Origin of the sequence: Chryseobacterium sp., from assembly GCF_019236175.1 — a bacterium.
In the GTDB taxonomy this organism is placed as follows: domain Bacteria; phylum Bacteroidota; class Bacteroidia; order Flavobacteriales; family Weeksellaceae; genus Chryseobacterium.
In genome coordinates, this window is the sequence record NZ_JAFAJM010000014.1 from 1 (window position 1) to 57,671 (window position 57,671).

Annotated in this window: 51 protein-coding genes (1 of these 51 running past the window's edge); 32 read left to right on the forward strand and 19 right to left on the reverse strand. The window is 37.1% G+C overall.

Features of this window, described 5'->3' with window-relative positions:
* The 4 genes from JO178_RS11065 to JO178_RS11080 form a co-directional block, all read left to right on the forward strand.
* The coding region (locus JO178_RS11065; protein WP_291935360.1) for a TonB-dependent receptor at window positions 1-1,762 on the forward strand (1,762 nt) is incomplete at its 5' end.
* Between the two features lie 84 nt (window positions 1,763-1,846).
* Window positions 1,847-2,278, forward strand: coding sequence for a hypothetical protein (locus JO178_RS11070; RefSeq protein WP_291935362.1), 432 nt, complete (start codon window positions 1,847-1,849; stop codon window positions 2,276-2,278).
* Between the two features lie 66 nt (window positions 2,279-2,344).
* Complete coding sequence (locus JO178_RS11075; protein WP_291935364.1) at window positions 2,345-3,337, forward strand: aspartate-semialdehyde dehydrogenase; 993 nt, start codon at window positions 2,345-2,347, stop codon at window positions 3,335-3,337.
* 57 nt (window positions 3,338-3,394) lie between these two features.
* The gene (locus JO178_RS11080) at window positions 3,395-4,393 is read left to right on the forward strand and encodes a cation diffusion facilitator family transporter (RefSeq protein ID WP_291935366.1); all 999 of its coding nucleotides are present in this window, start codon (window positions 3,395-3,397) and stop codon (window positions 4,391-4,393) included.
* Window positions 4,394-4,422: 29 nt separating this feature from the next.
* Here JO178_RS11080 and JO178_RS11085 read toward each other — a convergent pair whose 3' ends face one another.
* Entirely contained in the window at window positions 4,423-4,866 is a 444-nt protein-coding gene (locus JO178_RS11085) for an exosortase F system-associated protein (protein ID WP_291935368.1), read from the reverse strand.
* Entirely contained in the window at window positions 4,853-5,383 is a 531-nt protein-coding gene (gene xrtF / locus JO178_RS11090; RefSeq protein WP_291935370.1) for an exosortase family protein XrtF, read from the reverse strand. Before xrtF ends, JO178_RS11085 begins: the two co-directional genes overlap by 14 nt.
* A gap of 221 nt (window positions 5,384-5,604) precedes the next feature.
* Between xrtF and JO178_RS11095 the strand changes: the two genes are divergently transcribed.
* The 6 genes from JO178_RS11095 (at window position 5,605) to JO178_RS11120 (ending at window position 10,054) form a co-directional block, all read left to right on the forward strand.
* A complete protein-coding gene (locus JO178_RS11095; protein WP_291935371.1) occupies window positions 5,605-6,621 on the forward strand; it encodes a phosphotransferase in 1,017 nt (338 codons plus the stop codon).
* Between the two features lie 135 nt (window positions 6,622-6,756).
* Window positions 6,757-7,173 (forward strand): RNase adapter RapZ, encoded by a 417-nt coding sequence (locus JO178_RS11100; RefSeq protein WP_291935373.1) that lies wholly within the window; start codon window positions 6,757-6,759, stop codon window positions 7,171-7,173.
* A gap of 44 nt (window positions 7,174-7,217) precedes the next feature.
* Window positions 7,218-7,931, forward strand: coding sequence for a nucleotidyltransferase family protein (locus JO178_RS11105; RefSeq protein WP_291935376.1), 714 nt, complete (start codon window positions 7,218-7,220; stop codon window positions 7,929-7,931).
* Window positions 7,932-7,939: 8 nt separating this feature from the next.
* Window positions 7,940-8,692: a TIGR00730 family Rossman fold protein gene (locus JO178_RS11110; protein WP_291935378.1), complete on the forward strand. Its 753-nt coding sequence runs from the start codon at window positions 7,940-7,942 to the stop codon at window positions 8,690-8,692.
* Window positions 8,693-8,750: 58 nt separating this feature from the next.
* Entirely contained in the window at window positions 8,751-9,221 is a 471-nt protein-coding gene (locus JO178_RS11115; RefSeq protein ID WP_291935381.1) for a DUF6702 family protein, read from the forward strand.
* Window positions 9,222-9,484: 263 nt separating this feature from the next.
* Entirely contained in the window at window positions 9,485-10,054 is a 570-nt protein-coding gene (locus JO178_RS11120) for an inclusion body family protein (protein ID WP_291935383.1), read from the forward strand.
* Window positions 10,055-10,135: 81 nt separating this feature from the next.
* Here the strand turns inward: JO178_RS11120 and JO178_RS11125 are convergent, their stop codons facing one another.
* Together JO178_RS11125 and JO178_RS11130 are read right to left on the reverse strand one after the other, a co-directional pair.
* Complete coding sequence (locus JO178_RS11125; protein WP_291935385.1) at window positions 10,136-11,563, reverse strand: DUF5689 domain-containing protein; 1,428 nt, start codon at window positions 11,561-11,563, stop codon at window positions 10,136-10,138.
* Between the two features lie 23 nt (window positions 11,564-11,586).
* Window positions 11,587-14,466: a carboxypeptidase-like regulatory domain-containing protein gene (locus tag JO178_RS11130; protein WP_291935387.1), complete on the reverse strand. Its 2,880-nt coding sequence runs from the start codon at window positions 14,464-14,466 to the stop codon at window positions 11,587-11,589.
* Between the two features lie 252 nt (window positions 14,467-14,718).
* On the opposite strand from JO178_RS11130, the gene JO178_RS11135 reads away from it, so the two are divergent.
* Both JO178_RS11135 and JO178_RS11140 read left to right on the forward strand, forming a co-directional pair.
* Window positions 14,719-15,909, forward strand: coding sequence for an endonuclease (locus JO178_RS11135; protein WP_291935389.1), 1,191 nt, complete (start codon window positions 14,719-14,721; stop codon window positions 15,907-15,909).
* Between the two features lie 45 nt (window positions 15,910-15,954).
* Window positions 15,955-16,374, forward strand: coding sequence for a DUF6146 family protein (locus tag JO178_RS11140; RefSeq protein WP_291935390.1), 420 nt, complete (start codon window positions 15,955-15,957; stop codon window positions 16,372-16,374).
* 70 nt (window positions 16,375-16,444) lie between these two features.
* Here the strand turns inward: JO178_RS11140 and JO178_RS11145 are convergent, their stop codons facing one another.
* Together JO178_RS11145 and rho are read right to left on the reverse strand one after the other, a co-directional pair.
* On the reverse strand, window positions 16,445-17,041 hold the full coding sequence (locus JO178_RS11145; RefSeq protein ID WP_291935392.1) for a superoxide dismutase: 597 nt from the start codon (window positions 17,039-17,041) through the stop codon (window positions 16,445-16,447).
* A 214-nt stretch (window positions 17,042-17,255) separates the two neighbouring features.
* On the reverse strand, window positions 17,256-19,082 hold the full coding sequence (gene rho, locus JO178_RS11150; RefSeq protein ID WP_291935394.1) for a transcription termination factor Rho: 1,827 nt from the start codon (window positions 19,080-19,082) through the stop codon (window positions 17,256-17,258).
* 144 nt (window positions 19,083-19,226) lie between these two features.
* On the opposite strand from rho, the gene JO178_RS11155 reads away from it, so the two are divergent.
* The 4 genes from JO178_RS11155 to JO178_RS11170 all read left to right on the forward strand — a co-directional run bounded on the left by JO178_RS11155 (window position 19,227) and on the right by JO178_RS11170 (window position 23,125).
* Window positions 19,227-19,616, forward strand: coding sequence for a DUF4293 family protein (locus JO178_RS11155; RefSeq protein ID WP_291935395.1), 390 nt, complete (start codon window positions 19,227-19,229; stop codon window positions 19,614-19,616).
* A gap of 166 nt (window positions 19,617-19,782) precedes the next feature.
* Window positions 19,783-20,703, forward strand: a complete 921-nt coding sequence (locus JO178_RS11160) for a M28 family peptidase (RefSeq protein ID WP_291935397.1) — start codon at window positions 19,783-19,785, stop codon at window positions 20,701-20,703.
* A 220-nt stretch (window positions 20,704-20,923) separates the two neighbouring features.
* The gene (locus JO178_RS11165) at window positions 20,924-22,762 is read left to right on the forward strand and encodes an ABC transporter ATP-binding protein (protein WP_291935399.1); all 1,839 of its coding nucleotides are present in this window, start codon (window positions 20,924-20,926) and stop codon (window positions 22,760-22,762) included.
* Window positions 22,763-22,774: 12 nt separating this feature from the next.
* Window positions 22,775-23,125, forward strand: coding sequence for a DUF1801 domain-containing protein (locus JO178_RS11170; RefSeq protein WP_291935401.1), 351 nt, complete (start codon window positions 22,775-22,777; stop codon window positions 23,123-23,125).
* An 89-nt stretch (window positions 23,126-23,214) separates the two neighbouring features.
* Here JO178_RS11170 and JO178_RS11175 read toward each other — a convergent pair whose 3' ends face one another.
* The 6 genes from JO178_RS11175 to rsfS form a co-directional block, all read right to left on the reverse strand.
* Entirely contained in the window at window positions 23,215-24,609 is a 1,395-nt protein-coding gene (locus tag JO178_RS11175) for a hypothetical protein (RefSeq protein ID WP_291935402.1), read from the reverse strand.
* A gap of 285 nt (window positions 24,610-24,894) precedes the next feature.
* A complete protein-coding gene (locus JO178_RS11180) occupies window positions 24,895-25,548 on the reverse strand; it encodes a phosphatidylserine decarboxylase family protein (RefSeq protein ID WP_291935403.1) in 654 nt (217 codons plus the stop codon).
* 4 nt (window positions 25,549-25,552) lie between these two features.
* Complete coding sequence (locus JO178_RS11185; protein ID WP_291935405.1) at window positions 25,553-26,425, reverse strand: phosphatidate cytidylyltransferase; 873 nt, start codon at window positions 26,423-26,425, stop codon at window positions 25,553-25,555.
* Window positions 26,426-26,451: 26 nt separating this feature from the next.
* On the reverse strand, window positions 26,452-27,033 hold the full coding sequence (locus JO178_RS11190; protein WP_291935407.1) for an LUD domain-containing protein: 582 nt from the start codon (window positions 27,031-27,033) through the stop codon (window positions 26,452-26,454).
* 136 nt (window positions 27,034-27,169) lie between these two features.
* Window positions 27,170-29,191, reverse strand: a complete 2,022-nt coding sequence (gene ftsH / locus JO178_RS11195; protein ID WP_291935409.1) for an ATP-dependent zinc metalloprotease FtsH — start codon at window positions 29,189-29,191, stop codon at window positions 27,170-27,172.
* 23 nt (window positions 29,192-29,214) lie between these two features.
* Window positions 29,215-29,577, reverse strand: a complete 363-nt coding sequence (gene rsfS, locus JO178_RS11200; RefSeq protein WP_291935411.1) for a ribosome silencing factor — start codon at window positions 29,575-29,577, stop codon at window positions 29,215-29,217.
* Window positions 29,578-29,664: 87 nt separating this feature from the next.
* On the opposite strand from rsfS, the gene JO178_RS11205 reads away from it, so the two are divergent.
* Complete coding sequence (locus JO178_RS11205; RefSeq protein WP_291935413.1) at window positions 29,665-30,378, forward strand: biotin--[acetyl-CoA-carboxylase] ligase; 714 nt, start codon at window positions 29,665-29,667, stop codon at window positions 30,376-30,378.
* Here JO178_RS11205 and JO178_RS11210 read toward each other — a convergent pair.
* From JO178_RS11210 to JO178_RS11225, 4 genes are read right to left on the reverse strand one after another with little or no spacing between them, the layout of a single operon-like run.
* Window positions 30,372-31,484 (reverse strand): LptF/LptG family permease, encoded by a 1,113-nt coding sequence (locus JO178_RS11210; protein WP_291935415.1) that lies wholly within the window; start codon window positions 31,482-31,484, stop codon window positions 30,372-30,374. The genes JO178_RS11205 and JO178_RS11210 overlap by 7 nt on opposite strands.
* Before the next feature lie 6 nt (window positions 31,485-31,490).
* The gene (gene tgt, locus JO178_RS11215; protein ID WP_291935417.1) at window positions 31,491-32,621 is read right to left on the reverse strand and encodes a tRNA guanosine(34) transglycosylase Tgt; all 1,131 of its coding nucleotides are present in this window, start codon (window positions 32,619-32,621) and stop codon (window positions 31,491-31,493) included.
* Window positions 32,622-32,679: 58 nt separating this feature from the next.
* On the reverse strand, window positions 32,680-33,048 hold the full coding sequence (locus tag JO178_RS11220) for a DUF4296 domain-containing protein (protein ID WP_291935419.1): 369 nt from the start codon (window positions 33,046-33,048) through the stop codon (window positions 32,680-32,682).
* Window positions 33,049-33,106: 58 nt separating this feature from the next.
* Window positions 33,107-33,823: a polyprenol monophosphomannose synthase gene (locus JO178_RS11225; RefSeq protein WP_291935421.1), complete on the reverse strand. Its 717-nt coding sequence runs from the start codon at window positions 33,821-33,823 to the stop codon at window positions 33,107-33,109.
* Window positions 33,824-34,088: 265 nt separating this feature from the next.
* Between JO178_RS11225 and JO178_RS11230 the strand changes: the two genes are divergently transcribed.
* From JO178_RS11230 to JO178_RS11245, 4 genes are all read left to right on the forward strand, one after another.
* Window positions 34,089-34,721, forward strand: a complete 633-nt coding sequence (locus tag JO178_RS11230; RefSeq protein ID WP_291936425.1) for a DUF4271 domain-containing protein — start codon at window positions 34,089-34,091, stop codon at window positions 34,719-34,721.
* 12 nt (window positions 34,722-34,733) lie between these two features.
* Window positions 34,734-35,474: a uroporphyrinogen-III synthase gene (locus tag JO178_RS11235; RefSeq protein ID WP_291936427.1), complete on the forward strand. Its 741-nt coding sequence runs from the start codon at window positions 34,734-34,736 to the stop codon at window positions 35,472-35,474.
* Window positions 35,475-35,623: 149 nt separating this feature from the next.
* The gene (locus tag JO178_RS11240; RefSeq protein WP_291935423.1) at window positions 35,624-37,672 is read left to right on the forward strand and encodes a S9 family peptidase; all 2,049 of its coding nucleotides are present in this window, start codon (window positions 35,624-35,626) and stop codon (window positions 37,670-37,672) included.
* 4 nt (window positions 37,673-37,676) lie between these two features.
* Window positions 37,677-38,015 carry a hypothetical protein gene (locus JO178_RS11245; RefSeq protein ID WP_291935426.1) on the forward strand — a complete coding sequence of 113 codons (339 nt, stop codon included), beginning with the start codon at window positions 37,677-37,679 and terminating at the stop codon, window positions 38,013-38,015.
* Between the two features lie 84 nt (window positions 38,016-38,099).
* Here JO178_RS11245 and JO178_RS11250 read toward each other — a convergent pair whose 3' ends face one another.
* Window positions 38,100-38,585, reverse strand: coding sequence for an SRPBCC domain-containing protein (locus JO178_RS11250; protein ID WP_291935427.1), 486 nt, complete (start codon window positions 38,583-38,585; stop codon window positions 38,100-38,102).
* Window positions 38,586-38,785: 200 nt separating this feature from the next.
* Between JO178_RS11250 and JO178_RS11255 the strand changes: the two genes are divergently transcribed.
* From JO178_RS11255 to JO178_RS11305, 11 genes are all read left to right on the forward strand, one after another.
* Window positions 38,786-40,324 carry a HAMP domain-containing sensor histidine kinase gene (locus tag JO178_RS11255; protein WP_291935429.1) on the forward strand — a complete coding sequence of 513 codons (1,539 nt, stop codon included), beginning with the start codon at window positions 38,786-38,788 and terminating at the stop codon, window positions 40,322-40,324.
* A gap of 87 nt (window positions 40,325-40,411) precedes the next feature.
* On the forward strand, window positions 40,412-41,098 hold the full coding sequence (locus JO178_RS11260) for a response regulator transcription factor (protein ID WP_002982671.1): 687 nt from the start codon (window positions 40,412-40,414) through the stop codon (window positions 41,096-41,098).
* Window positions 41,099-41,176: 78 nt separating this feature from the next.
* Window positions 41,177-41,800: a hypothetical protein gene (locus JO178_RS11265; RefSeq protein WP_291935431.1), complete on the forward strand. Its 624-nt coding sequence runs from the start codon at window positions 41,177-41,179 to the stop codon at window positions 41,798-41,800.
* A gap of 19 nt (window positions 41,801-41,819) precedes the next feature.
* Window positions 41,820-42,179 carry a hypothetical protein gene (locus tag JO178_RS11270; RefSeq protein ID WP_291935433.1) on the forward strand — a complete coding sequence of 120 codons (360 nt, stop codon included), beginning with the start codon at window positions 41,820-41,822 and terminating at the stop codon, window positions 42,177-42,179.
* Between the two features lie 68 nt (window positions 42,180-42,247).
* Window positions 42,248-44,932, forward strand: coding sequence for a TonB-dependent receptor (locus JO178_RS11275; protein WP_291935434.1), 2,685 nt, complete (start codon window positions 42,248-42,250; stop codon window positions 44,930-44,932).
* A gap of 241 nt (window positions 44,933-45,173) precedes the next feature.
* Window positions 45,174-46,001, forward strand: coding sequence for a hypothetical protein (locus JO178_RS11280; protein ID WP_291935436.1), 828 nt, complete (start codon window positions 45,174-45,176; stop codon window positions 45,999-46,001).
* Between the two features lie 73 nt (window positions 46,002-46,074).
* A complete protein-coding gene (locus tag JO178_RS11285; protein ID WP_291935438.1) occupies window positions 46,075-46,836 on the forward strand; it encodes a GntR family transcriptional regulator in 762 nt (253 codons plus the stop codon).
* A 64-nt stretch (window positions 46,837-46,900) separates the two neighbouring features.
* Window positions 46,901-50,230, forward strand: coding sequence for a glycoside hydrolase family 38 C-terminal domain-containing protein (locus tag JO178_RS11290; protein WP_291935439.1), 3,330 nt, complete (start codon window positions 46,901-46,903; stop codon window positions 50,228-50,230).
* Window positions 50,231-50,297: 67 nt separating this feature from the next.
* Window positions 50,298-51,239: an ROK family protein gene (locus JO178_RS11295; RefSeq protein WP_291935441.1), complete on the forward strand. Its 942-nt coding sequence runs from the start codon at window positions 50,298-50,300 to the stop codon at window positions 51,237-51,239.
* Window positions 51,240-51,249: 10 nt separating this feature from the next.
* Window positions 51,250-53,025 carry a class I mannose-6-phosphate isomerase gene (locus tag JO178_RS11300; protein ID WP_291935443.1) on the forward strand — a complete coding sequence of 592 codons (1,776 nt, stop codon included), beginning with the start codon at window positions 51,250-51,252 and terminating at the stop codon, window positions 53,023-53,025.
* On the forward strand, window positions 53,010-54,374 hold the full coding sequence (locus JO178_RS11305) for a sugar porter family MFS transporter (RefSeq protein ID WP_291935445.1): 1,365 nt from the start codon (window positions 53,010-53,012) through the stop codon (window positions 54,372-54,374). The genes JO178_RS11300 and JO178_RS11305 overlap by 16 nt, the downstream gene beginning before the upstream one ends.
* Window positions 54,375-54,459: 85 nt before the next feature.
* Here JO178_RS11305 and JO178_RS11310 read toward each other — a convergent pair whose 3' ends face one another.
* Entirely contained in the window at window positions 54,460-56,493 is a 2,034-nt protein-coding gene (locus tag JO178_RS11310) for a glycoside hydrolase family 65 protein (protein WP_291935447.1), read from the reverse strand.
* A protein-coding gene (locus JO178_RS11315) for a glycoside hydrolase family 97 protein (protein WP_291935449.1) crosses the window boundary here: on the reverse strand, window positions 56,493-57,671 show its 3' portion. 930 nt of this gene lie beyond the right edge of the window; 1,179 of the gene's 2,109 nt are visible here — the last part of the coding sequence; its start codon lies off the right edge, out of view — the gene reads right to left on this strand; it ends in the stop codon at window positions 56,493-56,495. The genes JO178_RS11310 and JO178_RS11315 overlap by 1 nt, the downstream gene beginning before the upstream one ends.

Consider the following 57,671-nt stretch of genomic DNA (forward strand, 5'->3'; position numbering starts at 1 on the left):
TTATACAGATGCTTCCGGTAACAAAGTAGCATTAGCAAACAGATCCAACTATTACTCTAAGCCGGTAATGATGTTGAACTGGGACTGGACGATGAATGAGAAATCTAAATTAAGTACCGTTCTGTATATGTCAAACGGTAGAGGTGGCGGAACTGCCGATATTGGTAAAATCAATGGAAAGAATGGAATAAACGCCACATTCCCGAACAGTACAAACCAAATTTATAGAGACGAGCAGGGATATTATAATTTCGACCAAATTTTCAAAGAAAATGCTGCGGTTAATATAAACACCGGTAGCCCTCAAAATACTCTTATCAGAAGATCAAGCATCAATTCTCATAACTGGTACGGAATTTTAGCCAATTTCCAGCACAAAATCAATGATAACTGGAATTTCTCAGTTGGAACAGATGACAGATATTATTATGGATACCACTATCAGATAGCTTCGGACCTTTATGGAGCAAGCGGATTTAAAGATGCAAATAACAAAAATATACCTGCAAAAATCATAACGCAAACGTATGATTATAAAAAACTCACATGGAATCCTTTCGGAGGAAGCCAGGTTCCGATGGAAAACAGACTGGGATACAGCAATGACGGTGAGGTTCTTTGGTACAGCGGATTTGGACAAATTGAGTATTCTAATGACAAACTATCGGCATTCTTACAGGGATCTGTTTCTAATCAAGCATATCAGAGAATTGACAATTTCATTATAGATGGGAGTGTACAACGTAATCAGACTGTAAATACAAAAACCGGATTCAAAAATTTACTTGGTTACAATATTAAAGGGGGAGTAAATTATAATATCGATAAAAACAATAACGTTTTTGGTAATATAGGTTATTATAGCAAGCAACCTTTCATGAATACTGTCTATCCAAGTAATCAGCAAATTGTAAATCCTCAATTAACTAATGAGAAAATTTTCTCTGCTGAAATCGGCTATGGATATAGATCTGCAAAACTTAATGCAAATGTGAATATCTATAGAACAGAATGGAGAGATAGAGCATTAAGGAGAGGCATCCAAGTTCCAGATGTAACGGATGCTTATGCCGAGATGAACGGTATTACAGAAATTCACCAGGGAGTAGAAGTTGACGCAACATATAAAGCCACTAATTTCCTGGAGCTTAATGGAATGTTCTCTTGGGGAGACTACTACTACAATGGAAATGCCACAGGAACGACATTTGATGGAAACAATCAACCGTTAACTATTGCAGGAAACTCAAACGTTACCACACTTTATATTGACAAAGTAAAAGTAGGCGGATCAAGCAGTAACAGTATTCCTCAAATGACAGCTTCATTGGGAGCAACTATTAAACCCGTTAAAGATTTAAGCATTTATGGAGTTTGGAGATATGTTGGTAAACTTTATTCTTCTATTGATATTGCAACATTCTCAAATATTGCAAATCAAGAAAGAGGAACATTGAAGTTACCCAACTACAACCTGACGGATATAGGAATATCATATAAAATAAGATTAAAGGACGGTTCTCAATACTTTACAGTTGGAGCGAACATTTATAACTTATTTGATACAACTTATATTCAGGATGGTGCTACCAATACATTTGCAAGCGATGTTCCAAAATATTTAGCTGACGGCAAAACTTTAAATACTCAAAACCAAACTTATGAGCAGTTAGGTTATATGTATAAAGGTATTTCTAATGCAAACCGTGTATATTTTGGATTCGGAAGAACTTGGGCAGCAACATTATCATTCAACTTCTAATTATCACAATATTAGATTTTCTCAATATCAATCCCGGCTTTGAGCCGGGATTTTTGTTATCTTTGTGTACAAAAAAATAGGATTATGGATTTTTACAACATTTTGCTTCATGCTCACAAAGGATTTGGATACCTAGAGCTTCTTTTGGTGGCATTATTTATCATTGCACTTTTAGCAACCATGTTCGGTTTCAGTGGAAAAGTGAATAAATTTTTGAAAAAGACGACTCTTTTTACAATGATTTTCTTCCACGTTCAGTTTTTGATAGGGATCATTATGCTGATCACTACTTTTACAAGAGGTTTAAATATGGGAGAAGTAATGAAAAATGCAGCCTTAAGATTCCAGTATGTTGAACATCCATTTTCAATGCTTATTGCAGCCGTATTAATGACAATCGTTAACAAGAAAGTAAAATCCAACGATACTATTTCTTTAGGAGTTGTTATTATGGGATTAATTGCAGTAGGTTTATTTGCATTTGCATTCCCTTGGATGAGAGTCTTCGGGGCTTAAAAGATCAAAGAAATTATATGCGTTATAATTTATAAATAGTTTAATCTTAAATTTTTAATTAAATCAATGAAAGTAGCTGTAGTAGGTTCAACAGGAATGGTTGGACAAGTTATGCTTAAAGTTTTGGAGGAGAGAAACTTCCCTGTAACAGAATTAATTCCGGTAGCATCCGAAAAATCTGTAGGCAAGAAGGTGAAGTATAAACAGAAGGAATTTACGATTGTAAGCATGAAGGACGCTATAGCTGCCAAACCGGATATTGCAATCTTCTCTGCCGGAGGTTCTACTTCTCTTGAATTTGCTCCATTATTTGCAGAAGCGGGAGTAACCGTAATCGACAATTCTTCAGCATGGAGAATGGATCCTGATAAAAAATTAGTGGTTCCTGAAATCAATGCTGATGTTTTAACGAAAGAGGATAAAATCATTGCAAATCCGAACTGTTCTACCATTCAGTTGGTCATGGTTTTAGGACCTCTGAACAAAAAATATGATTTAAAAAGAGTAATTGTTTCTACGTATCAGTCTGTAACAGGAACAGGTAAAGCAGCAGTTGATCAGCTCAATGGAGAAATCAGTGGTGATGATTCTACTGCCAAAGTATATCCTTATCAGATCTTCAAAAATGCATTGCCTCATTGTGATGTATTTGCTGAAGATGATTATACGAAAGAAGAAATAAAACTGATGAAAGAGCCTAAGAAAATTCTGGGCGACGATACATTCAATTTAACGGCAACTGCCGTAAGAGTTCCTGTTCAGGGAGGTCACTCTGAAAGTGTAAATATTGAATTCGAAAATGAATTTGAGCTGGATGAAGTAAGAAAAATCTTAGCTGAAACTCCGGGAGTTGTAGTAATGGATGACGTGAAAAACAACCACTACCCGATGCCCCTCTACTCGGAAGGAAAAGATGAAGTATTCGTCGGAAGAATAAGACGGGATCTCTCGCAGCCGAAAACGCTTAACCTCTGGATTGTGGCAGATAACCTAAGGAAAGGAGCGGCAACCAACGCAGTACAGATCGCAGAATACCTTGTAGCAAATAACTTAGTATAAACTAACAAAATAAAAAAGAGTCTCAGAATTGAGATTCTTTTTTTTATCAAACTCATTATGAATACCCAGAAAAACACACATCAAGAAAAAATAGGATTCCAGAAGCTCATCGCTACCTTTGGAGTCATCCTTTTTATCGGAAAAATCATTGCCTGGAAGCTTACCAATTCCGATGCTGTATTTTCCGATGCCATGGAAAGTATCGTGAATGTGATCAGTGCATTTATGGGGCTTTATTCACTTCACCTCGCTGCCAAACCAAAGGATGAAGACCATCCGTATGGCCATGGAAAAGTAGAGTTTGTCACTTCCGGAATTGAAGGTGCCCTGATTGCGATTGCGGGAATTATGATTATTTATGAAGGAATTCACAGTTTGATTGTCGGGAAAACATTAAGTAAAATTGATCTGGGAATATGGATCATTGCAGCTACAGCAGTCATCAATTATCTTCTTGGATATATCTCCATAAAGAAAGGCGAAAAAGAAAACTCTCTGGTCCTTATTTCGTCCGGAAAGCACCTGCAGTCTGACACGATTACAACACTTGGAGTTGTAGCCAGCTTAGTCATTGTTTATTTTACAAAAATTTACTGGCTGGACTCTGTGGTCGCATTAATTTTCGGAGTTTATATTATCATTGTGGGTTATAAAATTGTCCGTAAATCTCTAAGCGGGATAATGGATGAGCAGGACCCTGAAATTTTACATCAGATTATTAAAATCCTTGAAGAAAACAGAAGAACGGAGTGGATTGATGTACACAATATGAAAATCCAGCAATTCGGAGCCAATCTTCATATTGATGCTCATATCACTCTTCCCTGGTACTATAGCCTTCGCGATGCCCACAATGAAATGGAAAAAGTAATTCTGCTTTTAGCCAAAAACATTAAAAGAAATATTGAGTTTAACTTTCATATGGACGACTGCAAGCCCATCTCATGTTGCGTATGCCAGATTCAAAACTGCCCTGTCCGGGAAAAAGATTTTATCAAACGGGTAGAATGGACTGCCGAGAATGTAACCCGTGTAGATAAACATACTGCTGAATAACAAGAGAGCAAAAAAACAATATTAATCTCTCATATATTGCCCGCCCTATCCGTCATCTGCTTTCTATAATAAAACATAGGGACAACCAGCAGTAGAATTAAAGGCTGGATAACGAATCTTCTCGTATAAAAAGACAAAAGGTACCCAATTTCAAACCGGTCATGAATACAGTATAAATAAGCGGGAAATGTAATAGCAAAAACAATACTGATCAAAACCGCACCCTGAACCGTCCATTCTCTGTTTTTAAAGAGCCCCTGAATAATCAGGCACGAAAACAAAAGATTTAAAAGGAATCTGAACAGATGCCCAAGGATCAGTTTCCCCCATTCAAATGCCGGAAATTCAATATTTTTATTTGCTTCATGGAAGTACTTCAGGAAAGGATCATAGAAGATTTTATCCTCAAATACTCTTACTCCTATGAGCCCGCAAAGCCCGGCTATAATTAAAACCCAGTTAAGATTTTTCATTTTTTAATGCAAAGAATTTAATCCAGATCAGCCAAAGGAGGACCACACTTCCATAGATTACTGCCGGAAAAATAAAATCATGAAACATTATCCCATACTCCTTATGCTCTGCCATCACGAGATTCAGCCCTACTATTCTAAGAAGATTCATGATATAAAGTGTGACCAGCCCTACCCCAACAAAGATAAATGTTTGGACTCCTTTATAAAAAGCAAAAACAAAAGACACAAATAAAATGGCAACAGAAATGGCATTACAGCCTTCCACCATTCTGGTGGTATACTGCTCCTTTACATAGAACCAAACCTGTTCATTTTTTGCATCATCATAAAGCTCTGTGGGATAATGAAGACCATTTTGAATCAGACATACCTGCCGGGCAATAAGTCTTGAAAAAGAATCCAGACCGGTATCTTTACTATGATTCAGATAAAACTGGTAGGCGAAAAGCAACACCAGATAGATGATGATGAATCGCAGTAAAATTCCTAAAACCGGCTTAAAATCCTTTAACATAATACTACAAAGATAAAAATTAGACGGTAATAACCTGAGTTCTAATCTAAAAAGTTAATTTTTAAGATAAATCCTGAAAAAATCCTCTCTGCTATTTCTGTAAAAACAAAAATGTAATTCAGCCTTTTCATGCAATCTCAGGCCCTGATTTCCGTTATCTTTTCCCTCTGTAATTCCCTTATTTCCAACTCGTGTTAAATTAGTATATTTGTTTTCATATTATGACTTCTGAACACGCAAAGCGATTTTTTGAGAACCATTGTGATCAAAAATCTACCGAATTTGTCACATTAGCCCAAAGTGGTTCTGCGAGGGTAAATTTTCTGGCGGCTACCGAGACCGGAAAATACATCATCACGTACAATGAGAATATCCCGGAAAATGAAAGTTTTCTTTATTATTCTGATATTTTCTCTGAACTCAATCTTAACACACCTCATATTTTAGCGGTTTCAGAAGACAGAAAAATATATGTACAGGAGTTTTTGGGGGCTCACACGCTTTCGGAAGTCATTGCTAAAGAACACCTCTCACCCCATGTACAGCTTTTGGTGAGACAAACTCTGGAAAAACTATTCAGACTTCAGACACGTACTGAGGGTAAAATTGATTTTACAAAAACCTTTGAATATGAAAGTTATGATGAACTGCCGGTCATTCATGACCTTTATTATTTTAAAAATTTTGTGGCAGATGTACTGGAACTGGAATACAATAAATCAACCCTTCTGAAAGAATTTAAACAGATTGCCGTTCTTATTGAAAGTCTGGGACCTCAGGGAATTATGATCCGTGATTTTCAGGCAAGGAACATTATGGTAAATGAGAAGAATGAAGTTTCATTTATTGATTATCAGTCTGCCATGAAAGGTCCGCTGATGTATGATGTTATCTCGTTTCTCTTTCAGGCCAAAGCCGATTTTCCTGAAGATTTTAAAAATGAAATGCTAGCCTATTATATCCAGCAGTTTGAAAATCCGACCGTAAGAATTCAGCTACAAAATTCAATACAACCCATTCAGATGATGCGGTTTCTACAGGTTTTGGGAGCTTATGGATTCAGGGGACTTATCCAGAGAAAACAACATTTTATGGCCAGTCTGACAATCGGAATCAGAAATATCAGTCAGTTTGCTGTTTCATGGGAGCAAATGAACAATTATCCTGAACTCAGCAAGGTCATTCACCAATTAATTTCTGAAAAGACACAATCTAAAATTGAAGAAATTTTACACTAAAAAGACTTATAATGTCAGAAAGCCCTTAAAGTCTTTCATCAATGAATATTTGAGAGAAACTCGCGACTCAATTTTGATTTATCAAAATCTTACCTTAAAAACTTAAAATACCTTACTGGTTTAAAAATAAAAAAAATGCTACACATCGACATCCACAGTTTTTCATATAAAAAAGGAGGAATTCCTAAAGATCATTCCGGAAACGGCGGCGGCTTCGCTTTCGACTGCAGAGGAATCCTGAATCCGGGAAGAATTGAAGAATATAAAAGCCAGACCGGAAATGACATCGGCGTTCAGGAATATCTTGAAACAAAGACTGAAATGCCTAAATTCTTAGAACTGGTAAAATCAATTATTTCTATTAATATTGATGATTATCTGGCAAGAGGATTTGACCATCTGCAGATTAATTTCGGATGTACAGGAGGACAACACAGATCTGTATATTCCGCGATAAAAATTGCAGAATTTATTAAAGAAAAATACCCTGAAGGTACCAAAGTGGCCATTCATCATGACGAACAGCCACAACTAAACATTAGCAATAGCTAATGAACCGTCAGTAATATTTTATATCCCCTACATTACTTATAATTATGAAGGCTCTCATTTTTGCAGCAGGAAAAGGAACAAGACTTAAACCCTTTACTGACCGTCATCCAAAAGCTCTGGCAAAAGTAAATGACATTCCTCTTCTGGAAAGAAATATTAATTATCTGAAAAGCTTTGGAATCAAAGATTTTGTAATTAACGTTCATCATTTCGGAGATCAGATTGTTGATTTTTTAAAGAAAAATCACAATTTCGGATGTACCATTGAAATCTCTGATGAAACCAACGAACTACTGGAAACCGGCGGCGGCTTGGTTTTTGCTAGAAAATTCCTTGATCATGGAGAAGACTTTTTAATCATGAATGCTGATATTTTAACAGACATAAACATCAATGCTTTGGTAGAATATCATAAAAAGATAAAAGATTTTGCTACTTTAGCAGTTTCGGATCGTGAAAGTTCGAGAAAACTCCTTTTCAATGATGAGATGGTTTTAAGAGGTTGGATGAATGTGCAGACCGGAGAACAGCGACTGGCTGAATTCAATAAGGGATTCAAAGCTTTTGCTTTCAGCGGTGTTCACTGCATCAACCCTGTCATCTTTGAAAAAATAAAAAGAACAGGCAAATTTTCTGTTATGGAAGAATATCTGGACCTGATGCAAACCGAGCATATCCATGGCTTTTTGCATGACAGTATTCTTATAGATGTCGGAAGACCGGAATCTGTAACAGAAGCCGAAAAATATTTTAAATAATTTTGCAAATGGAAATTGATGGAATTAGAGATGAAAGTTTGGTAAATCCGGAGCTTGACATTAATGAAACAAAACTACATAACAGTTTCAGACAAAAAACCTGGGACGAAACCATCACCAAAGACAGCTGGATGGTATTCAAAATCATGGCTGAATTTGTAGATGGCTATGAAAAACTGGCTAAAATCGGACCATGCGTTTCTATTTTTGGTTCTGCACGACTGAAACCGGAAAACCCATATTATCAAATGGCAGTGGAAATTGCCGAAAAAATCACCAAATTAGGTTTCGGAATTATTACCGGAGGAGGTCCGGGAATTATGGAAGCAGGAAATAAAGGAGCTTTTAACGCAAAAGGAAAGTCCATCGGACTCAATATTGATCTTCCTTTTGAACAGCACTTCAACCCTTATATCAATAAATCTTATTCCATGAATTTCGATTACTTCTTTGTAAGAAAAGTAATGTTTGTAAAATATTCTCAGGGATTCGTAGTCATGCCCGGAGGATTTGGAACACTGGATGAGCTTACTGAAGCAATGACCCTGATTCAGACGAATAAAATCGGAAAATTTCCGATTGTTTTGGTAGGTACCGAATTTTGGAGCGGATTACTGGACTGGTTCAAGGCAACTTTGTTAAAAGACGGAATGATTGCCGAAAATGATCTCGATCTTTATCGTGTGGTAGATACTGCTGATGAGGCAGTAGCACATATTAAAGCTTTTTATGATAAATTTTCTGTGAATGTAAATTTTTAATTGGCATATTATTTGTGACCTATAACTAGCAAGTATGATTGTAAATCTATTAATCAAGATGAAAAAACTTTTATATATATCAGGAATTTTAACATTTTTTGTGTTAATGAGTTTTATGTATGCAGACTTTTTCTCTTCAATGACCAAAGTGGATTATATTGATGGAAGCAAGACATTGAAGTTTACCACAAAAATGAATACAAGCCATATCTCTGATGCGATTAAAATCAACCCTAATACGGCAGGATTTGAAGCTGAAGTAAAAAAATATGTGAACAATAATTTTGATGTATTTGTCAATGGTGCTCCCAAAACAATAACTTTCACCGGAAGCCAGGTCAGCGGAGAAACTGTATGGGTGTATTTCGAAACCGGAGGGGTTTCGGATATCAATACCTTGAAGATAAAAAATACAATCCTTTTAAGTGCTTTTCCTAAACAGATCAATCTGGTCAATATTGCTTATAAAGGCAGCCAGAAAACAATGAATTTCCAGAGAGGAAAAGAAGTGAATGAGGTTTCTTTTTAAAAAAAATTAGATTTAACCATTATAAATGGGTACCCTGAAAGTTCAGCTTTCAGGGTATTTTTTTGCCCACTCATAAAATCACAGCAAAGAGACAAATCCGTAAAAACACTTATTCAAAATCAGCATTTATACGCTACCACAGCCGTTTTTAATCTTATAATTTTGTCCTGTAATTACAACGCTGAAGCCGAAATCACGTAAAAAACGGGGCGAAATCTGAAAAGCCAAACGAGTAGGAAGCAATCATTAAAAAACAAAATCATATGGACACCCACACAGAACAACTAAGTGCCACCAATCAGCTTATCGACGTTATGATCGTTATTGATACAGATTATGTAATAGACTATATAAAAAACTCACCTTATACTCCAAGTACTGATATCAATACCCCTGTACCTTTAGACCACCTTAATAAGTATATGATCGTTCCCAGTACCAATGCTATAAGCGGTCAGGCAACGGGAGACTTACATTTCAGAGCTAAAAACGGAGACATCATACGCTTTAGAGGAACATCACTTTATCAGAATTCCGATGCTGCCGTTATAGTCCATAATGTTACCCTCCTGAAAGCGCCGGATGTATTTGGCGGGAATCCGCTATACTGTATGTCTGTGGACAGGAAACAGGCTGTAGCGGCGGATAATACAACCCAGCATGGGGTTCCTCCTTTATCGAAAAGCATTACTTTTTCAAGTCTGGATGTAGAGGTAAAAGATACCGGAACAGGCAGCTATTATATTCATTTTGCTCTATATACTCTATCTTCAGGAGACAAACAAACCTTATACAGCTACTGCTGTTGGGATCCAACAATTACCGTTGTATAAAAACGTCTCTGCCACATAATAAAAATAATCCGCCTCATGTGAGGCGGATTATTGTTTATATCTTATAATAACAAAAGCGTATTACTCGATCTTGATATTGTCAATCTGAAGATCATAATTTCCTCCACTACCTGTTTTAATCGCAAACATGTCTTTTCCTGCGGCAAGGTTAAGATCTCCTAAACCTACCAGGTTAATCTCGATCAGTTTCCATTGTCCGTTGGTATTGATAGATCCGGTATAAGAGTTCGCATTCCCTGAATCCGCATCTAAGATCGCTCCTGTACTGAATGTTCCAAGGTTGAAGGTATAGAAAGCAGGCGTACTTCCTGTCGTCTTATATACATTAAAAGAAAGTGATTTTCCTGTTGCAGTACCTTTGATATACATAGTAATTCTCTTAGGCGCAGCAGGTAATCCCGAAGCTGCCGCGGATGTAAATACATAATCATTTCCACTAGGGGTTCCTTTAATCTGAAGAGAGTTTGTACCTCCGTATCCTAAACCGATACCTTGTGTGGCGTAAGGTTTCAGTCCGAAGCTGTTTACACTTGACAAGAAAGTAGCCCAGTTTTCGAAATCAGAACCGTTAAATAAGTTAACCGCTGAAGCAGACGGGTTGTCAGGTGCTCCCGGTGTAAATCTTGCAGCTGTAAAATTAATATCGGCAAGGTATCTGATGTAAGCCTGCTCAGTAAATGTTGTTGCAGTAGGGTTACTTGGACTCGTGTAACGGCTTAAAAGAAGAACGATATCACCGCTTTTTGCATAGTTAGGAGAAATCGGAGTCTTAGCAAATGTTGCATAGTTACTGAAACGAAGATCTAATCTTGCCGCTTTTTTGTCAGTAATATAACGGTCTCCTGTTCCTGAATCATCAGCAAAGTTTTTAGTAAGCTCTGCATCTTCAAACTGAACATTTTTAATTTTTACAAGCTGGTTGATGTGAGCTCCGTTTTTAAGAGCATCCGCGATAGAGTTAAACTCCAATGGTTTCATTACCGCTACAACCGGCTTCTGCCCGTCACACACTCTTGCAAAATAATTAGATAATTTATTAGGGTTAATTCTTCCTACAGAGTAGCTAGGATCGTAAGAACCTACTTTGATATTCCCGTTAGAAGCCTGAACAATAAGTCCTTTTAAGTTAATTCTAACCAAAGCTCCCGTTGGATAATCCAGATACTGGTTTCCTCCGTCGATATCCACTTCAATACCAATAGTCGGGTTCTCGGGTTTATCCTGAAGCGTCATCATTTTATAGATGTTTCCTGATTCATCGTTTGAAGAGACATAAGCTTCAACGATATAATCGTCCTTAATGATATCAGCATCTGTAGGTTTTGGTTTTGCAATTGCAGTAAGATCTGCCAGTTGGTGATTTGCAGCTGCAAACCTATTGGTGCATTTAATTTCCGGAACATCATAGTCATCTGATTTCACACAAGATGATAATGTTAACATTGAAATGGCACTAAAAATAGCCGCTTTAAAATATATGTTTTTCATTGTTTTCGATTTTTAATTTTTTATTAGAATCTGAATTGAAGATTAATGTAGTAAGATCTACCCTGGGAATACCAGTATTTAGGAGCAAATACCATATTTCCGCTATCATAATCATTTGCATAGTCAGTATAGTTCACGTTTCTGGTCTGTTCAAATCCTCCGGTGATATAATTTTTGTTATCGAGAAGATTATTTACAGAGGCAGATATCAATACATAATATTTGCCTATCATCCACGATTTACCTGCGTTGATATTAAAGAAAAATGCAGAAGGCAGTTTTGTAGGAGTAAGGACTCTTGCCAGCTCATCAGCATTTACATTATCGTAAGGTACTCCTGGTGTATTTGGATTGGTATAGAATCTATCAGTTCTTGTTACCGGAGACGGATCCAGGAATGAATGTCCGAAATAGTTCCAGCTTGCCCCTACCCACCAGTACTTAGGATTGTTGTATCTAAGACCTAAGGTATAAGCTTCCTGAGGAGTTCCTCCCTGTCTGTAGTTTTTCAGAGTAGCTTCACCCATGTTGGTATAGGATCTCGATACAATATTTCCGCTGTTGTCAAGTTCTCTGAAAGTCCCTACAGCATCAGATGCAAAATAAACGGTAGGATTGTTTGTATAAGTATATTGTCCTAAACTTAATAATCCGTTTGCAGTCAACGTAGGAGTAAGTTTTACCTGCGCACCAAGTTCAATACCCATATTTCTCTTATTGGCACCGGCAAGAACCTGTGTAATGAAAGCACCATCCTGAACAGGCGCCTGATCTCCGCTTTCCGTTAATGTTGTCAGCTTAACACCTTGTGCAAAGTATCTCTGAACACTGGTTTCGTTTTGGGTATTAACAAGATATCCCGTTAATCTAAGTTTAATAATCGGAGTAGAAACTACGTAGCTCAAATCATTAGCATCCACAACAACATTCTTGATACCCGGTGTAGTAACCCCACTCACTCTTGTATTGAAGTAGATATCGTTCAGGAATGGAGATTGTGAGAAATAAGCCCCGTTATATACTAAGAAATTTCTACCATTGATTTTATAGGTAATCTGACCTTTAACCCCAACGTTCCAGAAGTTCTTATCCTCTCCTTTTCCGTAAGATGACGGGTACAGATAATGCTGGAATAAACCTTCTCTGCTGTTGGTCGTATATCCGAATAATCCGGAAACAAAAACATCAAACTTCCCGGTTGAAAATTTAAATGCAGGGTTTACTTTTACTTCCTGTCTTCTGAAAATATAATCATACCCGATTTTATCGCCTTTTCTCTTGGCAACAGAAGCATCATCTTCTCTTACGTTGTATTTCCCCCAGACACTGCCACCATTTGTATTAAAGGCAAACGCATCCAAATTCAGTGCAAAATCAGCTCCTAATAAGTCGTTTACTTCTCTGTACTGTTCAGATTTATAGTTCTGATAAGAGACGTTTAAGATAAAACGAGAAGTATCGTTGAAGTTATAGGTATAATGTGTGGATACATTTAAGATTTTGTCATCTTTTACGTCATCAACAAGGAAATAAGCAGCTCTTCTTCCTCCGAACTGTGCCATGTAAAGATCCCCGTTTCTGTTCTGATTGTAAAGATTATCCCAGTTGATCTGTGTATGAGACTCATCGTCATTAGTCCACCAGTCTCTTGTAATTCCGATGTTAGCAGCCTGTTCAGGAGCCGGGTTTTTATAATTCAGCCAATAACTTGGTAAATTACGGTAATACGTTGGCGAAGGGTTATTCGCCTTGTACCAGTCCAGTCTTGAACTGTAATCCTTACCGAACTGATAAGAAACTGAAGTCCATAGCTGAGAATTTTTATTAATTTTCCAGAAATCCTGTAACTGAAGCATGGGCTGGAAACCTCTTTTCACTCTCTCATTTCTCTTTTCTCCGCCTTGCCAGCCCCAATAGGAGTTATAATAAATTCCTCTGTAGTTGTATACTTCCTGAGTATTCGGACTTGAAGAACTTCTTGTAAATTTCGAGCCTATAGCATTGAATGTCATACTGTGGCTGTCACTGAATTTCTTTTCAATTCCCAGATATCCGCTGTATGCATCATAGAAAGTTCCCTCCATTCTACCTTCCTGAGCCCATCTTCTTGCAAGCATTCCTGTAAATGCCCATCCGTTTTTATTCATTCCGGAAGAGAATCTGTAGGATAATCTGTTATTATAATTTCTGTTGGTAAGAGAGTATGTTAACTGACTTCCTTTTCTGTATTCGCTGGCTTTTGTATTTTTATAAAATACTCCGCTGGCTCCACCGAAAGCATATTCCGAAGGAGCGTGATTGGCAGCAATTTCCGGGTAACGAACGATTTCGTTCAAACCTCCCCAGGTACTGAAATCCACATCTCCGTTATCCGCTGCGGCCATAGAAGCACCATTCATTATATTCTCTCCGGTTCTGCTGTCGATCCCTCTTGGACGGAACCAGTATGTTCCCAATTCAAAACTTGCAGTTCTGTTGAACACATCCTGAGAAGATTGAAGCAATCCTACCGTTGCCGTTTGTTGTCCGCCGCCACTGTCACTGTCTGCAGAGTTTTCAATAATAGCCAAACCTTGGTCTGCACTTGAAAGTGTAGAGTAAAGAGTAATTACTCCCAGATCCTTCTTTTTCTCATCACTGATTACATCAAACTCAAGAAGTTTTGTTTCGAAGTTTGATTTTGTAACCATAATCTGATAGTGTCCCGGCATCAAATCAACAAATTGGAAATATCCGATTTTGTCTGCCGTTACATCATTTCCTGCTCCTTTTAAATCTACACTTGCCTGTTCTACAGGCTTCCCGTCCGCATCCTTAAGATACGCAAACACTGTGGTCTGCGCAAAATAATATGAAGCAGGCAGCAAGGTAAATAAAGAGATTAATGATAGTTTTTTAATCATGAGTATATTATATTTTTAAATACTTTTCTTGTTAATTATCAACAGTTTAAAAGTTGGGGGCACAAATTTAATCAAAATTTATAATTTACCACTTTTTTAACATTATTTTTTCTTAACATTGCAAACTTTTAAGAATGATTATATAAAAAAATACAGATACCTACATTTTAAATTTACAATTATTTAAAATACAGTAGATGTAAAAAGAAGTACATTTGCAGATTAAACAATATTAATAATAACTCTAAGAGAATGAAGAGATTTTCGAGTCTGTTTGCCATCATTTTTTCAATCATGGCATTCTCACAACAACAAGGAAAACTGAAAAAAGTAGCCACCGTAGGATTTTTAAATGTAGAAAACCTTTGGGACACCATTCGTTCAGCAGATTATATCGACGGGACTAAAGACATCAGAAACCCGGCATTCCACAGAAGTATTCCCTATGACTCTATTAAATTTTTAGAGGCTGAAAAATATGACGGGCCGTGGAGTGACAGTGCTTTAAAGGGGAAAAAAGTAGTCAGATATCAAAGTGGTTCTGAAGAATTCACTCCTAAAAGTGCTAAAAATTATGGTTCTAAAATTTACAAGGCAAAACTGGCCAACGAAGCTAAAGTAATCTCTGAACTTGGGGCACAGTATACGAACACAGCGCCTGCTGTGGTAGGCTTAATTGAAGTTGAAAACAGACAGGTTATCGAAGATCTGATCAACGAACCTGCTTTAAAAAAGTATAATTACGGGATTATCCATTACAACTCTTATGACTACAGAGGAATTGATGTTGCCCTGATCTATCAGAAAAGAAGATTTACACCCAGCAATTCATTGAAAAAAGAGCTGAAGATTTTCGGTGATGACGGAAAAAGAGAATATACGAGAGACATTCTGGTTGTAACCGGGTTCTTAGATAATGAAAAAGTTGCATTTTTCATGAACCACTGGCCTTCAAGAAGAGGAGGTGAAGCGATTTCCTTACCGAAAAGAAATGCTGCCGCTGCTTTATTGAAACAACAAATGGACAGTGTAAGAGCTGCAGATCCATCGACAAAACTTTTTGCAATGGGTGACTTTAACGATGATCCGGTGAGCTCAAGTTTAAAGAACTACCTGAAAGCTCAGGCCAGTCCAAAAGATTTAAGCGAAACAACCCCTTACTTAAACCTGATGTACCCTTTATACAAAAAAGGAGTGGCATCTTTGGCATATCAGGACGCCCCTAACCTTTTTGATCAGATTATTGTTTCTAAAAACTTAATTTCTGATCAGGCAACCAAGGAATACTCTATTTATAAAACCGAAATTTTTGCTCCGGCTTATCTGGTAAATAAAGAAGGAAATTATAAAGGCTATCCTTTCAGATCCTGGAATGGCGATCAGTTTACGGGTGGTTATAGCGACCACTTCCCCGCATTCGTTGTTCTTCAGAAAGAACCTTAAAAAAAAGCACTCATCCGGGTGCTTTTTTTATGTAAATTTATAGGTATGAAAAATATACTCTTCTTATTATTCATCGTCTTTCTTCCTTTTAGCTGTACTGCACAGAACCATCCTAAAAGCGAAAAAGATAAGTCAGAAATGAAACCTTCAAAAAATGAAGACGGAGAATGGGATCTTACCGTAATAGACACCCAGTTTGACTACTTTTTAAATGCCATCGCCAAACCCATCAGTCAATATTCCGAATCTTACCTGAAAAACAAAAATACATTTCTGGTCAATGAATGGAACAGCTATTACAATTCCGGAAAATACAGAAACATCATAGAATCAGGCATAGACTATGACCCCCGGGAAAATTACGGGATTAAATTCGAATACAAACTTTATCAGGTTTTCGCTTATGTAAAGTGGAAATACGGATTAAAAATGCAGGGATTATCAGGAAGTGATGCTGTGAGATAATCATATTTCACTCCAAATAAAAAGGTTCAGAAAGTCTCTGAACCTTTTTATTTTTTATAATAGCTGAAAATTATTTGTTGAATAACTCCTCTACTTTATCCCAGTTTACTACATCAAAGAATGCAGAAACATAATCAGGTCTTCTGTTCTGGTAGTGTAAATAATAAGCATGCTCCCAAACATCCAATCCTAAAACCGGAGTTCCTTTAACGTCTGCAACAGGCATTAACGGGTTATCCTGGTTTGGAGTAGAAGATACCGAAACAGAACCGTCAGCATTTTTTACCAGCCAAGCCCATCCTGAACCGAATCTTGTTTTTGCAGCATCAGAAAAGTCAGTTTTGAATTTATCAAGACCACCATAATTTTCGATAGCAGCTTTTACATTTCCTACAGGCTCTTTGCTTCCTCCAGGAGTTAAAATTTCCCAGAATAAAGAGTGGTTAAAGTGACCTCCTCCGTTATTTCTTACTGCCGGCTTATCTGTTCCTGTCTTACAGATTTCTTCAATCGTTTTTCCTGCTAATTCAGTTCCTTCGATCGCTTTATTTAAATTGTCAATGTATGCCTGGTGGTGCTTTGTATAATGGATTTCCATAGTTCTTGCATCGATAGTAGGCTCTAATGCATCGTATGCATATCCTAATTTTGGTAATTCAAATGACATAATCTTTATTTTTAATGTTATAACCCAAAATTAACCAATATTTAAGGTATTATCAAATACTGGGGATTACTTTAATAAATCTTTAACATTGACATATTGATTTAGAATGAATTAAATTTTAAAATATTTATTCTACATGATTATATTTCTTTTAAAACAAAAAGCACGAACCATAAAATATGATGCGTGCTTTTCTATTTAACAATAATTAAATTTATTTATTCATGGACATCAGGAATTCCTCATTGTTAAGAGTTCCTTTGATGTTTTTATCTACAAATTCCATTGCTTCAACAGGATTCATTTCAGAAAGATATTTTCTTAGAATCCACATTCTCTGGGATGTTTTTTCATCAAGAAGAAGATCATCTCTACGCGTACTGGACGCTACAAGATCAATCGCAGGATAGATTCTTCTGTTCGCAATTTTTCTATCCAGCTGAAGTTCCATATTACCGGTACCTTTGAATTCTTCGAAAATAACTTCATCCATTTTTGACCCGGTATCGATAAGTGCCGTTGCAATAATTGTCAGGGATCCACCGCCTTCAATTTTTCTTGCCGCTCCAAAGAATCTTTTCGGTTTATGAAGAGCATTGGCATCCACCCCTCCGGAAAGTACTTTTCCTGAAGCAGGAGTAACCGTGTTATACGCTCTTGCCAGTCTGGTAATTGAATCTAACAAAATCACCACATCATGTCCGCATTCTACCATTCTTTGTGCTTTTGCAAGAACAAGGTTGGCTACTTTTACATGTTTTTCAGCAGCTTCATCAAATGTAGAGGCAATTACTTCCGCATTCACACTTCTTTCCATATCCGTCACCTCTTCAGGACGTTCATCAATCAAAAGAACCATCATGTATACTTCCGGGTGATTGGCAGCGATAGAGTTGGCGATATCTTTAAGCAACATGGTCTTACCGGTTTTAGGCTGAGCAACAATCATTGCTCTTTGTCCTTTACCAATAGGAGCAAATAAATCTACAATTCTGGTTGATACGGTAGATCCGCTTCCTGCAAGATTAAATTTCTCTTCCGGGAAAAGCGGAGTAAGATATTCGAAAGCAACGCGGTCTTTAATAAAAGCAAGATCACGCCCGTTAACTTCAGTAGGTTTTAGTAATGAAAAATATTTTTCACCTTCTTTAGGAAGCCTCACAATTCCTTTAACTGTATCTCCGGTTTTTAACCCAAAATTTCTGATTTGTGCAGTAGAAACATACACATCATCTGGAGAAGAGATATAACTAAAATCTGAAGAACGTAAGAATCCGTAATTATCCGGTAATATTTCTAACACCCCCTCAATACTTACCATACCATCGAAATTGAATTCTTTTTTATGGTCATGTGAGTCCTCTGCCTTTTCAGAATGCCTGTTTTGATTCTGATGTTGGTGTTGGTTCTGATGCTGGTGTTGCTGATGTTGCTGGTTTTTATGCTGATTTCCGCCGTTCTGCGGGTGGTTGTGTCCTTTTTGAGGTCTGTTAGCCTGTTGTTGAGGATTGTTGTTAGGCTTTTCTTCTGCCTGAACAGGCTCTTGGGATTCTGTGTTTTTAGGAGTTTCTGTTTTTTCCTGGGCTACTTCGGTATTTCCCGCATTTGTAGAAACTCTTTTCCTTTTCTTTTTGGCTGCGGCTGAAGGTGCTTCTGCTTCCTCCGCGACTACCGTTTCAGCTTTTGGCTCTTCTGGTTTTACTTCTTCAGAAGCCGGTACCTTTTCTTCTACGTTTTCCTCTACTTTTGGTTCTGTCGGTGTTTTTGCGGTTGCTCTCGGCTTAGCAGGAGCTTTTTTAGGGGCAGCTTTTTTTGCCGGGGCTTTCACAGGTTTTTCTGCTGTAGCCTCTTCAGTATTTATGCTGGTTTCTGTGGCGTTGAAATAATCTTTAGCAACTTTAGGGTTAGAAGCCTGAAAGTCAAGAATTGCAAAGATTTTATCATTCTCATTGCTGGTTCTTGCAACTTTAACGCCTAAATCCTTTAAGATTTTAGTCAGTTCCGTTACGGATTTTGACCTTAACGTTTCTATGTTAAACATACTTAATGTAAAAATGTAATTAATTGTGAGTAAGAAAAGTAAGTCCGGTGACTTTGGTTTTCAAGTACATTGTATAATGCAAATCTACACTTATTTTTGAATTGTGCAAAATTTATGTTATTTTTGCCAAGAATTTAATATTCAATGCTACAGAGAATACAGACAATATGGACATTACTGGCAGTTTTAGCTGCTGTTTTTCTATTCATCACGGGACAGGATGTTACCGTTTTTGGTGCCGTTCCCGTTATTAATATCAGTTGTATTATACTGGTTTTAGCCGGAGCATTAAGTATTTTTAGTTTCAAAAACAGAAAAAGACAAATTTTGCTGAATACCATCAGCATCATTATAAACGTTTTGTTGATTGGTGTATTGGCGTACTGGCTGCTAAACTTATCCGGAGGAATTCATTTTCCTGAGAAGGGTATTGAGCCGATTTTCCCATTAATCGCGGTAATCTGTCTGCTTATTGCAAACGTATACATCCGCAAAGATGAGAGGCTCGTAAAATCTGTAGACAGACTTCGATAGCCTTACAACGATTTTTTGAGTGAGAACAGCTTCTTTTTAGGAGCTGTTTTTTTATTGATGAAAATTATACAATTGGTTATCTCTGGTACAGATCAATTAATTTATGTAACTTCCTGCAACTTTTCGGTAAAAAAAGCGACAGATTATATAACTTTAATTAAAGACAATGAAAAAGTTCACTTATCTTACGGTATCATTTTTCTCAATATTTACATTTGCCCAGGAAGTTTCAAAACAAAGAATTGAAACTGTACTGTCTACTTTAGCTTCCGATGAAATGAGAGGCCGGGAAATCGGCACCCAGGAAAATGAAAATGCAGCCAATTATATAGCAAAACTTTTTAAAGAAAATAATTTAGAATATTGTACAGGCAGTTCTTATCTGGTCCCATTTGATTATAAAGGAAAAACAGTCTATAATGTATGCGGGATCAAAAAAGGAAAATCTGATCAGTATTTAGGATTCTCCGGACATTTTGACCATATAGGTACCAGCAACAAAACCGGAGATAATATTTACAATGGTGCTGATGATGATGCCAGCGGCATTACAACATTAGTAGGTATTGCAGATTATTTTAAAAACAAAAAAACGGATTTTTCAATGGTCTTCATGGCTTTCAATGGGGAAGAAAAAGGAATGCTGGGCTCAAAAGCTATTTCAACAAATCAGAATCTGGATTATATTTACAATAAGATGACGGCACTTTTCAATTTTGAAATGGTAGCTACCGAATCTCAATGGGGGAAAAATGCATTATATATGACGGGAGATGATCTTTCGGACTTTGATGAATTATTCAATAAAAATGCAGTAAACGGGCTGACTATACATGCTGATCCCTATATAGGACAACAGTTATTTTACCGTTCGGATAATGTCAGTTTTGTCAAAAAGAAAATCATTGCCCATTCTTTCTCAACGGTTGACATGACGAAAGCCACTCATTATCATCACGAAAATGACGATATCAATATCGTAGATTTTAATAATATGACCCAGATCATTAATAACTTTGGAAAAACACTGGAAAAATTAAATCCAAAAAACTTTAGCCCAAAGTATAATGACCAGGTAAAATTTTAAAAAGCATACTATAAAACCGCTACTCCAGCGGTTTTTATTTTGTCCGTATCTTTCACTATTCTGCATTTCAAAAGACCTATTGTACTTCAAAAAGCAACCACAAGACCATTGAGTTGTAACAAAAATGCTCTTTCTGAAACATATCAATTAAAGTAAAACAGGATTAAGAACGTCTTATCTTTTAATTTTACGTAATTTTGCTATCCAATTTTTTCATTGAATGAACGAATATAAAAAAATCTTAAAGTTCGCGAGGCCGCATCAAAAATACATCTACGGAAGTTTATTTTTCAATATTCTTTACTCCGTATTTCAGATTGCTTCTTTAGGGACAATTCTGCCGGTTTTAGGAATGCTTTTTGGCACTATCAAACCGGAAAAATACGAAAAGCCACCCGTGTATTCCGGTGAAATCATTGATTTCTTCTCTTATTTAAAAGAATATTCCAACTATTATGTACAGAACTTGGTGGATCAGTATGGTGCACTGACAGTTCTTGCATGGCTGTGTATCGTGACAGCCTTTATGTTCTTACTGAGAAATGCTTTCAGATATTTCGGGGCCTACCTTTTAATTAATTACCGGGTAGGGGTCACAAAAGATCTTCGTGGGGCGATGTACAGAAAAATACTTTCTTTACCGGTTTCCTTTTTTACAGAGAGCCGTAAAGGAGATTTAATGTCCCGTATGTCTAATGACGTAGGTGAAGTGGAAGGAAATATTTTAGGAAGTTTAATAGAATTGATCAATGCCCCTTTTATGCTGATCAGTACCCTGGTTACATTATTCTTCTTGAGTCCGGAAATGACTCTGTTTTCATTACTGGTACTTCCTGTCATGGGAACGATGATCGCCCTGGTTGGAAAAAGCCTTAAAAAGGATTCTCATGAAGCACAGCATGAAATGGGAACCATATTTTCTATCGTAGATGAAACATTAAAGTCATCAAAAGTCATTAAGATCTTTAATGCTGAAAAAATCATGGACAACCGTTTCATGAAATCTATGAACAGATGGATCTCCAGTTCAATCAGCCTGGGAAGAAAGAAAGAACTGGCTTCTCCGATGAGCGAATTCTTAGGATCTATTACCTTTTTGATCATCGCGTGGTATGGAGGAAAACAGATTATTGTTGAACAAAGTATTTCTCCTGCAGACTTCCTCGTATTTTTAGGAATGTTCTTCCAGATCTTACCGCCGGCAAAAAGTTTATCTACCGCCATCTCTAATGTTCAGAAAGGGGAAGCTTCCCTGAAAAGAGTATTGGAAATTCTGGATGCTGATGTGAAAATTGAAGAAGTGGCAGAACCGGTTTCTATTACTACCCTTCAACACAATATTGAATTTAAAGACATCGGCTTCTATTATGACAAAGCTAATCTGATTCTTAAAAACTTTAATTTAACCATACCCAAAGGAAAAACCGTAGCATTAGTAGGACAAAGTGGAAGCGGAAAAACAACAATTGCCAATCTTCTGGCAAGATTTTATGATGTTTCTGAAGGAGAAATCTTAATTGACGGAACAGATATCAAGCATCTGAAATTAAAAGAATACCGCCAGCTTCTGGGAATGGTAACCCAGGAATCTGTGTTATTCAATGATTCCGTGTATAATAATATTTTGATGGGCAAACCTGATGCCACCAGAGAAGAAGTGATTGCAGCCGCTAAAATTGCTAATGCAGACGCTTTTATTTCCAATCTTGCAGAAGGATATGACACCAATATCGGAGACGACGGAAACAAACTTTCAGGCGGACAGAAACAAAGAGTTTCCATTGCAAGAGCCGTGTTGAAAAACCCACCGATTATGATTCTTGATGAAGCTACTTCTGCATTGGATACGGAGTCAGAAAGATTTGTACAGGATGCTCTTGAAAAAATGATGGAAAACAGGACTTCCCTGGTGATTGCCCACCGCCTTTCAACCATCCAAAAAGCAGACTGGATCGTAGTAATGGAAAAAGGAGATATCGTAGAACAGGGCACACACCACGATCTGATTGCTAAAAAAGGAATGTATCACAAGCTCGTTGAGCTTCAGAACTTTGACTAATTTTTTATTATAATGAATCCCATACAAGAGTATTTCTACAGAATCGAAGAGCCTGAAAGAAGTACTCTTTTATTTTTGCGAGAAAAAATATTAGGCTCCGACACTGAAAACATTACAGAAACTTTTAGCTTCGGGCTTCCGTTCATCAAATACAAAAAGAAAATGCTGTGTTATTTCTACTACAGCAAGAAATATAAAAAACACTATATCAGTTTTTACCATGGTGACCACCTTGATTATCCGGAATTGATTCAGGATGGCAGGAAAAAATTTAAAATTCTTTTAATTAATGTGGAAGAAGACTTACCACTAGACTTTATCTTAAATCTGCTGAATGAGATAAAACAATATATTAAGGCCTAACTCCATCTCATTTTAGAGTTAATTGCAAAGTTTTTTGTCATATACAATAGATGCCTGTTCACTAATTATCGATCTATAAAAGCTTTTTACTATTCCAGTTTAATCCATTTATATTGACTTGCCGTCTGAATTTTATACCAGTACCCTGGTTTTCTATCTACAATATTAAAAGTTTGAGGATCAAAATTGATATAATCAGAAGAAATTATTGTGTCTTTAAACGCTCTTATTTTATAATTTAGATTGATATTATTGGAAGGTAGCCAAAAGCCATATTTTTTGGTAAGATTATATTCATAAAACGTTGCAGTAGCATATCCATTACTTAAGGTATAATCCATGAAACCAAGCCACCAATTTGCAGGTCGAGCAACAGCACTTCCATCTAAATTGCCTGTCACTTTATCATGATAGCTAGATACCACATCCCCTTGAATTCCTATAGGAATTGTTGGATTTCCTAGTTTAATACTATCAAGAATATATTTATAATCAATAGCGTAATTACTGGGTAAATTATCTTTACTCCAATCTTGTGAAGAAGTCTGAATGAAAAAGACATCCGGATTAACAGTAGAAATAATTCGACGCATATCTAATCCGAAGTATTCTTTTATTCCAGCTAAGTTACCTCCTTTTATTCCAATTCCCCATGCAGCAAAATAAATATTAGGATTAGCCTCATTAATAGCTTTTTTCATTTGTTGATTAAAATTTATTACGGCATCCGACCTAAACTCTACCCATTGTTTATAATAAATAGTATTTTTTTTAATGGTTTCAAATGTTAAATTTTGTTTAGGAATAAAATATTTATCGGCAAATTGATCAATAGTAGATTTACTTACATCCCCATAAAAACGTTTTTTAGGCGACTGAGCGTCGATAGTTTCCCACTCTGGGAAGTAAGATTCTGCAAATTCAATACCATCAAAAATATTAGAATATTTATTCGCTTTATTAAGTATATTCTTAATTCTTTCAGCCTGCCAATCAACATAATCCTTATTATGAAAAGAATAAAGATGTGTTGTATTATCTATTGAAGAAGGATCAAGCAGCTCCATTTTCCATCCGTCTCCTCCCGGAATTGCATTTCCGTAAATACAATTTCCTAATAACATCAACCAAATTTTAATTCCGCTATTTTTTATTGCCTGAAGATAGTTTGGTCTAAGTAATTTGTCATTTTGGGTACCATCCCAATATTCTGCAACAGTATAGTGCACAGAATTAACACCAGTCCTTTTTAAATCCTCTACCAATTGCTCTGGGGATACCTTACCAATATTATCTATGAAAGCAGGATCTATTTGAACCGAGCGCCCATTCATTCCAGTTGGTATTGAGCGGGTTATTTTTGACTTGACTGCCCTATTTTCTTCCGGTGTAAGCATAGAAGAAGAAACAAATCTATCTTCCTTACATGAATAAGTTTCCAGAACAAAAATCCCTATACAGATAAATTGCAATAAATTTTTCATTCCTTAAATACATTTGTGTTAATCTATATTTTATAAAAGCTCTAAATAAAAAATATTTTCCTTAATCAAAACCAACATAAAACATTGATATATAAATAGTTAAATATATTAAAAAAAATAACAACTCTATATTATCAATATTCTTGGTGAATAAAATTTGTTAGATTATATCTTTAATTTCCATTGATACATACTTTCAATATAGCATAGGTAAGTTATTATGCAAAAAAATAAGCACTGCTAAAAAACAGTACTTATTTTAATCTATATGATTTATGGTAAATCTTAACTTTTCAATTTGGCAATAACGTCCAAGCCTCCTGTCGTAATGTCTCCGATCTTACAAACGATCTCAGTGTCCAAAGGCAGGAATACATCCATCCTTGAACCGAATTTAATAAATCCGAATTCATGTCCGGCTTTTGCCTGATCTCCTTCATTACAGTAGAAAACAATCCTTCTTGCTACATATCCTGCAATCTGTCTGAAAACCACTTTATGATGGGTTAACGTTTCAACAGCCACGGTTGTTCTCTCGTTTTCCGTAGATGATTTTTCGTGCCATGCTACCAGATATTTACCCGGGTGGTATTTTTTATAAATAACCTGTCCTGTAACCGGATATCGGCAGATATGCACGTTAAGAGGAGACATGAAGATAGAAACCTGAATTGCTTTTCCTTTAATAAATTCATTTTCTTCCACTTCTTTGATCATCACCACTTTTCCGTCAACAGGAGCGATAACATTTTCTTTGTGATCAAGAATACTACGGTTTGGCACTCTGAAGAACCAGAATACAAGACAGTAAATAACCAACAAAGGCATGATGATCACTAGTGACCATATTTTAAGGAAATAAATCGCTAACACACCCAATATGAAAAAAAGGATGGTTGCCACAGTAATGGTTCCTTTTGATTCTCTATGTAATTTCATGAGACTATATAAATTTTTCTAAAATAAAGTACAAATATACGACAGGAACACAGATTATGAAACTATCCAGCCTATCTAAAACACCACCGTGTCCCGGAATGATGTTTCCACTGTCTTTCACCCCGAAATTTCTTTTCAGCTGGCTTTCTACCAAATCTCCCAACGGAGCAAAAGCAGCTACCAGAAACCCTACGATCATCCAGTTCCCTCTGAGTTCAGGCTGATAATGCTCTATAAAATAAGACAAAACCAATGTCAGAACAACTCCCCCTGCATACCCTTCCCAGGTTTTCTTGGGCGAAATTTTAGGTGCCATTTTATGTTTACCAAAGAACTTTCCTACCAGATAAGCGAAAGTATCGCTACTCCAGATCAGAATAAACAGAAATAAAACTTCTAAGGAAAATGTATCATTATAGCTTGAGAACTTAGGCAGGCCTAATGCGAAACTAAAGGGTAAAGCCACATAAATGACGGTAAAAATCAGTTTCCCGCTATCGTAATACAATTCATTAGGATATTTGAATAAAGTCACTACAGCAATCCCTATCAATGCCAGTGCAAGAATTTCACTGAGCCTGAAATCAAAAAAGAAATCATGGCTGAAATATCTTTTTGAAAAAATATAAAATATAAAAATGACCAATGGGAATACTACCCATTTTTCATATCCTTTTCCGAACTTCATTATTTTAACACATTCCCATGTACCAACAACCAGCAGCAAACTGATCAGCGCATGATAAAGGTATTCCTGTTTAATAAGGCCCGGAGAGATGTTATTGATCAATTGTGCTCCAAGCGGAGTAGTACAAAGAATGATGATAGCTACATAAGCAATACCGGAGATCGTTCTTTGAATAAGATTTTTGTCCAAAATTTTAAATTTAGAAGTACGTGTGCTTAATCTTCAAGCAGTAATAAAAACAGTTTCGGATTGGAACCTGAAGAACCGTCTAATTTGGATTGTCCTCCGCTGATCGAAGTAAGATTCTTGATATTTCCGTTCCTTTTTATTTTCCCCATAGCATCATTAAGGTTGTTCACAATCTGTGAAACATTGGCAATAATAATAATTTTATCAGGCAGCCTTGAAGAATGATAGTGGAGAATATTATTATGAGAAAGCATAATTCTTCCGTCATAGGCAATCAGATATTCGCATGTGATAAATGCGGCATTATTGGATGTCTGAAGTTCTGAAGTATAAGTAGACTTCACTACATTTAAAAAGCTTTGAAGCTCTTTATCCCAACAAAAAAGGTTATTAATACCTTCTATCTTGATAATTTGATTTAAAGTTTGTAGAGCTTCCGCCTCATCTGCACAATAATTAAAAAATCCCCCCGAATGCGTAAATAATTGCGCAAACTTATAGTCGAGATCCGCATTTTTTAGCGAATCCCCAAGCTTCTCCAGACTCTGTTTTTCCTCTTCCTCAGGCTGGTTGGTAAGTTTGCTTACAATCCTCTTGAATAAATTCAACTTAATCTATTTTTAGTCAACTTTATACAAAAATAGAAAATTAATTACAATAGCATCCAAAATATCTCCTTAAATATGAAAAAACCTGACAATTTTAAAATTATCAGGTTTTTTCTATCCTAGTTTTAAAGGTTTTTTAAAGTTGTGTCGGACTTTCCGGAGCCTGTATTTCGCTCTCTTCCTCCTTTTCTTTAATCAGGGGAATATCCAAGACTGCCTGCTGTTCCTTTTCAGGAATTGTATTGGTTACAGGTTTTTCTGTCAGTTCAGGATCCCATGCTCTCTTTCCGAATATTTCCTCTAAATCTTCACGGAAGATTACTTCTTTCTCTAAAAGCTTATTAGCTAACGCATCAAGTTTATCTTTATTTTCCGCAAGGATTCTTACAGCTCTTTCATATTGATTTTCAATAATTGATTTAATCTCTGCATCAATTTTAGTAGCTGTTTCTTCAGAATAAGGTTTACCGAAAGAATATTCAGACTGGCCTGAACTGTCGTAATAAGAGATATTACCGATATTCGGGCTTAGTCCATAAATCGTCACCATAGCCTGAGCTCTCTTCGTTACTGTTTCCAGATCGGAAAGTGCGCCGGTAGAAATATTATTGAATATAACCTGTTCTGCAGCCCTACCTCCTAATGTTGCACACATTTCATCCAACATCTGTTCTGTAGTGGTAAGCTGTCTTTCTTCAGGAAGATACCATGCTGCCCCTAATGAACGTCCTCTTGGAACAATGGTTACTTTTAAAAGAGGAGAAGCATGTTCTACCAGCCAGGAGATCGTAGCATGCCCTGCTTCGTGGTAAGCCACTCTTCTCTTTTCAGAAGGTTTGATCGCTTTATTTTTCTTTTCAAGACCTCCAATGATTCTGTCTACGGCATCCAGGAAATCCTGTTTGCTTACAGAAGTATGGTTGTTTCTCGCAGCAATCAATGCTGCTTCGTTACATACATTTGCAATATCAGCTCCGCTGAATCCCGGTGTCTGTTTCGCCAGAAATTCTCTGTCTACATTATCATCAAGTTTGATTTTCTTCAAATGAACATCAAAAATCTGTCTTCTTTCGTGAAGTTCCGGAAGATCTACATAGATAGAACGGTCAAAACGTCCGGCTCTCATTAAAGCTTTATCAAGAATATCTGCTCTGTTGGTTGCAGCCATTACAATAACGTTGGTATCTGTTCCGAAACCATCCATTTCAGTAAGAAGCTGGTTCAATGTATTTTCTCTTTCGTCATTCCCGCCGGAGAAATTATTTTTCCCTCTAGCACGCCCTATCGCATCAATCTCGTCAATAAAGATAATCGCAGGAGATTTAGCTTTTGCCTGAGCAAAAAGATCCCGTACTCTTGAAGCTCCTACCCCAACAAACATTTCTACGAAGTCAGAACCTGAAAGTGAGAAGAAAGGAACTTTAGCTTCACCTGCAACAGCTTTAGCCAATAAAGTTTTACCGGTTCCCGGAGGCCCTACTAAAAGAACTCCCTTAGGGATTTTCCCACCCAGTTTGGTATATTTTTCAGAGTTTTTCAAGAAATCTACAACTTCCTGAACTTCTTCTTTAGCCCCTTCCAATCCTGCAACATCCTTAAATGTTACCTGAATTCTTTCTTTTTCGTCAAAAAGTTTAGCTTTGGATTTTCCAATCGAAAAAATTTGTCCGCCAGGACCTCCGCCGCCGCCCATCTTTCTGAAAAGAAGGAAATAGAATAGTCCTAAAATTGCAATCCAGATCAATGCAGATACTAAGATATCCATGAACGGGTTTTTACCTGCTCCGTAATCTTTTGTAGTTTTAATCGCCGGACTGGCAGCTTTAATCTGATCAAATTTTTGAAGGAAAAGCTGAAGATCTCCATATTTCACAGAATAATCTGCTTTAGGAGCCATTTCCAGTGCGGAAAGAGGGTTGTTTTCATTGGCAGGTTTGCTTACCGTTGCTGATTTGGCAGCTTTAGTAAGGAAAACGTCAGCTTTTTCAGTGTCTTTGTATATAATTATATTCTGGACTTTCCCCGCCTGCATTTCTCTAAAGAAACCATCTTCATCAATAGATTTTGCACTATCACCTCCTAAAAAATTAGAGCCAAAAAATAGCAAAAGAGCTATGATTGCAATAGGAAAGAACCAGTTGAATCCTTTGTTATTCATTTATACTTTTTAAAATTTTACAATTAGTTTTCGATTCTGGTAATGACTGCGTCACCCCAAAGTTCTTCTATGTCGTAGTACTCACGTACCTGTTTTTGAAATATATGAACTACTACTGAAACGTAATCTACAAGTACCCACATTGCATTTTCCGTACCTTCCACGTGCCAAGGTCTGTCCTGAAGTTCGTTTCTTACTTTCTTCTCTACACTACCTGCTAATGCAGCTACCTGTGTATTTGAATTTCCACTACATATGACGAACGTTTCTGCTACGGAGTTTTCAATATTGGAAAGGTCAAAGATCATAATGTCTTCCCCTTTTACGTCCTGGATAGCTTCAACGATTTTATCTATTAATGCTTGTTTTTCTACTGTCTTATTCATTAAAAAAATACTATAATCTGCAAATTTATTGTTTTTTCTTTACTTTAACCTTACTTTTACCCCCTTAATGTCTTAAAGTTTTCTTAAATGAGCCAACTATTCTCCCTGAAAGAATGTTCTTCTACTAATGACGAAATATCAAAGTTTTTACTTTATGAGAATTCAGATTTTACAGGCCTTTATACTTTTAATCAGACTAAAGGCCGCGGTCAGTATGGAAATATATGGATTCCTACTGCCGGAAAAAACCTGGCTTATACGCTGGCAGTAAAGACTCAGAACATTCTTTGCTCCGACTTTATATTCAATTATTATACCGCAATTATTGTCAGAGACTTCCTTGCCAAATTGGCTGATCATGACGTAAAAATTAAGTGGCCTAATGATATTATCCTTAAAGGTAAAAAAATCGTTGGAATTTTAATTGAAAAGAAAAAAATTAATCAAAATAATTATTTCATCATAGGTGCCGGAATTAATATTCTTCAGGATCAATTTGATGAAATATCCAACGCAGGATCGCTCCTGACGCAAACAGGGCACGCATTTGACCTGGAGGACTTCACATTAAGACTTCATGAATATCTTCTTGAAAAATTAAAAAACATTCCTTCAGACCGGGAAATCCTGGACCGCTTTAATAAAAACCTGTTCCGAAAAGATGAAATTTCAGTTTTTGAAATTGAAAAAGAAAGACAAAATGGCATTATCCGCAATGCAGATGAAAAAGGAGAACTCTGGATCGAACTGGAAAACGGAATGCGCTCTTTTTATCATAAAGAGGTAAAACTTCTTTACTGATTTGCTCTTTTGATGTATAAATAAAGAGTAAGCGGTAAAAACACCAGATTAGGCAGCCACATAGCCAACGCCGGAGGTAAACTTTTATTTTCGGAAACTACTTTCAGCGCTTCAAATGAAAACACAAAAAGAAATGCCAGAGAGATCCCTATAGCAAGGTTTATTCCCAGCCCGCCTCTTTTCTTTTGCGATGACAGCGAAAGTGCAAGAAACGTAAGAATAATAATAGAAACAGGCATAGAAGTCCTTTGATAAAGCTCATTGAGATAAGAATTCAGGTTAGAGTTTCCTCTCGCTTTTTCTCTTTCTATGAATTTCAACAGCTCAGGAGTTGTTTTATTTTGTCCTAAAAGTTCATTCGGGAAAAGTTCATCCGGTGAATGTCCGTAGTTTTTCCTTAGCTCTACTCCATTCCCAAGCTTTTCCGTATTGTCTTTGTTGATTGTTTTTTCAAGATAACTGTTCAGTACAAACTGCTTTTTAGTCTGGTCCCAGTATACTTCACCAGCTTTCAGTTCGTAAATCATTCTTCTGTCTTTATCAAACTTCTGATAAACAAAGCTGGAACCTCTTTTTTCTCTTTTATTCCATGATGCTACGAAGATATATTCTGTCTTGCTAAGCTGTGAAGAGGCAGGAGCTGTTCCTAAAATCTTCTCTTTATTGGCCGCATTATAAGTATAAGCTTCAAGCTGATTTTTCTTAATATTAGCCCACGGAAGCACCAGATGGTTGACGGTAAGCGACATCAGGGCAATCAGAATGGATGTATACAGATAAGGTTTAGCAAACCTGTGAAAGCTGGCCCCACTACTGATAATCGCTACAATCTCCGTATTATTAGCCATCCTGGAGGTGAAATAAATCACAGTAATAAACACCAGAATAGAGAGAAATGTTACCACAAGATTAATGATCCAGAAAGGATAAAAATGGATCAGAAAATACACCAGATCAAGTTTAGGGTCGATAGCCTTAGCATTTTCTATCCTGGGTATTTTTTGCTGAACATCAATCACTAGCACCACTATAGACAGCAGTATCAGCATGAAACTGAAAGTTCCAAGATATTTTTTGATGATATATCTGTCTATTATTTTAAGCATAGTCTTTTAGAGTCTTTGTCTAAGAATTGGAACTACTGAATTTTTCCACTCATAGAAATCTCCCGCTATGATGTGCTCTCTCGCTACTTTAACCAAATCAAGGTAAAATGCCAGGTTATGGATAGAAGCAATCTGTTTTGCCAAATATTCTTTGGATACAAATAAATGGCGAAGATATGCTTTTGAATATTCTTTGTCTACGAAGCTTGTACCCAACTCGTCCAGTGGTGAAAAATCGCGTTTCCACTTCTCATTTTTAAGGTTCATCACCCCTTGCCAGGTGAAAAGCATTGCATTTCTGGCATTTCTGGTAGGCATTACACAATCCATCATATCAATACCCAGCCCGATAGATTCAAGAATATTCCATGGAGTTCCCACTCCCATCAGATATCTTGGTTTTTCTTTCGGCAGAATATCGGTGACTTCATCTGTAATTCTGTACATTTCTTCTTCAGGCTCACCCACAGAAAGTCCGCCGATTGCATTTCCTTCTGCTCCGGCTTCGGAAATAACTTCTGCAGAAATTTTTCTTAAATCAGAATAGGTAGATCCCTGTACAATTGGGAAAAGCCTTTGCTTATGGCCGTACAGCTCAGGATGATCATTCGTCCAGTCAATACATCTTTTTAACCAACGGTGCGTAAGCTCCATTGATGATTTTGCCTGGTTATAATCACAAGGGTAAGGAGTACATTCGTCAAAAGCCATAAAAATATCAGCCCCTATCTGTCTTTGAATTTCCATTGATCTTTCCGGAGAAAACATGTGATAACTTCCGTCGATATGAGATTTAAATCTCGCTCCTTCTTCCGTCATTTTTCTGTTGCTTGCCAACGAAAATACCTGAAAACCTCCGGAATCTGTCAGAATAGGAAGATCCCAGTTCATAAATTTATGTAATCCTCCTGCATCCTGCATGGTTTCCATACCCGGACGAAGATATAAGTGATATGTATTTCCCAAAATAATCTGGGCTTTAATGTCTTCTTTTAATTCTCTCTGATGAACTGTTTTTACACTTGCTACTGTTCCCACAGGCATAAAAATGGGAGTTTGTATTTTCCCGTGATCTGTGGTTATTTCTCCGGCTCTGGCTTTTCCTTCAGAGGTTTTCTCTATAGTAAAAAATTTCATTAGTATGCTTTTAAATTATCGCTGTAGCGATTCTTATTTTGTTAAACAGAAGTCTCTATCAATATCTCATCAGGGTAGGTGACCCTCCGTTTTTCTGTTTATCTTTTATGTATTTATCTGCCTTAGGATCTTTTTTAAGCAATATTTCCTGGGCGTTATCCGCAATGCCTTTCATTTCTTCTTTGATAACATAATATTTAAAACTTTCGACAAAGTCTTCAGGTTTTACTTTATGAGAAGCGAGGATATATCTTGTACCGGCCTCTATATTAGAGTTCTGGTACATAAATGTTGACTGATCATTGATCTGAAGATCGGCTAATACTTCAGCCATAAGCCCCTTATCGATCAGATTTTTAGGCTTATCGATATAATCATTGCATGAAAACAAGCTCAGCAAAACGAAAATAAAAATCAGCTTTTTCATCAGTTTCCTTTTAGTATGATTAATGATCTGATGAAACTTTGCATCCACATGCTCTGTTTCATAATCGGTTGATGATGGACTTCCATTTTAAATTCAAAACTCCAAAGACAGCTTCATGGATGATTCCGCCATTCATTTTACTCTCCCCCAGAATTCTGTTTGTAAATATAATGGGAACTTCTACAATCCTGAAATTCTTTTTATAGGCTCTGAACTTCATTTCTATCTGAAATCCATATCCTTTTAATTTCACAGTATCCAACCCTATTTCTTCCAGCACTTTTCTTGAAAAACAAACAAATCCTGCCGTAGTATCATGGATCGGCAGCCCCAGAATAAATCTCACATATCTTGATGCAAAATAGGAAAGCAGTACTCTTCCCATCGGCCAGTTGACCACATTTACTCCTTTTGAATATCGGGATCCTATAGCCATATCTGCATTGAGGCATGCTTCAAAAAGTTTAGGCAAATCATTAGGGTTGTGTGAAAAATCGGCATCCATTTCAAAAATATAATCATATTTATTTTCGATTGCCCATTTAAAACCATGAATATAAGCCTTTCCAAGCCCGTCTTTTGTGTGTCTTACCGACAAATGAAGATGGTGCGGAAATTCTTTTTGCAGTTCTTTCACAATCCCGGCGGTTCCATCCGGAGATGAGTCATCTACCACTAGGATGTGAAAATCATCCTCCAATGCAAAAACCGCGGAAATAATATTTTTAATATTTTCCTTTTCGTTATATGTTGGGATGATAACCAGTTTTTTCATTTCAGTTTGCAAAGATAGTTTATTTAACCTTTTTATTTTATACAAAATAATCTATAATTTTGCAAAAAAATATTTCTCATCATTTTAAATGTTTTATAAGGTTTTGTCTGCATACCTCTTAATAATGTATTAAAATAATAAGGGATATATTTAGCCACGGATAATTCGGTAATAAAATGTATGCCAATTTGTGTTATTTGTAGTTAAATAAAGAATAAAAAAAACTTAAATTTTGCCATCACAACCATTTATTAACCACGTAAGATTGCCCGAAAACAATGATTGGGTAATTTTTATATTGCTGGGGTGCATATTTTTATATGTTTTTATGATGAACATCATAGAAAGAGATGCCAGTCTGAAAGATTTTCTGCTTCAAAAATATTTTGATGCCAGCAATAATCTCCCAAGCTGGATCATCACTTCATGTGTCACCGCACTTAGTTTATCGGTATTACTATCCCAATATATTCCGGTAGTTCCTAAATACATTGCAGATCTTCAGCTTTTTGGATACCAGCTTAATAAGTTCGGATATACTTTTCTGGCTGTCGTATTTTTTTATCTGATTAAATCGACATTAGGTTTTTTATTTTATCAAAGCATAGGAGATGGAAAAAAATGGACCATTTTTTATTTTACCTCCACTAAATTTTACTTCATCCTTTCATTTTTGTTAATTATTCTGTGTATAGCCCATTATTACTTCCCTATAGACAGAAATAAAATATTTTTTTACTATTTCTTCTTCTTTTCTTTTGTATTCATATTCAAAGTTTTTTTCTATTTATTTCACAAGAACAAGATTCTTCCGGAGAAATGGTATTATAAATTTTTGTATATTTGCACCCTCCAAATCGCACCATTATTACTGCTTTGGAAATTGTTATTTTTTTAATAAATGTCAATGATGAGAATAAAGTCCATATTGGTTTCTCAACCAGCGCCTAGTGAGTCTTCTCCATATTTGGATATAGCGAAGAAGGAAAAAATAAAGATTGATTTCCGTCCTTTTATCCACGTCGAAGGAGTTGACAACAAAGAATTAAGAACGCAGAAGATTGATCTGACGCAATACACTGGAATTATTTTTACCAGTAAGAATGCGATTGACCATTACTTCAGACTTGCAGAGGAACTGCGCTTTGCGGTTCCGGATACGATGAGATACATCTGCCAGTCCGAAGCTATTGCCAACTATCTTCAAAAACATATTGTATACAGAAAGAGAAAGATCAGCTTTGGAGAGAAAAACTTTTCGGATTTGCTTCCTCTTTTCAAAAAATTTCCTACCGAAAAATATCTGTTGCCATCTTCAGATGTTTTAAGTCCGGATATTGTAAAAACTTTAGATTCGGCAAATATAGACTGGACCAGAGCGATTATGTACCGCACGGTTTGCAGTGATCTTACCGATATCAGTATTAAAGATTACGATATGCTGATTTTCTTCAGCCCGCAAGGAATCAAGTCTCTTCAACAGAACTTCCCTGATTTCAAGCAGGATGAAACAAAAATCGGAGTTTTCGGAAATACTACTTTAGCGGCAGCGGAAGATGCGGGATTAAAAGTAGATTTAATGGCGCCAACGAAGGAAACGCCTTCTATGACGATGGCCCTTGAAAAATATATTAAAGCGCTTCATAAATAAGCTTTAATACCAAGAAAAAAAACCGTCTTTTCAGCATTGAAAAGATGGTTTTTTTTTACCTAAATTTGAACAAGAATTAATATTGAACGAAACGCGGGCCTAAAATAATTACAAAAAAGAGGCAAAGACGTAAAAAATTAAATATACTGATGAAAGCTCCACAGGCAAAAAAAATAGAAAAAATATTAGAAACACACGGTGATCAAAGGATCGACAATTATTTCTGGCTTAATGAAAGAGAAAATCCGGAAGTCATCCGATATCTTGAAGAAGAAAACGCCTATGAAGAATTCATCATGAAAGACACGGAACAGCTTCAGGAAGACCTTTTTGAAGAAATGAAAGCCCGTTATAAAAAAGACGATGAGTCTCTTCCTTATTTCTTCAATGAGTACTGGTATATTGTACGCTATGAAGAAGGCAAAGAATATCCTATATTCTGCAGAAAACATAAAAGCCTGGATAATCCGGAAGAGATTGTACTTGATGTGAATATTTTGGCAGAAGGTGAAGATTTCTTTGAAGTAGGAAGTGTAGCAGTAAGCCCTGATAATACACTGGCTTCTTTTTCCTCAGATAATGTAGGAAGAAGAATTTACACCCTTAATTTTAAAAACCTGGAAACAGGAGAAATACTTGCTGATAAAATTCTGAATACAACGGGAAAAACCGTATGGGCCAATGATAATAAGCATGTATTTTACATCAGAAAAGACAAGAGCCTTCGTGCATTTCAGGTATACAGACACGAATTGGGAACAGACCCTTCAGAAGACATTTTGATTTTCCATGAAGAAGATGACACTTTTGATGTGAATGTTTTTAAAACAAAATCATTACAATATATTTTCATCGCCAGTTCCAGCACAATTTCAGATGAACATCATTTTATCCCTTCTGACAATGTTTTTGCAGACTGGACAGTTATTCAGCCAAGAATAGATGATCTTGAATATTCTGTGGAACATTACGAGGATGAGTTTTATATTATTACCAATGCCGATGATGCGATCAATTTTAAAATTGTGAAAACAAAGATCGATAACTGTGGCATGGAAAACTGGGTTGATGTGATTCCACACCGTGCTGAAGTTCTGTTGGAAGGATTTGAAATTTTCAGAGACTACCTTGTCCTTGAGGAAAGAGAAAAAGGCTTGTTACAGATCAAAATTATTGATGAAAAAACAAAGGAATCTTATTACTTACCTTTCTCAGATCCTACTTACACCGCTTATATCGGGATCAATCTTGAGTTTGACACGGAAGTGTTACGTTACGGCTATACTTCACTGACACAGCCAAGCTCAACCTATGAATATAATATGAAGGAAAAAACCACAAAACTTTTGAAACAACAGGAAGTTTTAGGCGGAAATTTTATTCCTGAGAATTATATTTCCGAAAGAATATGGGCAGATTCCCGGGACGGAAAAACAAAAATCCCAATTTCTTTAGTCTATCATAAAGATACTCCAAAATCAGCAGACACTCCTCTGCTCTTGTATGGATATGGAAGTTATGGACATACGGTAGATGCCAGCTTTTCCAATGTAAGATTATCAATACTGGACAGGGGCTTTATTTATGCCATTGCCCATATCCGTGGTGGAGAATATCTGGGAAGAGAATGGTATGAAGACGGAAAAATGCTGTTTAAGAAAAATACATTCTTTGATTTTATTGATGCCGGAAAATACTTAATCAAAGAGAGCTACACCTCTTCCAGACATTTATATGCGATGGGAGGAAGTGCCGGAGGTCTTTTGGTAGGAGCTGTTGTCAATTATGAGCCTCAGTTATTTAACGGAATTGTAGCACAGGTTCCTTTCGTGGATGTGGTAAGTACTATGCTGGATGATACTATTCCTCTGACAACCGGAGAATATGATGAATGGGGAAATCCGAATGACAAAGAGTACTATCATTATATGAAAGACTATTCTCCCTATGATAATATAGAAGCCAAAGATTATCCTCATATGCTGATCACTACAGGCTTCCATGATTCACAGGTACAATACTGGGAGCCGGCAAAATGGACAGCCAAATTAAGAGAATTAAAAACAGATAATAATATCCTGATCTTTAAAACGGATATGAGTTCCGGGCACGGAGGAGCCAGCGGAAGATTTGAATCTCTCAAAGAAGATGCACTCGAGTATGCTTTTCTTTTGAAAATTGAAGATGCTAAAAATTAGAAAAATGAACGAATCCGAATATTGGAAAAAAATAGAACAGTTCTTTGAAAACCACTTCGGAACTGAAAAAAACCCGCCGATAGAAACTCTTTTATTTTTAATAGGGCTTCAGGAGCTGGGGAGCGGCCAGCAAAAATACACAAAAGAAGACAAGGTTAATTTAATTCATATCGCGGTTTGCAGATTACTGGAACCGTTCGGATATTATAAATTTACTCATTACGAAGACGGATGGCCTCAGTTTGAAAAGCTGGAAGATCTTCCGGAATTAAAACCTAATGAGCAGACTTTACTGATGAAAAAGGCTATTATTCAATATTTTCAGGAGGAAGAATTAATTTGATTCTAAACCTATTGAATAATGATGCATATAAAAAAGACGGGCTAAAGCCCGTCTTTTTTATATGCATCATTGATATATGTATAACTATCCTATAATCTCTTCAAGCTGATTCAGCCCCATTGTAAAACCTCCTTCAAATCCCATCTCCATCATTTTATTCATGATTTCCTGTGACTGATAATAAATGTTTATGGTTATTTTCGTTCCTTCTTCTATTCCGGTAAATCCGATCACCCACTTTGAGCGCGGGGCATTGTCATCAACATTTCCGTTTTCATCACAAAAAGCACTGGTCCAATCAAAGCTCCTATGTTCTGTAATTTCACCATATTTTGACTGGGAATAGGCCTTTTCTCCATTCGGTCCTACCATAGCATACAACCATATTCCGTCTTTTCTGAAATCCTGATTTATAGTTTCACATCTCCAGGGTCTGGGTCCCCACCACTGATCCAGTAATCCGGATTGGGTAAAATAATTCCATACTGTTGAAACATCTGCTTTATAAATTTTCATTACATAGGCAGTATTCGAGTCAAAATCTTTGTTGAAAATGATATTAGATTCCATAAATAATTATTTTTAATAAAGTTAATTCTTTATTTATTGAAAGGACTTTTCATATGACAAGTAAACAATAATTCATAAATAATTGTTAAAAAACAGTCTTTTAAGAAAAAAAATACAATTTTCTGGCGCGTTTTTTGTTTATCAACTCTTAAAATAATTAATTTTAACATTCATTTTTTCAACATATATAAAATTAGATAATGAATAATAAGTTCATCCCAATAATTTCGGTGTTTATGACAATCTCACTGATTGTCTTTGTTACGCTCCAATTTTATTGGCTGAAAGGTTATTACGGCGCGTTAGAACAGGATTTTTCGAACAAAGTCTATACCGTTCTGGAAAACACTTCAAAAAGTATTGAAGAGATTGAAGCGGATAAATACCTGAATAAAGACAATAGAAATACAATTCTTGCCAACAGCAGCCAGCCTTCTTTAACGACTATTCAACAGGTGGAAGATTCCGGCACTCAAAGACAGATCATTTATTCTAAGAATATCATTTCAAAGACTCAGCTTCCTATTTCTCAAAAAGGAGATTCTGTGAAGCTGACCACATTATATACTGATGAAGCAGCCTATAAGATCAAAAAAGATACTACCAACCGGGAACTTCTTACAGCTGATCTTAATAAAGATATTGAGAACGGGGATTATGCCATCAAAGAATTTGTAAAGGTATATGGAAATAACCTCCCTATTGCTAAAAGAGTGGATCCTGTTATTTTGGATTCAGTGATTGCCAAGGAACTGAAAATAAAAGGAATCACGGCAAAATTCGGGTATGGAATTGTAGATCAGAATAATAAGCTCACCAGTATTGCCAATAAGGCCTATAAAGAAAAAAAGGATAACAGTACTTATACATATCCTCTTTTTACGGATACAAAGGACCGTACTTTATATAGTCTTGCTCTGGTATTTCCTAAAAAAGAATATTCACTGGCTATGAACAACTGGCCGATGTTGCTGGGTACTTTCCTTTCACTGCTGACGATTTTGGGAATTTATATTATTTCCATCAATTATATGATGAGACAGAAAAAACTTGCCGAAGTAAAAACCGACTTTATCAACAATATGTCTCATGAATTTAAAACTCCGTTGGCAACGATTTCTGTAGCAACAGACTCTTTAGCAAATGATAAAATTGCCACCAATCCTGATAAAGTAAAATATTATTCGGAACTGATTAAGCAGGAAAATCTGAGGATGAAGAAACAGGTAGAAAATGTTCTCAATATGTCTAAGCTGGAAAGAAACGAAGTCAATCTGTTTCTGAAAGAAACCAATGTAAGGGAACTGATCAAAAAAACAACTGAATCTTTCAACCTGATTGTAGAGCAGAGAAACGGCTCGCTTACTCAAAAGTTTAATGCCACTCATTACACATTTAAAATAGATGAGTTCCATATCTCAAACATGCTGGTCAATTTACTGGACAACGCCAATAAATATTCTCCCGAAGCACCGGAAATTCATGTAGAAACAAGGAATGAGGGACACTGGTATGTTATTGAAGTTTCGGATAAGGGAATGGGAATGGAAACCCAAAATAAGACAAAGATTTTCGAAAAATTCTTCAGAGAAGAAACCGGAAATATACATAATGTAAAAGGACAGGGCTTAGGTCTTTCTTATGTTAAAAAAATTGTAGAATTGCACAAAGGACAGATTATCGTAGACTCTCACAAAGGAAAAGGAAGTACGTTTACGATAAAGCTGCCAATGAGCTAAATAATAAGTAAAAAATCAAATAACAAAATAGAGAAGATAGAGTGAAAAAAGTTCATTCTTAATTATTAATTTTTAATTATTGAAATTATGAGCAACAGAATATTATTAGTAGAGGACGATCAGAGTTTCGGAGCGGTGCTTAAAGATTATTTAACGATCAATAATTTTGAAGTTACCCTTGCAACAGACGGTGAGCAGGGACTTAAAGAATTTACAGAAAATGAATTCGACATCTGCATATTTGACGTAATGATGCCTAAAAAAGACGGGTTTTCATTGGCTGAAGACGTGAAAAAAATTGATAAAAACACTCCGATTATCTTCCTTACGGCAAGAAATATGAGAGAGGATATTCTGAAAGGATATCAGCTGGGAGCTGATGATTATATCACAAAGCCATTTGATACTGAACTTCTTTTATACAAAATCAAAGCAATTCTTCAGAGAAGCTCCACCCTGGAAAATGAAGAGCAGGAACAGTTCAAAATCAGTAATATTTTCTTTGACTCTATGTTGAGACAATTAAAAGTAGGAGATAAAGAATATAAATTATCTCCTAAAGAAAATGAATTATTAAAGCTTCTTTGCATTCATAGAAATGATTTCATGCCGAGAGATCTTGCATTAAGAAAAATCTGGAAGAAAGAAAACTACTTTACGGCAAGAAGTATGGACGTATATATTGCCAAACTTCGTAAACTATTAAAAGACGACGAAGGATTGGAAATCATCAACGTACACGGAGAAGGATTTAGACTTTTGGTAAAAAATTAGTCCTAAAACTACACTATACATGTAAAATTAGCAAAACAATTCAAAATGTTTTGCTAATTTTGTTTTATACCAGAGGATATGAAGAATACATTTATAGGTTTAATCGTCCTAGCGGCATTTAGCATTTCATGTAAAAAGGATGAAAGAGCAACATATATAAAAGAGGCAGATTCACAGCCCGCAGCAACAATCAATACTCCTAAGGCCTCTTTAATGGATCAGGCAGGAATAGCATCCAATCCTAACCCTACTCCTATGGCAACAACTCCGGGAATGAACCCTCCTCACGGGCAACCGGGACACCGGTGTGATATTCCCGTAGGACAGCCCTTAAACAGCGTCTCCTCAAACCCCGTTTCGCAGAATATCAGCGTTGGGAATAATAATGTCATTCAGGTTGATCCTAATGCTGTATCTCCCGGAAAAATAGCGATCGATAATAATGGCCGGCAAATAAAAACGGCTCCCGGAATGAATCCTCCACACGGACAATCCGGTCATCGATGTGATATTCCCGTAGGACAACCTCTGAACAGTAAACCGGTTGCAGTTCAGTCACCGAATATTGTGCAGACTCCGCCACCACCGGTTCCCGCTCCGGCAGAACAAAATCTGGCTATGGGAGAAAAACCTTCTGTAAACCCGGCTCATGGTGAGCCCTGGCATAACTGCGCGGTAAAAGTTGGTGATCCTTTGCCATAAATTTCTTATTTTTGCAGATATGAAGCTGTTTCACCTGCTAACCATAGTTTTTTGTTTAGGAATTTTCTTAGTTCCTAAAGATATTTTCTATGCACAATCTATGCAGGAAACATGCTGTAAGGCAGAATCTAAAAAAAGGGACTGCTGTAAAAACCACTCTTCTACAAAAGACAGCAAAAACGATCACACAAAGTCCTGTAATGATGACTGCTGTTCATCATGTATCGCCTGCTATACTTTTATAGAAACTCCTTTTTCAAAAAATTTACGTCTGGAACTGTCTTATTATAAATCAAATAAGAATCCTCAGTTTCAATACTCAGATCCGTATCTTTCAGATCGTTTAAAGGAAATCTGGCAACCGCCTAAAATAGGTTAATTACTATAGTCTGTTCATTAAATGATTTAATGAACCATCTTTTAATGTAATCTAAACTTTTAAACAAAATGAAATTATATATTTCCAGGTTGATACTTGGTACATTATTCCTATTTACCCAATTTATATCTGCACAGAGCCTTCCAAAAAACCAGTTCAAAGTAAAGGGGAACTGTGAAATGTGCAAAACCAGAATAGAAGGTGCTGCCAAAAAAGCAGGTGCTAAAACAGCAGTATACTCTATTGATCTTCAAACATTAACAATAGAGCCGGGCCGCAATATTTCTACAGATGATATCTTAAAGAAAGTGGCAGATGCCGGTCATGATAATGAGAAATATAAAGCTCCTGATGCTGCCTATGGAGGACTTCCGGGGTGTTGCCACTATGACAGGAATCTTCAGCAAACCCCTACTCCTGCAGATACTCAGGATCAGCATTCTCACAAGAAAGAGAATGAGTTTTATGTAAAAGGAAACTGTGAATCATGTAAAGCCCGAATTGAAAAGGCAGCGCAGGATGCAGGAGCAGATCTTGCAGAATGGAATGCAGAAAAACAGACCGTTGTGCTGAATTTTGACCCTTCAAAAACCTCATCGGATAAAATTTTAAAAAAGATCGCTGATGCAGGCCATGACAACGAAAAGTATAAAGCGTCTGACGCCGTATACAAAAACCTTCCGGGATGTTGCCTGTACGACAGAGAGACTCCTTTTGGTGAAGCTAATCCTAATGTACACGCTGAAGAGGGAACAAAACATGAAGAACATTCCGCTCCGTCTGATCAGTCTCACAGCCAGCATGAAAAAAATATTGACGGAGTTGTGGTAACGGGATCTAAAGCAGCTACTTCTGTAAGCAAAAAAGAAGCAGGCCTTGTTTTTAATATTGATAAAAAAGAATTGTTAAAAGCAGCATGCTGTAATTTATCTGAAAGTTTTGAAACCAATGCAACGGTAGATGTTTCTTTCAGTAATGCGGTAACCGGTACAAAACAGCTGAAAATGCTGGGACTGGATCAGAAGTACACCAGCCTGACAAAAGAACAACTACCTGAGATCAGAGGACTGGCATCTGCTTACGGGCTGAACTTTATTCCCGGGAGATGGATTGAAAGTATCCAGCTGACTAAAGGAGGAAGTACTGTAACGAATGGCTACGAAAGCATTACAGGACAAATCAATACTGAGCTTTTGAAAAATGCGAAAACTCCTGAAACTTCACTGAATCTTTTTGCTGATTTCAACGGAAGAGCGGAAGCCAATATTACCAGTGTTTCTTCTATTAATGATAAATGGTCACAAACCTTCCTTCTCCATGGAAACGGAACTTTCGGAAATACAGATATGAATGATGACGGTTTTCTTGACAGACCAAAGGGAACTCAGATCAATGCAGCTTATCTCCTGAATTATAACGACCTGGAAAAATCAGGATTCGGATCTCATTTCGGAATCAATTTTATCAGAGATGAGAGAACTGCCGGACAAATAGGTTTTGATAAGAAACTGGCTCAGGATAAACAAGCTGCCTATGGTGTAGGAATTGATATCTCAAGATTTCAGGTTTGGAACAAAACAGGCTATGTTTTCAAAGGAAAGCCTTATCAGAGTATAGGATGGATGAACCAATATGTTTACCATCAGCAGGATAGCTTTTTCGGCCTGAGAAATTATAATGGAAAACAACATACCTATTATTCCAATTTAATCTTTGAAAGCATCATAGGAAATACCAACCACAAATACAAAGCCGGTGCAAGTTTCTTATATGACGGTTATGAAGAAACTTATCTTACAGATAATATGAAGAGAAATGAGATGGTTCCCGGTATTTTTGCTGAGTATACTTTAACAGGATTAAAATATACTTTAGTAGCCGGTGCAAGAGCCGATTTTCATAATCTGGCCGGTACTCAGTTTACTCCAAGACTTAATTTCAAGTATGATTTCACGCCGCAGACGATCTTAAGACTTTCTGCAGGAAGAGGATTCCGGACTGCTAATGTTTTTGCGGAAAACCAACAGTATTTTGCATCTAACAGAGCGATTAACATTATATCCAACGGAGGAAATATCTATGGCTTAAAACCTGAAATAGCATGGAACTACGGAGCAAGCTTACAACAGGAATTTAAACTTTTCGGAAGAAAATCAACGGTTATTGCAGATTTTTTCAGAACAGATTTCCAGAATCAGGTATTGGTAGATTTAGACAAATCTCCTCAACAACTTACCTTTTATAACCTTGAGGGAAAATCTTTTGCCAATTCATTCCAGACTCAGTGGGATTTCACCCCTTTTAAAAATTTTGATGTAAGGCTGGCTTATAAATATTATGATGTACAGGCTGACTATATCGGGGGAAGAAGAGAAATTCCTTTTATGGCAAAGCATAGAGGTTTTGTCAACCTAGCCTATGCTACGAATAAAAATGACAATGGCGGATTCTGGAGCTTTGATACCACGTTAAACTGGGTAGGAAAGCAAAGGCTTCCTGATACATCAAGTAACCCTGCGGAGTTTCAGCTGCCTGCGTATTCGGAGTCTTATGCAATATTGAATGCCCAGATCTCAAGGAATTTCAATAAAAAGCTTAGAGCTTACGTAGGTGGAGAAAATCTCACTTCTTACTACCAGAAAAATGCAATTGTGGATTTTAGAAATCCTTTCGGAAATTATTTCGATGGCGGAATGGTATATGCTCCTATTATGAAGGCTAATTTCTATGTAGGGCTGGATGTGACATTCTAAATATATATATATATCAAAAAATAAAACAGCATCAGATTGGTGCTGTTTTTTTAGTGCTCTCTTTTCTGAAAACAGAAAATAATCCTATAAATTTATAAAACAAGCTATGTATTTCGTAAATCTAGTGAACGAACTCTTTTAATATCAATTGATATTAAATATGTTTGTAATGCCTATTCAGGCTCAAAACCCAATATCCGTTCTATTCTTTTTTCCAGTAATTAATTTATATCTTACTCTAATGAACTCAGAATTAACCAATAACAAATTATCAATAAGCACTTTACGTTTATTTTTAAACAATGAAAAATCTCAGTTTAAGAAGGGAGAAGACTTTCTCTGTACTCTTGCCGGTACTCTTTCTGATCTGGACGATTACAGTTTTGAGAGAGGAATTACAGGTTTTGGCTGGCTGGTCTCTTATTTACATTATCATCATTATATCGGCATTGACAGTAATAAAATATTAGAGGATATAGACGATCAGATCTACAGATATACCCTGCATATTATTGCCAGCTCTAAAGATGAAACCGAAACGCTACTGGAAATCTTCAGCTATGCTCTTATACGTCATCTTGACAGAAATCCTCATGATGTACATTACCAAAAATACATTCATCATGAATGTATTACCCTTATAGTGAACATTTTCACTTACTATCTGAAAACCAGCCTGAGTAAAAAAAATCTGTCTTTAAAAGAATTTCATAACTGTTGTAAAATCCTGCTTAAGCTGAGTTTCTGTCTGGAATACATCAAAAAAACAGAATGGAATCTGGCTTTTAAGAAATACCTGATAAACATCACCTCTTTCATCAGACAGAATTATGATCAGAATAGTTATCCTTATGAACAACTTCTTATTCTCTTATTAGCAGCTAAACAAAGAAAAGAAGATCTGGCTGAGACTAAAATTCTGGAACTTATTTTTTCATGCACCAGCTATTCCGGTCATTTTATTTTAGATATTCTTAAAAATCGGTCTCTCAATACAGAGGGCTTAAAGGATCACGAACTTATATTTTTACTAACGAATTATAATATTCCGTTTTTTCAGAATAATTAAGTAGTGTTATTAATTTTATTTAAAAAAAAGCAATTCAAATTAAAATTTTACTATCTTCGCATCAAACATATGTATGAACATACTCACTCAGGAATTCACAATTGATCATAATAGCAAACTTCCTCTGCATGTACAGGTTGAAGAACTTTTCCGTAAGCTAATTAAAATGGAAGCCTATAAAAAAGGAGCGCTATTACCTAAAGAAGTGGATCTTGCGAATTTGTGGGGCGTTTCACGAAATACAATCCGTCAGGCTACCAATAAACTGGAACATGAAGGGTTGATCATTCGTAAAAAGGGTATCGGAACACGAGTTGCCGAGAAGAAAAGTCTGGTAACCGGGCTGGATCACTGGTACAGTTTTACCCGGGAAATGCAGGAAAAGGGAATTCATGTTGTCAATCAGTTATTAAAAACGGCCCTTGAAGAACCGAATGAAAAGATTTGCAATTTCTTTAATTGCCTCCCCGATAAAAAGGTTTTTAAGCTATCGAAACTAAAAGGAGAAGATTCCGGAGATCCGATTGTTTATTTTGAAAGTTATTTTCATCCGAGAATCGATGTTAATAAAAATGATGACTTCAATATGCCGTTGTATAGTATGCTACAGGAAAAGCATGGAGTAATCGTTCATCGTTCCCGTGAAAACATCAGTGCATGTCAGGCCGGTAGTGTAATAGGTAAAAAATTAAAGGTTTCAGCTACTTTTCCTGTACTGAAGCGTGAGCGTTTTGTGTATGATATCAATGGTAAACCTGTAGAATATAATGTTGGCTTCTATCGCTCAGATAAATTTACTTATACTATCGACATTAATAAATCTTCGGAGATTTAATATTGTTTTTTTATCATTTAATATGTTCAAACATTCCAACATATAAACTTTAAAAATGAAACCCATGTATAACAGGTATTTTGTGTTGCTTATGTCTTTTTTGATGACAGGCAATTTTGTATATGCTCAGAAAAAGGTTCCTTATTTTGGGAACATACAGGCAACCAACGGTTATTATCGTGAAATAAGTGGTGAGAATATAGATTATTTCTCTGCTTTTCCCGATCATGCGACCCGTGCTTTGCTGACCCGTACAACAGATGGCACTAAAACTATTGAATGGGAAACAGCTCCGCTACCACAAAAAAATACAGGCTCATATGTATACTTTAACTGGCTGATGTCTCACTCATCAGGAACCAGTGGAGGCCCCCGTAATTTTGATTTATACATCAATGATCAGAAAACCCTAACACTTACCACCTATCCCGCCAATCAACATCCCGACTGGGTATCTAAGGCAGCAGACAGTACTGCCTTTGTTTTTCATCAAACGAAAACAGACGGGCTGAAAGATTCTTACGGTATTGCCTATTTGAGAGTTCCTGTTAATAAGGTATCTCCCGGAAAACCTCTTCGACTGAAGATAGTGGGTCAGGATCAAAATAGCAGGGACTGGATGATGACTTATAAATTTACCTTTCAGGAAAAGATAGAGGCACAATCTACTCCTTTTTTACTAAAAGACGGTAAACGGCTTCTTACCCTTACTACTTTACATTTTGGCCCGGACCAGCAGATAACGGCAACAATAGACCATAAAGACAGCTTTTCTTTTACAATGCCTGATGGTATTAAAACCTTTGATATTCCGGTTTCTCTTTCACCAAAGGGAGGTCATGCAGAACTGATTGTCACCTCAGGAAAAAAAGAACTTTACCGTAAAACCATTCAGGCGGGAGCCGTAGTTCCGCGTACGTTGTATTTTATTCATCATTCTCATACCGATGTGGGGTATTCTCATCTACAGGCAGAAGTAGAAAAAATACATACTCAGAATATTTATGATGCGCTCACCATGATTGAGAAAACAAAGAATTTACCTGAAGAAGCACGCTTTAAATGGAATGTAGAAGCACTCTGGGATGTGGAAAATTTTATGCAGAAGGCAAGTCCGGAAGATAAAAAGGCTTTTGCCAAAGCAGTAAAAGAAGGCGGTATCGGGCTTTCGGCAATGTACGGTAATATTCTGACAGGACTTAGCCAGCCGGAAGAGCTCTTCCATTACACAGAATATGCTCAAAAACTAGAGAAGGAATTCGGTTTTAAAATCAATAGTGCTATGATGTCTGACGTTCCGGGTTTTGCATGGTCGTTGGTTCCGGCACTGGCTTCATCCGGTGTAAAATATTTTTCAAGCGGGCCTAATTATCTGGGAAAAACGAACCCCTATTTAGGAGACCGTGTAGGAAATTTTGTAAAAAGCTGGGGGGATAAGCCGGTCTGGTGGCAATCGCCTTCGGGAAAAGAAAAAATATTATTCTGGACAGCAGGAAGAGGATATTCTTCATGGCATGGGGTACATCCCGGAGATGTATTTGATAACGGACAGAAAAAGATTGCTGAATATCTTGAAGACCTTACCAATACCAATTATCCATATGATATGGTACAATGGCGATATAATATTGTTGCAGATAACGGCCCTATAGATCCTACAGTCTCCAGATTTGTAGATGAATGGAATAAAAAATATGAATCCCCGAAAATCATACTCAGTACCAATGAAAAAATGTTTGAAGTATTTGAAAAAAAATATGGCGATCAGATTCCTGTAGTAAAAGGAGATATCAGCCCTCACTGGGAAGACGGAGCAATGTCTACTGCTAAAGAAGAGGGAATAAACAGAAACAGCAGTTTAAAACTACAGCAACTGACTACCCTCTATTCCATGCTGAACCCCCGTCAGTATGATGCACAACGTTTTTATAAGGCATGGAGAAATGTCATTTTATTTCATGAACATACATGGGGAGCATTCAACAGTATCACTGCTCCTGACCTTCCGTTTGTGAAGGATCAATGGCAGGTAAAAAAACAGTTTTCTCTTGACGGAAGTACTCTTGCAGATCAACTGGAACAAGAATTATTACAGCCTATTACTGATCAGTCTTCTCAAACAATTGCTGTTTATAATACTTCATCCTGGATAAGAACCGGCATTGTTACCATTCCGGGAATAACATCAGGTCATGCAGTTCGGGATGTTTCAGGAAAAATAGTTCCTTTACAAAGACTCCGGGACGGAACCCTGATTTTCTTTGCGAAGAATATTCCGCCATTGGGTTCTTCGGCTTATACTGTGGTTGAAAATAAAATGACGGTTCAAAATCCTTTTTCCATAACCTCCAGTACCATTTCCAATGGAAAAGTGACGGTGACCTGGGATTCCAAAACAGGAAGTATTACTCATTTTACAAATAACAATACCACAAACTATGCTGGAAACTTCAATAATCAGGGGCTAAACAGTTACTGGTATGTTCCGGGAACCAATCCTAAAGAAGCCATATCCAATTCTGATATACAGGTAAAAATATTGGAAAACGGACCTCTCATGGCTAAAATTTCATTAGTATCAGAGGCTCCCGGAGCCAAAAAACTGGAACGCATCATTACATTACTGACAGATAGTGATGAAATTTCTATTGAAAATATTGTTGATAAAAAGCCTGTCCGTACAAAAGAATCTATACATTTTGGTTTTCCTTTTAATACCGAATTCAAAAATATCACGGTAGATGCAGGTTATGGTACGATGAAATATCTTACAGATCAGCTTCCGGGATCCAATATGGATTACTGGTACAGCCGCAGATGGGTAGATGCTTCTTTCGGAGAGAAAGGAATGCAGTGGATGATGCTGGAAACGCCATTAATCGAAGCCGGTGAAATGATTGATGAAAGAATGGCAATTGATAACAGCCATAAAAAATGGAAAGATAAAGGAACTCCCGGCACAACCAGCTGGTTCAGCTATGCTATGAATAATTACTGGCATACCAACTATAAAGCGGATCAGGAAGGACCCGTACACTATCGCTACGCCCTTCGCCCTCACGGCTCTTTTAATCCTATTGAAAATGAAAAATATGCATCAGCCTTTACCCAGCCTCTTATTGCTGTCCCGGTCAAAGAAAAAACGTTCACAAAAGGAAGCCTTTTCCGCATGAATAACGATAAAATTGTGGTAACCAGTGTGACACCACAGGAAGATCAGAGTTTTCTGATCAGACTTTATAATCCTGACGAAAGTGAACAGATCTCTTCTTTCTTGTGGGAACAACTTAAACCTTCGCAGCTGATTTTTGTAAAAACCGGAAAAAGTTTAGCTCCAAACGAAAATTTTAGTTTATCCGGAATGGACGTGGTAGAAATCAAAATAATTCCTTAGCCATTAGAAACCTAGAAACTTTAAACTTTCATAATCGGACTACACTCTAATATAATCAACGTAAAAGATGTCAAAACCAGTAATTGCCATAGATATGGGCGGAACCAAAATTAAAATAGGTATTGTACAAGGTGATAATATTCTTTCCTCTATTTCTATTGATGCAGATTCCGGCAACGGACTCAGAAAAAAACTGCCGCTTATCCAAAAAAATATAGAAGATTTATTAGTGAGGGAAAAACTATCTCTGGATGAAATTGCAGGGCTTGGAATTGCTTCTCCCGGAATTGTAGACAGCATTCAGAAAAGAATTCTTTCTATCGACAAAAAATTTGAAGATGCTCCGGAAACTGATCTTGAAAACTGGTGTCTGCACACTTTTAATCTGCCCTTTTTTATGGAAAATGATGCCCGCTCTGCCTTATTGGGAGAATGGAAATACGGGAATGCAAAAAATTGTGATCATGCTGTACTTATGACATTAGGAACAGGGGTCGGAAGTGCGGCAATAATAGAAGGTCAATTGCTAAGGGGTAAACATTTCACTGCCGGCATATTGGGCGGACATTCCATTATCAATTATAAAGGAAATTCATGTAATTGCGGCGGCAGGGGCTGTGTAGAAACCGAAGCCTCTACCTGGAATCTTGAAACTATAGCAAAATCAAATAAAGTTTTTGCAGAGAGTCGGCTGGCTAAGGCCTCTGTAATTGACTATGAACTGGTCTTTCAGCTGGCTCAGGAGGGAGATGAGGCGGCTTTACAGATTCGGAATCAAAGTTTACAGGCATGGTCTGCATGTGCGATTAATCTCATTCATGCTTATGATCCGGAAATTCTCGTGCTTACGGGAGGAATTCTTGCCAGCAGTTCCCAGATTATTCCTTATATCAGACAACAGACAGAAGCTCATGCGTGGACCCCGTGGGGGAAAGTACATATTGAAAAAGGAAAATTTCCCGGCACAGCAGCTTTATTAGGTATAGCACATCTTACAGGTAATTCATAAACATAAAATAATGAAATCAAATTTTAATAAACACCCTATCGTTAAGATACAAGGACACTCCTGCATCACCGGCTGGGAAGATATTGCAAAACAATTAAAAAAAAATACCCCCGAAACCATCACAATCGAATGTTATCCCGGAGTATTTTTAGAAGAAATCAGAAATTCGGTCCAGAAATTATTACAACCTGACCTGATCATTGATACTTCAGAAGCCATGAAATCTGAAGACGAAATCGCTGTTATGGTACAGAGTTATGTTACTGATGATCCTGTATTTGGTTTTATTACTCCATTGGAGCTGGCGGATTATTTTGACGTTTCCCGGATAGCCTCTGTCAGAAAAAAGATAAATAATACGAAAGGCTGTACAGTCATTATAGGTCCCGGAGCCACTTTAATTTCTGAGCATTCAGACCTTTCCGTTTATGCGGATATGCCCCGTTGGGAAATTCAGATGCGGTTTCGTAATCATACAGCCTGTAATCTGGGGAAATCCAATTTAACAGACTCTTTTGCCTATCGATACAAACATGCCTATTTTGTAGACTGGCGCGTAAGTGACCGCTATAAAAAACAAATCCTTAACTCCTGCCAATGGGTACTGGATACCACCACACCTAATGATCCTAAAATGATTGGTATAAAAACTCTATTTGAGGCGCTTGAGAGAACTGTGCAGCGTCCATTCAGAGTTGTTCCGTTTTTTGATCCGGGACCATGGGGCGGACAATGGTTAAAAGAAGTTTGTGATTTAGACAGAAACCGTCCCAACTATGCATGGGGTTTCGACTGTGTGCCTGAAGAGAATAGTTTGCTATTAGGTTTTGGAGATAAGATAATGGAAATTCCTTCGATCAATCTGGTATTCTTCCGGCCCGAAGCATTACTGGGTAAAAAAGTGTATGAAGGTTTTGGAGACGAATTTCCGATCCGTTTTGATTTCCTGGATACCATGGAAGGCGGTAATCTGAGTCTACAGGTACATCCGCTAAAAGAATATATAAAGGAAAAATTTGGGATGACTTATACTCAGGATGAGAGCTACTATATGCTGGATGCAAAAGAAGGATCCTTTGTCTATCTCGGACTGAAAGAAAATATTGCCCCTGAAGCAATGATGAAAGACCTTGCAGAGGCACAAAACAGCGAAATTCCCTTTGATGCAGAACAATATGTACAAAAATGGCCCGTTCGGAAACATGATCATGTATCCATTCCGGCAGGTACCATACATTGTTCAGGAGCTGATGCTGTAGTTTTGGAAATTAGTGCAACTCCCTATATTTTTACCTTTAAACTTTGGGACTGGAACCGAATGGGACTTGACGGAAAACCGAGGCCCATTTCATTGGAACATGGTAAAAATGTAATCCAGTGGGACCGAACGACTTCATGGACAAAAGAAAATATACTTAGCCTTACAGAGCCTGTAGCCTCTGGGGACGGCTGGAGAGAAGAACGTACCGGCCTGGATGCAATGTCATTTATAGAAACCCGCAGACATTGGTTTACAAAAAAAGTAATTCATCATACGGAAGGAGTTGTTAATGTATTAAATTTGGTAGAAGGCAGAGAAATTATGGTAGAGAGCCCTGATGGTAGTTTCGAGCCTTATATTATTCATTACGCCGAAACTTTTATTGTTCCAGCTCATATAGGAACATACACCATCACTCCTTATGGTGAAAGTACCGGTCAAGAATGTGTAACCATAAAAGCAAGTATCCGTACGGATATGATTGCAGAGAAAGTTTTAAAACAAACAGTATGCAAGAAAGTATAAATTCCAATATTGTTTACAAAGCCACATTGGTAGCCTCTGTAGGTGGTTTATTATTCGGGTATGATACTGCTGTTATTTCGGGAGCTATTGGTTTTATGAAAACCTATTATCATCTTTCTGATGTGATGACCGGCTGGATAGCTTCCTGTGCATTACTGGGTTGTATTGCCGGAGCGATGTACTCCGGAAAACTAAGCGATGCTGTAGGACGTAAAAGAGTATTGATGCTTTCCGCTGTATTATTTACCATTTCATCTGTAGGTACCGCAATAGCACAGGATCTTTGGATCTTTGTTATTTTTCGTATCATCGGCGGCATGGGAATCGGAATCGCATCCATGCTTTCTCCTATGTATATTTCAGAAATGGCACCTGCTGCTATTCGGGGGCGCCTGATCTCTATTTTTCAGCTGGGAATCGTCACAGGAATTCTAATCATTTATTTTGTGAATGCTTATATCGCCGGAATTCATAATGAAAACTGGAATATATCCACAGGCTGGCGATGGATGTTCGGGTCAGGAATTATTCCCTCAGTAATTTTTGTTTTGTTACTGCTCTCTGTACCTGAAAGTCCACGATGGCTCGCCGGGCAACGACGAAATGCAGAGGCACTGGAGATTCTCCGTCACATTAACGGAACTGAAAAAGCTAAGCAGGAACTGGAATCTATTAATGAATTGCTGAAAGACGAAATGCCTTTTTCTTTTGCTGAAGTAAAAGAGACTCAATTTAAGCAACCCCTGATCATTGGCATTTTACTCGCTGTATTTTCACAGATAACAGGAATCAATGCGATTATGTATTATGCGCCTGAAATTTTCAAATCAACAGGTGTAGGTTCCGATTCTGCATTTATGCAAACTATTCTGGTAGGCATTATCAACCTCATCTTTACTTTTGTAGCTATCAGATATGTGGACCACTGGGGAAGAAAGAAACTGCTTCTTCTGGGAGTTTCCGGAATGACAATCTGCCTGTTTATTGTAGGTTTTGCTTTCCATACCCGACAGCAGGGTTATCTTGTTCTTGTGGCGATCCTGGGGTATATTGCCTCCTTTGCCATGTCATTGGGACCGCTAACATTTGTTGTTATTGCAGAAATTTTCCCTGCAAAAGCACGTGCAACGGCGATGTCTGTAGCTACTTTTTTTCTATGGCTTTCTGTATTTCTGGTATCTCAGACCTTTCCCATTCTTATAGGGTCTGTAGGGAATGCCGGTACATTCTGGATGTATATGGCTATTGCTGTACTCACATTCATATTTGTATGGAAGATGATTCCTGAAACCAAAGGAAAAACACTTGAAGAAATTGAAAAAGGGTGGAAAAAAAACAGGCATGGTTAAAATGATCGGGTCACGAACGCATGAATAACCGGGATTCACAGAATTGTGGCCGGAATATAAATACAGCCGGATACAAAATAAAAGACTACCGGCTGTTGGAGAATGTCAAATTTCCGGGACCGATTCCTTTAACAGTCACTTTTTTCCAATGCGGGGGCAAAGCTGTTTTTGCAGCTTTTAAAGAACCTTTTTCATCCATATCTATGCCTGCAAAACCCATCATCACTGCCTGTAAGACTCCTCCTGCGCCCGTTATAAAATAAGGATTATCTCCTTCTTCTGTTTCAGCCAACACCCTGAACGGGGGCAAAAGATTAGGTTCATAAGATTCTTTAAACCATTTATATGCTTGCCTGCCCTCTCCCAGCCTGCTGTATAATAAAGCAAAAATAGCTTTGGTCATTGCCGGAGCTTTCCTATTGGGTATACGTTCCTGATAGTACTGTAAATCTTTTCGGATCTGATCTTTATCCTGGATAACATTCAGCGGATAAGCCAGTAAATTGACATCAGCCTGCTTAATGTCTGCCCCTTTATAAGTATCATGTTCTTTTGTCACTCCATTTTCAAGCTTAGTAAAAATGAGGTTTTCCGCTATTTCGTCCCATTTTTTATTGAACGGAATATTCAGGACTCCGGCTGCTGCATTGGCCCACTTAAGATTTTGTTTTGCTATAGCATTGGTATAGGCATTGTTATCTACATTCTCAGCCCATTCATCAGCTGCTACTACGTTTTTAATGTGGTACTCCTTTCCTTCTTTTTCTACACGGGACTGCCAGAATTCGGCAGTTTTACTTAAAATAGGCCAGCCTTTATCTCTGAGCCAATGTGTATCTTTAGTCATGAGATAATAGTACCATGCGGCAAAAGCCACATCTCCGGTGATATGATGTTCGTACGTTCCCGATAATGCCCAGACCGGTGTTTCTTCTTCTCCCGAAACAGCACTTTCCCATGGAAACATGGCGCCTTTGTAGCCATGCATTCTTGCGTTGGTTTCCGCAGCTTTTATGCGATTAAAACGGTAATTGATCAGTCCTTTTGCCGTTTCCGGATGAAAAAACACTAAGGGTTTGAACATAAACATTTCTGTGTCCCAGAAAATATGCCCGTTGTAACCGGTGCCGCTTAAGCCTACTGGTGAGAGTGAGTAATCGGAACCTTCTCTTGAAAAAGAATACAGATGATATAACATATTGTGAACATCCTGTTGTGCCTGTGGATCCCCTTCTATTTCAATATCTCCCTTCCATAGGTTCTGCCATTCTGCTTCATGTTTTTTATAGAGCTGCTCCGGATTTTGCAAATTAGCGTAGATACTCAGTCTTTCGGCTGTATTGTACGGATCATGAACCTGAGACGATGATACCATTGAGCCAATCAGGGAGAAGGTATAGGTTTCTGATGCTTTTAATTTTCTGACAAACTTCATAAGGTGTGCATCACTGTCTCTGATTTCATGAGAAACCTTTGGCTGGCTGTATTGTTCTTCAGGAAATACAAATGTTGTACTCGCTGCCATTGTAAGAGCTCCTGTCGGACTTTTAGCAACGGAGGTCAGAAGAGGTATGGTAGCATGCGGAGGGCTCACTTCATTATAATTTTGTTGAGAAGGTAAAAATCCCTGTGGGGTTTTAAGATTACTTTCTGCAACGAATGTCAGATCTTTTTTAGGATGAATAGTTACGGTAAGCATTACATTATTCGGGAGATGCCTTAATGCCACATATTGATATTCTACAGAAGCCTGATCTCCATAATCAAAAGTTCCCGAAAAAACAGCTGTTTTAAAATTGATTTCCTGGGTATAGTTGGAGACATTTTTCTGGTTAACCTGCTTCCAGTCAATATATAAATTAAAATCCAGCACATTAAAATTGGAAAGAAAATTACTGGTTCGTCCCCGTCCGTACTGATCGTAAACTCCGGCAAGAATAGCATTTCCTGCTTTCAGAGGTTCTGGTGACGAAATCATCCCGATCATTCCATTTGAAACGGTAACACCGGTATATACATTCGGATTGATCTTCTCAGACCTGATGATCCAGGGATCCTGTGCTGCACAAAATCCAAAGAAACAGGTATATAAAATCGTTACAGCCAGTCTTTTTTTCATTACTTTACAGGTTTTATACTGATGGCAAACCCTCCACCCGGAGCCAGTTTTATTTTTAGTTTTTCGTTGGATTTTATCTGCTGGCGGACAATTTCATAATTTTTCGGATCATGATTCCAACTGGCATTTTTCCCGTCTTTGTAGATAACAGCTTGAAACTTCTGTCCTTTAGGTAGAAATGATAAATCTACGCTTGCTTCTCTTGGGTTTTCATCAGTAATACCGCCTACAAACCATTCATTTTTATTTTTTGCTTTTCTTGCGATGGTAATATAATCTCCGGGTTCTGCTTCCAGAATATAAGATGAATCCCAGTCTACTGCCACATCTTTGATAAACTGGAAGGCATCCGGATATTTTTTGTAATTCTCAATCAGATCAGCCGCCATCTGAAGCGGGCTGTACATGGTAATATAAAGAGCCAGCTGCTTGGTGAGTGTTGTGCTTAATTTTGCTTTATTATTTCCATAAACGGAAAGATCACCTTCAAATATTCCGGGGGTATAATCCATTGGTCCGCCGATCAGCCTTGTAAATGGTAAAATAGTAGTATGGTCCGGTTTGTTGCCGTTGAAAGACTCAAATTCTGTTCCTCTGGCAGATTCCTGTGCAATCCAGTTGGGATAGGTTCTGTGCAGTCCGGTAGGTCGTACGGCTTCATGGGAGTCTACCATAATCTGATACTGAGCAGCTGTTTCGGCAACATATTTATAATGATTTACCATCCATTGCCCGTCATGATATTCACTTCGAGGAATAATAGGACCTACATAACCTGTTTTTACGGCATCATATCCGTTATCTTTCATAAATCTGAACGCGTCTTTCAATTGCCGCTCATAGTCTACAGCTGAAGAGGTAGTTTCATGATGCATAATGATTTTTACGTGTTTGTTTTTTGCATATTCCTGAAGTTCTTTTACATCAAAGTCGGGATATGCCTTGATAAAACTGTAAATATGTTCTTTTCTGTAGGCCTGATTATCTTCCCATCCTTCATTCCATCCTTCTACCAGAACAGCATCAAATCCGTTGGCTGCTGCAAAATCAATATATTCTTTTACATGTTTTGTATTGGCACCATGTTTTCCGTTTGGTTTCAGTGTTTTATAATCTGTTTCTCCGATTCTGATATCCTGATAATCCGAATAGGCCCATGTAGATCCGCCGCCTGTAAA

What these genes read in the sequence shown, in the direction of transcription:
- tgt (WP_291935417.1), bottom strand. Translation starts at nt 32,621, where the DNA reads ATGAAATTTTTTACTATAGAGAAAACCTCTGAAGGAAAAGCCAGAGCC.
- JO178_RS11105 (WP_291935376.1), top strand. Translation starts at nt 7,218, where the DNA reads ATGAAGGCTCTCATTTTTGCAGCAGGAAAAGGAACAAGACTTAAACCC.
- JO178_RS11300 (WP_291935443.1), top strand. Translation starts at nt 51,250, where the DNA reads ATGAAATCAAATTTTAATAAACACCCTATCGTTAAGATACAAGGACAC.
- JO178_RS11280 (WP_291935436.1), top strand. Translation starts at nt 45,174, where the DNA reads ATGAACTCAGAATTAACCAATAACAAATTATCAATAAGCACTTTACGT.
- JO178_RS11085 (WP_291935368.1), bottom strand. Translation starts at nt 4,866, where the DNA reads ATGAAAAATCTTAACTGGGTTTTAATTATAGCCGGGCTTTGCGGGCTC.
- JO178_RS11245 (WP_291935426.1), top strand. Translation starts at nt 37,677, where the DNA reads ATGAACGAATCCGAATATTGGAAAAAAATAGAACAGTTCTTTGAAAAC.
- JO178_RS11140 (WP_291935390.1), top strand. Translation starts at nt 15,955, where the DNA reads ATGAAAAATATACTCTTCTTATTATTCATCGTCTTTCTTCCTTTTAGC.
- JO178_RS11255 (WP_291935429.1), top strand. Translation starts at nt 38,786, where the DNA reads ATGAATAATAAGTTCATCCCAATAATTTCGGTGTTTATGACAATCTCA.
- JO178_RS11170 (WP_291935401.1), top strand. Translation starts at nt 22,775, where the DNA reads ATGAATCCCATACAAGAGTATTTCTACAGAATCGAAGAGCCTGAAAGA.
- JO178_RS11290 (WP_291935439.1), top strand. Translation starts at nt 46,901, where the DNA reads ATGTATAACAGGTATTTTGTGTTGCTTATGTCTTTTTTGATGACAGGC.
- ftsH (WP_291935409.1), bottom strand. Translation starts at nt 29,191, where the DNA reads ATGAATAACAAAGGATTCAACTGGTTCTTTCCTATTGCAATCATAGCT.
- JO178_RS11135 (WP_291935389.1), top strand. Translation starts at nt 14,719, where the DNA reads ATGAAGAGATTTTCGAGTCTGTTTGCCATCATTTTTTCAATCATGGCA.
- JO178_RS11070 (WP_291935362.1), top strand. Translation starts at nt 1,847, where the DNA reads ATGGATTTTTACAACATTTTGCTTCATGCTCACAAAGGATTTGGATAC.
- JO178_RS11260 (WP_002982671.1), top strand. Translation starts at nt 40,412, where the DNA reads ATGAGCAACAGAATATTATTAGTAGAGGACGATCAGAGTTTCGGAGCG.
- JO178_RS11180 (WP_291935403.1), bottom strand. Translation starts at nt 25,548, where the DNA reads ATGAAATTACATAGAGAATCAAAAGGAACCATTACTGTGGCAACCATC.
- JO178_RS11305 (WP_291935445.1), top strand. Translation starts at nt 53,010, where the DNA reads ATGCAAGAAAGTATAAATTCCAATATTGTTTACAAAGCCACATTGGTA.
- JO178_RS11155 (WP_291935395.1), top strand. Translation starts at nt 19,227, where the DNA reads ATGCTACAGAGAATACAGACAATATGGACATTACTGGCAGTTTTAGCT.
- JO178_RS11275 (WP_291935434.1), top strand. Translation starts at nt 42,248, where the DNA reads ATGAAATTATATATTTCCAGGTTGATACTTGGTACATTATTCCTATTT.
- JO178_RS11240 (WP_291935423.1), top strand. Translation starts at nt 35,624, where the DNA reads ATGAAAGCTCCACAGGCAAAAAAAATAGAAAAAATATTAGAAACACAC.
- JO178_RS11120 (WP_291935383.1), top strand. Translation starts at nt 9,485, where the DNA reads ATGGACACCCACACAGAACAACTAAGTGCCACCAATCAGCTTATCGAC.
- JO178_RS11310 (WP_291935447.1), bottom strand. Translation starts at nt 56,493, where the DNA reads ATGAAAAAAAGACTGGCTGTAACGATTTTATATACCTGTTTCTTTGGA.
- JO178_RS11110 (WP_291935378.1), top strand. Translation starts at nt 7,940, where the DNA reads ATGGAAATTGATGGAATTAGAGATGAAAGTTTGGTAAATCCGGAGCTT.
- JO178_RS11080 (WP_291935366.1), top strand. Translation starts at nt 3,395, where the DNA reads ATGAATACCCAGAAAAACACACATCAAGAAAAAATAGGATTCCAGAAG.
- JO178_RS11235 (WP_291936427.1), top strand. Translation starts at nt 34,734, where the DNA reads ATGAGAATAAAGTCCATATTGGTTTCTCAACCAGCGCCTAGTGAGTCT.
- JO178_RS11220 (WP_291935419.1), bottom strand. Translation starts at nt 33,048, where the DNA reads ATGAAAAAGCTGATTTTTATTTTCGTTTTGCTGAGCTTGTTTTCATGC.
- JO178_RS11095 (WP_291935371.1), top strand. Translation starts at nt 5,605, where the DNA reads ATGACTTCTGAACACGCAAAGCGATTTTTTGAGAACCATTGTGATCAA.
- xrtF (WP_291935370.1), bottom strand. Translation starts at nt 5,383, where the DNA reads ATGTTAAAGGATTTTAAGCCGGTTTTAGGAATTTTACTGCGATTCATC.
- JO178_RS11130 (WP_291935387.1), bottom strand. Translation starts at nt 14,466, where the DNA reads ATGATTAAAAAACTATCATTAATCTCTTTATTTACCTTGCTGCCTGCT.
- JO178_RS11075 (WP_291935364.1), top strand. Translation starts at nt 2,345, where the DNA reads ATGAAAGTAGCTGTAGTAGGTTCAACAGGAATGGTTGGACAAGTTATG.
- rho (WP_291935394.1), bottom strand. Translation starts at nt 19,082, where the DNA reads ATGTTTAACATAGAAACGTTAAGGTCAAAATCCGTAACGGAACTGACT.
- JO178_RS11250 (WP_291935427.1), bottom strand. Translation starts at nt 38,585, where the DNA reads ATGGAATCTAATATCATTTTCAACAAAGATTTTGACTCGAATACTGCC.
- JO178_RS11210 (WP_291935415.1), bottom strand. Translation starts at nt 31,484, where the DNA reads ATGCTTAAAATAATAGACAGATATATCATCAAAAAATATCTTGGAACT.
- JO178_RS11125 (WP_291935385.1), bottom strand. Translation starts at nt 11,563, where the DNA reads ATGAAAAACATATATTTTAAAGCGGCTATTTTTAGTGCCATTTCAATG.
- JO178_RS11165 (WP_291935399.1), top strand. Translation starts at nt 20,924, where the DNA reads ATGAACGAATATAAAAAAATCTTAAAGTTCGCGAGGCCGCATCAAAAA.
- JO178_RS11270 (WP_291935433.1), top strand. Translation starts at nt 41,820, where the DNA reads ATGAAGCTGTTTCACCTGCTAACCATAGTTTTTTGTTTAGGAATTTTC.
- JO178_RS11295 (WP_291935441.1), top strand. Translation starts at nt 50,298, where the DNA reads ATGTCAAAACCAGTAATTGCCATAGATATGGGCGGAACCAAAATTAAA.
- rsfS (WP_291935411.1), bottom strand. Translation starts at nt 29,577, where the DNA reads ATGAATAAGACAGTAGAAAAACAAGCATTAATAGATAAAATCGTTGAA.
- JO178_RS11100 (WP_291935373.1), top strand. Translation starts at nt 6,757, where the DNA reads ATGCTACACATCGACATCCACAGTTTTTCATATAAAAAAGGAGGAATT.
- JO178_RS11285 (WP_291935438.1), top strand. Translation starts at nt 46,075, where the DNA reads ATGAACATACTCACTCAGGAATTCACAATTGATCATAATAGCAAACTT.
- JO178_RS11145 (WP_291935392.1), bottom strand. Translation starts at nt 17,041, where the DNA reads ATGTCATTTGAATTACCAAAATTAGGATATGCATACGATGCATTAGAG.
- JO178_RS11160 (WP_291935397.1), top strand. Translation starts at nt 19,783, where the DNA reads ATGAAAAAGTTCACTTATCTTACGGTATCATTTTTCTCAATATTTACA.
- JO178_RS11225 (WP_291935421.1), bottom strand. Translation starts at nt 33,823, where the DNA reads ATGAAAAAACTGGTTATCATCCCAACATATAACGAAAAGGAAAATATT.
- JO178_RS11265 (WP_291935431.1), top strand. Translation starts at nt 41,177, where the DNA reads ATGAAGAATACATTTATAGGTTTAATCGTCCTAGCGGCATTTAGCATT.
- JO178_RS11175 (WP_291935402.1), bottom strand. Translation starts at nt 24,609, where the DNA reads ATGAAAAATTTATTGCAATTTATCTGTATAGGGATTTTTGTTCTGGAA.
- JO178_RS11205 (WP_291935413.1), top strand. Translation starts at nt 29,665, where the DNA reads ATGAGCCAACTATTCTCCCTGAAAGAATGTTCTTCTACTAATGACGAA.
- JO178_RS11115 (WP_291935381.1), top strand. Translation starts at nt 8,751, where the DNA reads ATGAAAAAACTTTTATATATATCAGGAATTTTAACATTTTTTGTGTTA.